51 protein-coding genes and 5 pseudogenes (1 of these 56 only partly in view) are annotated in these 57,671 nt (G+C 67.3%); 32 read left to right on the top strand and 24 right to left on the bottom strand.

Annotated elements, in window-relative coordinates:
• Nucleotides 1-10: 10 nt before the first annotated feature.
• Nucleotides 11-1,792, bottom strand: coding sequence for a cellulase family glycosylhydrolase (locus ACFO8M_RS00195; RefSeq protein WP_387968867.1), 1,782 nt, complete (start codon nt 1,790-1,792; stop codon nt 11-13).
• Nucleotides 1,793-2,202: 410 nt separating this feature from the next.
• Between ACFO8M_RS00195 and ACFO8M_RS00200 the strand changes: the two genes are divergently transcribed.
• The 5 genes from ACFO8M_RS00200 (at nt 2,203) to ACFO8M_RS00220 (ending at nt 8,643) form a co-directional block, all read left to right on the top strand.
• Entirely contained in the window at nt 2,203-3,312 is a 1,110-nt protein-coding gene (locus ACFO8M_RS00200) for a non-reducing end alpha-L-arabinofuranosidase family hydrolase (RefSeq protein WP_387968869.1), read from the top strand.
• Nucleotides 3,313-3,408: 96 nt separating this feature from the next.
• Nucleotides 3,409-4,029, top strand: a complete 621-nt coding sequence (locus ACFO8M_RS00205) for an RICIN domain-containing protein (RefSeq protein ID WP_387968871.1) — start codon at nt 3,409-3,411, stop codon at nt 4,027-4,029.
• A gap of 67 nt (nt 4,030-4,096) precedes the next feature.
• On the top strand, nt 4,097-4,999 hold the full coding sequence (locus tag ACFO8M_RS00210; protein WP_387968873.1) for an alpha/beta hydrolase family protein: 903 nt from the start codon (nt 4,097-4,099) through the stop codon (nt 4,997-4,999).
• 14 nt (nt 5,000-5,013) lie between these two features.
• On the top strand, nt 5,014-6,621 hold the full coding sequence (locus tag ACFO8M_RS00215) for a glycoside hydrolase family 43 protein (RefSeq protein WP_387968876.1): 1,608 nt from the start codon (nt 5,014-5,016) through the stop codon (nt 6,619-6,621).
• A gap of 255 nt (nt 6,622-6,876) precedes the next feature.
• Entirely contained in the window at nt 6,877-8,643 is a 1,767-nt protein-coding gene (locus ACFO8M_RS00220) for a family 43 glycosylhydrolase (protein ID WP_387968879.1), read from the top strand.
• Between the two features lie 498 nt (nt 8,644-9,141).
• Here the strand turns inward: ACFO8M_RS00220 and ACFO8M_RS00225 are convergent, their stop codons facing one another.
• Entirely contained in the window at nt 9,142-9,279 is a 138-nt protein-coding gene (locus tag ACFO8M_RS00225; protein WP_387968881.1) for a hypothetical protein, read from the bottom strand.
• A gap of 113 nt (nt 9,280-9,392) precedes the next feature.
• On the opposite strand from ACFO8M_RS00225, the gene ACFO8M_RS00230 reads away from it, so the two are divergent.
• From ACFO8M_RS00230 to ACFO8M_RS00240, 3 genes and pseudogenes are all read left to right on the top strand, one after another.
• Entirely contained in the window at nt 9,393-11,204 is a 1,812-nt protein-coding gene (locus tag ACFO8M_RS00230) for an ABC transporter ATP-binding protein (protein ID WP_387968884.1), read from the top strand.
• Between the two features lie 23 nt (nt 11,205-11,227).
• A complete protein-coding gene (locus tag ACFO8M_RS00235) occupies nt 11,228-12,991 on the top strand; it encodes an ATP-binding cassette domain-containing protein (protein ID WP_387968892.1) in 1,764 nt (587 codons plus the stop codon).
• A 7-nt stretch (nt 12,992-12,998) separates the two neighbouring features.
• A pseudogene (locus ACFO8M_RS00240) lies at nt 12,999-13,293 on the top strand (transposase); the annotation flags it as partial.
• An 83-nt stretch (nt 13,294-13,376) separates the two neighbouring features.
• On the opposite strand, the gene ACFO8M_RS00245 reads toward ACFO8M_RS00240, so the two are convergent.
• From ACFO8M_RS00245 to ACFO8M_RS00260, 4 genes are all read right to left on the bottom strand, one after another.
• Nucleotides 13,377-14,027, bottom strand: coding sequence for a hypothetical protein (locus ACFO8M_RS00245; protein ID WP_387968894.1), 651 nt, complete (start codon nt 14,025-14,027; stop codon nt 13,377-13,379).
• A 401-nt stretch (nt 14,028-14,428) separates the two neighbouring features.
• On the bottom strand, nt 14,429-15,157 hold the full coding sequence (locus tag ACFO8M_RS00250; RefSeq protein WP_387968897.1) for a TSUP family transporter: 729 nt from the start codon (nt 15,155-15,157) through the stop codon (nt 14,429-14,431).
• Between the two features lie 3 nt (nt 15,158-15,160).
• Nucleotides 15,161-15,883: a GntR family transcriptional regulator gene (locus tag ACFO8M_RS00255; protein ID WP_387968899.1), complete on the bottom strand. Its 723-nt coding sequence runs from the start codon at nt 15,881-15,883 to the stop codon at nt 15,161-15,163.
• A gap of 15 nt (nt 15,884-15,898) precedes the next feature.
• Nucleotides 15,899-16,801 carry a LysR family transcriptional regulator gene (locus ACFO8M_RS00260; protein WP_387968903.1) on the bottom strand — a complete coding sequence of 301 codons (903 nt, stop codon included), beginning with the start codon at nt 16,799-16,801 and terminating at the stop codon, nt 15,899-15,901.
• Between the two features lie 71 nt (nt 16,802-16,872).
• On the opposite strand from ACFO8M_RS00260, the gene ACFO8M_RS00265 reads away from it, so the two are divergent.
• From ACFO8M_RS00265 to ACFO8M_RS00315, 11 genes and pseudogenes are all read left to right on the top strand, one after another.
• Nucleotides 16,873-17,877 carry a YeiH family protein gene (locus tag ACFO8M_RS00265; protein WP_387968906.1) on the top strand — a complete coding sequence of 335 codons (1,005 nt, stop codon included), beginning with the start codon at nt 16,873-16,875 and terminating at the stop codon, nt 17,875-17,877.
• 194 nt (nt 17,878-18,071) lie between these two features.
• Nucleotides 18,072-18,875, top strand: a complete 804-nt coding sequence (locus ACFO8M_RS00270) for a GntR family transcriptional regulator (protein ID WP_387968909.1) — start codon at nt 18,072-18,074, stop codon at nt 18,873-18,875.
• Between the two features lie 4 nt (nt 18,876-18,879).
• Nucleotides 18,880-21,563, top strand: a pseudogene (locus ACFO8M_RS00275) (fumarate reductase/succinate dehydrogenase flavoprotein subunit).
• A gap of 32 nt (nt 21,564-21,595) precedes the next feature.
• Entirely contained in the window at nt 21,596-21,823 is a 228-nt protein-coding gene (locus ACFO8M_RS00280; RefSeq protein ID WP_205324689.1) for a 4Fe-4S dicluster domain-containing protein, read from the top strand.
• A 12-nt stretch (nt 21,824-21,835) separates the two neighbouring features.
• Nucleotides 21,836-23,245: an ABC transporter substrate-binding protein gene (locus ACFO8M_RS00285; RefSeq protein ID WP_387968912.1), complete on the top strand. Its 1,410-nt coding sequence runs from the start codon at nt 21,836-21,838 to the stop codon at nt 23,243-23,245.
• Between the two features lie 23 nt (nt 23,246-23,268).
• Nucleotides 23,269-24,132, top strand: a complete 864-nt coding sequence (locus ACFO8M_RS00290; RefSeq protein ID WP_387968915.1) for an ABC transporter permease — start codon at nt 23,269-23,271, stop codon at nt 24,130-24,132.
• The gene (locus tag ACFO8M_RS00295; protein ID WP_387968917.1) at nt 24,129-24,902 is read left to right on the top strand and encodes an ABC transporter ATP-binding protein; all 774 of its coding nucleotides are present in this window, start codon (nt 24,129-24,131) and stop codon (nt 24,900-24,902) included. Before ACFO8M_RS00290 ends, ACFO8M_RS00295 begins: the two co-directional genes overlap by 4 nt.
• A 30-nt stretch (nt 24,903-24,932) precedes the next feature.
• The gene (gene fdxA, locus ACFO8M_RS00300) at nt 24,933-25,271 is read left to right on the top strand and encodes a ferredoxin (protein ID WP_387968920.1); all 339 of its coding nucleotides are present in this window, start codon (nt 24,933-24,935) and stop codon (nt 25,269-25,271) included.
• Nucleotides 25,268-27,115, top strand: a complete 1,848-nt coding sequence (locus tag ACFO8M_RS00305) for a 2-oxoacid:acceptor oxidoreductase subunit alpha (protein WP_387968923.1) — start codon at nt 25,268-25,270, stop codon at nt 27,113-27,115. The genes fdxA and ACFO8M_RS00305 overlap by 4 nt, the downstream gene beginning before the upstream one ends.
• Entirely contained in the window at nt 27,112-28,212 is a 1,101-nt protein-coding gene (locus tag ACFO8M_RS00310; RefSeq protein WP_387968926.1) for a 2-oxoacid:ferredoxin oxidoreductase subunit beta, read from the top strand. The genes ACFO8M_RS00305 and ACFO8M_RS00310 overlap by 4 nt, the downstream gene beginning before the upstream one ends.
• Nucleotides 28,209-29,330, top strand: a complete 1,122-nt coding sequence (locus ACFO8M_RS00315) for an Mrp/NBP35 family ATP-binding protein (RefSeq protein WP_387968929.1) — start codon at nt 28,209-28,211, stop codon at nt 29,328-29,330. The genes ACFO8M_RS00310 and ACFO8M_RS00315 overlap by 4 nt, the downstream gene beginning before the upstream one ends.
• A 358-nt stretch (nt 29,331-29,688) precedes the next feature.
• Here ACFO8M_RS00315 and ACFO8M_RS00320 read toward each other — a convergent pair whose 3' ends face one another.
• From ACFO8M_RS00320 to ACFO8M_RS00330, 3 genes are all read right to left on the bottom strand, one after another.
• A complete protein-coding gene (locus ACFO8M_RS00320; protein WP_387969094.1) occupies nt 29,689-30,192 on the bottom strand; it encodes a Na+/H+ antiporter NhaA in 504 nt (167 codons plus the stop codon).
• On the bottom strand, nt 30,074-30,583 hold the full coding sequence (locus ACFO8M_RS00325) for a Na+/H+ antiporter NhaA (RefSeq protein ID WP_387968932.1): 510 nt from the start codon (nt 30,581-30,583) through the stop codon (nt 30,074-30,076). The genes ACFO8M_RS00320 and ACFO8M_RS00325 overlap by 119 nt, the downstream gene beginning before the upstream one ends.
• 214 nt (nt 30,584-30,797) lie before the next feature.
• Nucleotides 30,798-31,466: a metalloregulator ArsR/SmtB family transcription factor gene (locus ACFO8M_RS00330; RefSeq protein ID WP_387968935.1), complete on the bottom strand. Its 669-nt coding sequence runs from the start codon at nt 31,464-31,466 to the stop codon at nt 30,798-30,800.
• A gap of 86 nt (nt 31,467-31,552) precedes the next feature.
• Here ACFO8M_RS00330 and ACFO8M_RS00335 point away from each other — a divergent pair, with 86 nt between their 5' ends.
• Nucleotides 31,553-32,902 carry an MBL fold metallo-hydrolase gene (locus ACFO8M_RS00335; RefSeq protein ID WP_387968938.1) on the top strand — a complete coding sequence of 450 codons (1,350 nt, stop codon included), beginning with the start codon at nt 31,553-31,555 and terminating at the stop codon, nt 32,900-32,902.
• Entirely contained in the window at nt 32,899-34,131 is a 1,233-nt protein-coding gene (locus tag ACFO8M_RS00340) for an MFS transporter (protein ID WP_387968941.1), read from the top strand. Before ACFO8M_RS00335 ends, ACFO8M_RS00340 begins: the two co-directional genes overlap by 4 nt.
• On the opposite strand, the gene ACFO8M_RS00345 is transcribed toward ACFO8M_RS00340, so the two are convergent.
• Nucleotides 34,132-34,716, bottom strand: a complete 585-nt coding sequence (locus ACFO8M_RS00345; protein WP_387968944.1) for a TetR/AcrR family transcriptional regulator — start codon at nt 34,714-34,716, stop codon at nt 34,132-34,134.
• Nucleotides 34,717-34,810: 94 nt separating this feature from the next.
• Here ACFO8M_RS00345 and ACFO8M_RS00350 point away from each other — a divergent pair, with 94 nt between their 5' ends.
• The 4 genes from ACFO8M_RS00350 to ACFO8M_RS00365 all read left to right on the top strand — a co-directional run bounded on the left by ACFO8M_RS00350 (nt 34,811) and on the right by ACFO8M_RS00365 (nt 39,073).
• Complete coding sequence (locus tag ACFO8M_RS00350; protein WP_387968947.1) at nt 34,811-35,749, top strand: ATP-binding cassette domain-containing protein; 939 nt, start codon at nt 34,811-34,813, stop codon at nt 35,747-35,749.
• A gap of 11 nt (nt 35,750-35,760) precedes the next feature.
• Nucleotides 35,761-36,585: an ABC transporter permease gene (locus ACFO8M_RS00355; protein WP_387968949.1), complete on the top strand. Its 825-nt coding sequence runs from the start codon at nt 35,761-35,763 to the stop codon at nt 36,583-36,585.
• 893 nt (nt 36,586-37,478) lie between these two features.
• Nucleotides 37,479-37,940 (top strand): tyrosine-type recombinase/integrase, encoded by a 462-nt coding sequence (locus ACFO8M_RS00360; protein WP_387968952.1) that lies wholly within the window; start codon nt 37,479-37,481, stop codon nt 37,938-37,940.
• A 644-nt stretch (nt 37,941-38,584) separates the two neighbouring features.
• Nucleotides 38,585-39,073, top strand: coding sequence for a lamin tail domain-containing protein (locus ACFO8M_RS00365; RefSeq protein ID WP_387968955.1), 489 nt, complete (start codon nt 38,585-38,587; stop codon nt 39,071-39,073).
• A 647-nt stretch (nt 39,074-39,720) separates the two neighbouring features.
• Here the strand turns inward: ACFO8M_RS00365 and ACFO8M_RS00370 are convergent.
• The 3 genes from ACFO8M_RS00370 to ACFO8M_RS00380 all read right to left on the bottom strand — a co-directional run bounded on the left by ACFO8M_RS00370 (nt 39,721) and on the right by ACFO8M_RS00380 (nt 41,134).
• A complete protein-coding gene (locus ACFO8M_RS00370; protein WP_387968958.1) occupies nt 39,721-40,122 on the bottom strand; it encodes a hypothetical protein in 402 nt (133 codons plus the stop codon).
• Between the two features lie 514 nt (nt 40,123-40,636).
• Nucleotides 40,637-40,768 carry a hypothetical protein gene (locus tag ACFO8M_RS00375; protein WP_387968961.1) on the bottom strand — a complete coding sequence of 44 codons (132 nt, stop codon included), beginning with the start codon at nt 40,766-40,768 and terminating at the stop codon, nt 40,637-40,639.
• Between the two features lie 240 nt (nt 40,769-41,008).
• Nucleotides 41,009-41,134 (bottom strand): hypothetical protein, encoded by a 126-nt coding sequence (locus ACFO8M_RS00380; RefSeq protein WP_387968963.1) that lies wholly within the window; start codon nt 41,132-41,134, stop codon nt 41,009-41,011.
• Between the two features lie 685 nt (nt 41,135-41,819).
• Between ACFO8M_RS00380 and ACFO8M_RS00385 the strand changes: the two genes are divergently transcribed.
• Nucleotides 41,820-42,488, top strand: coding sequence for a hypothetical protein (locus tag ACFO8M_RS00385; protein ID WP_387968966.1), 669 nt, complete (start codon nt 41,820-41,822; stop codon nt 42,486-42,488).
• Nucleotides 42,489-42,721: 233 nt separating this feature from the next.
• Here the strand turns inward: ACFO8M_RS00385 and ligA are convergent, their stop codons facing one another.
• From ligA to ligD, 6 genes and pseudogenes are all read right to left on the bottom strand, one after another.
• Nucleotides 42,722-44,806, bottom strand: a complete 2,085-nt coding sequence (gene ligA, locus ACFO8M_RS00390) for an NAD-dependent DNA ligase LigA (protein ID WP_387968969.1) — start codon at nt 44,804-44,806, stop codon at nt 42,722-42,724.
• 94 nt (nt 44,807-44,900) lie between these two features.
• Nucleotides 44,901-45,449: a hypothetical protein gene (locus ACFO8M_RS00395; RefSeq protein WP_387968971.1), complete on the bottom strand. Its 549-nt coding sequence runs from the start codon at nt 45,447-45,449 to the stop codon at nt 44,901-44,903.
• Between the two features lie 405 nt (nt 45,450-45,854).
• Entirely contained in the window at nt 45,855-46,178 is a 324-nt protein-coding gene (locus tag ACFO8M_RS00400) for a hypothetical protein (protein ID WP_387968974.1), read from the bottom strand.
• 483 nt (nt 46,179-46,661) lie between these two features.
• Nucleotides 46,662-47,414 (bottom strand): hypothetical protein, encoded by a 753-nt coding sequence (locus tag ACFO8M_RS00405; RefSeq protein WP_387968977.1) that lies wholly within the window; start codon nt 47,412-47,414, stop codon nt 46,662-46,664.
• A 96-nt stretch (nt 47,415-47,510) separates the two neighbouring features.
• Nucleotides 47,511-48,056, bottom strand: coding sequence for a hypothetical protein (locus ACFO8M_RS00410; protein ID WP_387968980.1), 546 nt, complete (start codon nt 48,054-48,056; stop codon nt 47,511-47,513).
• Between the two features lie 47 nt (nt 48,057-48,103).
• Nucleotides 48,104-48,864, bottom strand: a pseudogene (ligD, locus tag ACFO8M_RS00415) (non-homologous end-joining DNA ligase LigD).
• A gap of 419 nt (nt 48,865-49,283) precedes the next feature.
• On the opposite strand from ligD, the pseudogene ACFO8M_RS00420 reads away from it, so the two are divergent.
• Nucleotides 49,284-49,553: pseudogene (locus ACFO8M_RS00420) on the top strand (transposase); the annotation flags it as partial.
• Nucleotides 49,554-49,678: 125 nt separating this feature from the next.
• A pseudogene (locus ACFO8M_RS00425) lies at nt 49,679-49,918 on the top strand (NF041680 family putative transposase); the annotation flags it as partial.
• Here ACFO8M_RS00425 and ACFO8M_RS00430 read toward each other — a convergent pair.
• The gene (locus tag ACFO8M_RS00430) at nt 49,829-50,515 is read right to left on the bottom strand and encodes a reverse transcriptase domain-containing protein (protein WP_387969097.1); all 687 of its coding nucleotides are present in this window, start codon (nt 50,513-50,515) and stop codon (nt 49,829-49,831) included. The pseudogene ACFO8M_RS00425 and the gene ACFO8M_RS00430 sit on opposite strands and share 90 nt — an antisense overlap.
• A gap of 1,044 nt (nt 50,516-51,559) precedes the next feature.
• Between ACFO8M_RS00430 and ACFO8M_RS00435 the strand changes: the two genes are divergently transcribed.
• From ACFO8M_RS00435 to ACFO8M_RS00445, 3 genes are all read left to right on the top strand, one after another.
• Complete coding sequence (locus ACFO8M_RS00435) at nt 51,560-51,964, top strand: peptidase inhibitor family I36 protein (RefSeq protein ID WP_387968983.1); 405 nt, start codon at nt 51,560-51,562, stop codon at nt 51,962-51,964.
• Between the two features lie 74 nt (nt 51,965-52,038).
• A complete protein-coding gene (locus ACFO8M_RS00440; RefSeq protein WP_387968985.1) occupies nt 52,039-52,488 on the top strand; it encodes a peptidase inhibitor family I36 protein in 450 nt (149 codons plus the stop codon).
• A gap of 375 nt (nt 52,489-52,863) precedes the next feature.
• Nucleotides 52,864-53,688, top strand: coding sequence for a transposase family protein (locus tag ACFO8M_RS00445; RefSeq protein WP_387968988.1), 825 nt, complete (start codon nt 52,864-52,866; stop codon nt 53,686-53,688).
• Between the two features lie 33 nt (nt 53,689-53,721).
• Here the strand turns inward: ACFO8M_RS00445 and ltrA are convergent, their stop codons facing one another.
• Both ltrA and ACFO8M_RS00455 read right to left on the bottom strand, forming a co-directional pair.
• Nucleotides 53,722-54,984: a group II intron reverse transcriptase/maturase gene (gene ltrA, locus ACFO8M_RS00450; RefSeq protein WP_387968990.1), complete on the bottom strand. Its 1,263-nt coding sequence runs from the start codon at nt 54,982-54,984 to the stop codon at nt 53,722-53,724.
• A 477-nt stretch (nt 54,985-55,461) separates the two neighbouring features.
• Nucleotides 55,462-55,611, bottom strand: coding sequence for an Lsr2 dimerization domain-containing protein (locus ACFO8M_RS00455; RefSeq protein WP_387968993.1), 150 nt, complete (start codon nt 55,609-55,611; stop codon nt 55,462-55,464).
• 368 nt (nt 55,612-55,979) lie between these two features.
• Here ACFO8M_RS00455 and ACFO8M_RS00460 point away from each other — a divergent pair, with 368 nt between their 5' ends.
• A complete protein-coding gene (locus tag ACFO8M_RS00460; RefSeq protein ID WP_387968996.1) occupies nt 55,980-56,234 on the top strand; it encodes a hypothetical protein in 255 nt (84 codons plus the stop codon).
• A gap of 9 nt (nt 56,235-56,243) precedes the next feature.
• Here ACFO8M_RS00460 and ACFO8M_RS00465 read toward each other — a convergent pair whose 3' ends face one another.
• Together ACFO8M_RS00465 and ACFO8M_RS00470 are read right to left on the bottom strand one after the other, a co-directional pair.
• Nucleotides 56,244-56,774, bottom strand: coding sequence for a hypothetical protein (locus ACFO8M_RS00465; RefSeq protein WP_387968999.1), 531 nt, complete (start codon nt 56,772-56,774; stop codon nt 56,244-56,246).
• Between the two features lie 349 nt (nt 56,775-57,123).
• Nucleotides 57,124-57,671 carry the 3' portion of a hypothetical protein gene (locus ACFO8M_RS00470; RefSeq protein ID WP_387969002.1) on the bottom strand. It continues 91 nt past the right edge of the window, so the window shows 548 of its 639 coding nt (coding positions 92-639); its start codon lies off the right edge, out of view; it ends in the stop codon at nt 57,124-57,126.

Genomic DNA, 57,671 nt, shown 5'->3' on the forward strand with positions numbered 1-57,671 from the left:
AGGTCGCTGATTAAGCGTTGGTTCCGGTCACGGTCGTGCCGGACTTGGTAACGGTGTACTCGATCGTCCCGCCGCCCCAGAAGTGGAACGTGAGGGTGACGGGCTCGCCGTCGTTGACCTCGTTGAGGAAGTCAGGGGTGAGGCTGATCGTGCCCGCATCGTAGTCGGGCCGGTAGGCCGCCCAGAACTCCTTGTAGGAGGTCCAGTCGTGGGGTCCGGCGTTGGAGCCGTCGGCGTACTTGGCCTCCATCGTGGCGATCTGGTCGCCGTTGAACTCGGTCGGGATCGCGAAGCACGAGGAGTTGCAGGCCTCCCACTGGTTCCAAGGTTCGCTGCCCGTGGTCCCGGTGAGGTCGGAGATCTGCGCCGTGCCGTAGGTGATGACGTGGATCTGCCACGGCACACCGTCCGAGAAGCGGGCTTCGATCGTGCTGTTCACGCCGTAGGCGCGGTCGCCGGCGAGGCGGGTGAGCGCGGCGGCGGTGAGGGTGAGCGTGTCGCCCTCGACGGTGTAGTCGGCGCCTTCGGCCAGTGCGGTGTCGCCGTGCCACAGGCCCTCGAATTCAAGGCCGTTGCGGTTGAGGGTGAGCGACTCGTCCGCGATGGTCCCGGCTTTTTCGAGGTAGATCGAGTCGAACGAGGCGGTGCCCGAACGCGTGGTCACGCCCGTCGACATGTACGAGTGCAGGTGCGGGTCGCGCCATTCGAGCGTGTGGCGGTTGAGGTACGAGCCGGCGTCCCACAGCATCAGGGTCACCTGCTTTTCCCGGGCCTGGTACATGATGCCCTCGAAGAGCTTCACGAGCTCGCCGTACTGCTGGGACTGGGGGACGCCAGGGCGCGTGTAGTCGTATCCGAGGACGCCCCACTCGCCGACGATGACCGGGATGTCGTTGTCGACGAAGGTGTCGTTCACCCGCTGGAAGGTGTTCTCAAGGTCCTGCTGGGTCGCCTCGTCGTAAGTGGTGACCCCGGCGACGTTGACGCTGAAGGGCCAGAACCCGTAGAAGTGGACGGTGGCGGCGATCATGTCGTCGTCCAGCTCGTCGATGGTGGCCTTGAGCGCGTCCAAGTGCGGCTGCTCGGAGTTGGTGACCCAGGTCGGCAGCACCAGGAGCCGGTCGGCGTTCTTCCCGCCGGTGGCGCGGACGGTCTCGTAGAAGTTGACGTTGAGCGTGGCGGTGTGGGCGTCCTGGTTGGCTGTGTCAGTGGGGAACTGCGGTTCGTTGATGCTCTCGAACGACAGCTCGGACGGGTAGTCCTTGAACCGCTCGGCGATCTGGGTCCACATCGAGTTGAACTTCGCCAACACGTTCTCGCGGTCGTCCGGCAGCTCCTTGGTAAACATCTGGTCGTGGATGTTGACCAGCACTTGGAGGTCGTTCGCGATCGCCCAGTCGACGACCTGCGCGACACGCTCCATGCGCTCGGGGGCGATCGTGTAGTCCGGTCCCGGGCCGGTGTGCTCGTAATCCCAGGCCACCGGTAGGCGGATCGAGTTGTAGCCCTCGGCTTTGATGGTCTGGAGGAGTTCCTCGGTGATCGGCGGGTTGCCCCACGCGGTCTCACCGCCGGTACCGCCGAAGGCGTCGAGGGAGTTGCCGACGTTCCAGCCCGGCTGCATGGCCGCGACCTGCTCCATGGCGGTGACCGCATGGTCCGGCGGGGTGGTCGGCTTTTCCGCATGGGCGCTGACGACTCCGAGCAGGCCCGCGATCAGGGCGGTGACTGCGGCGGTGGCGATCGCGCCGAGGCGCATTCGTCTTCTATGGACAGTAGTTGAGCTCTTCACGACTCTCCTTGGAGGAAGGCTGACTCCGTGAGGGAGCGGCGCTCGCCGCTGGAGGCCTTGTCCGCCAACACACTAAGTTTAACGACCAAACTTTGTCAACAGCTCAATCTGAAGTCTTCGAAGCCGCCTCGCCCGCCTCCCGTTGCGGGATGGCCGCCGCAGGCAGCAGCGGCCGATCTGCCAGGGCGATCGCCTGCAGGCCTTCGGGAATCGGCCCGGAATCGGAGGAGGGGGCTCATCGCGACCGCCTAACGCCAGGTGTACCAACAAACTTTTGTTGAACCGTTGACTACGTATCGAGATCTCTCTATAGTTCAAATTATCCAAGTTTCGAAATAATTCTCGAACGTTTCGAACTTTGGCGTGTGAACGATAACAGCTGGCGTCTCCAGCTTACGGAAAGGCAATTCATGCAACGAACGCTTCGAAACCGAATGCTGGGAGGGCTGGCCGCGCTCGCTGTGGCCACGACCCTGGCCTCGAGTGCGCTCATCGCCAACGCTCAGACCACTGATGGGGGGACCAGCGACGACGGCAGCGCCGACGAGGTCGGGGCGCAGGCCCTGCCGACCTCCTACCAGTGGGAGTCCACCGGGCCGCTCATCGGCCCCAAGTCGGACGCGACGCACAACGTCGTCTCGGCCAAGGACCCCACCGTGGTCCGCTACAACAACGAGTGGCTCGTCTACAACACCGTGGCGAACACTCCCGAGGGGCACTGGAGCCTGGCCTTCACCCACTTCTCGGACTGGTCCCAGGCCGCGGACGCGCCCGTGACCTTCCTGGACACCAACCCGAACATCGGCTCCCGGTACGCCGCTGCTCCGCAGCTGTTCTACTTCGCACCGGATGACGAGTGGTACCTGGTCTACCAGACCGGGCCGCCCTCGTACTCCACCAGCAAGAACCCGGCCGACCCGATGAGCTGGTCGGCACCGAAGAACTTCATCGACGAAACGCCTCCCATCGTCGAGGAGAACAGCGGCGGGTGGCTGGACTTCTGGAACATCTGCGACGACAGCATGTGCTACCTGTTCGCCGCCGACGACGACGGGCGCGTGTACCGCTCTGAGACCACGATCGGCGAGTTCCCCAACGGCTTCCGCAACACTCAGATCGTCCTGCAGGACACCCGCGACCTCCTCTTCGAGGGCGGCGCGGTCTACCAGGTCGACAACTCCGACCAGTACCTGCTGATCTGGGAGGCGATGGGTTCGAACGGCCGCTACTACCGCTCGTACCTCGCCGACGGCCTCACCGGGCAGTGGCAGCTGCAGGCCGGCGACCAGAGCGCCCCGTTCGCCGGGATTGCGAACGTGACGTTCCCCGACGGCCAATGGACGGCCGACATCAGCCACGGCGAACTCATCCGGTCCGGCAACGACCAGACCATGAACATCGACACGGGCAACCTCCAGATGCTCTACCAGGGCCGCGACCCGAGCACCGACGGCATGGAGTACTCCCAGCTGCCGTACCGGCTAGCGCTCCTGACCCTTACAGGAGGCGCCTCATGCTGACCGCTCTGCACCTCACTCCGACCCTTAGAGGAGGCGCCTCGTGCTGACCCCTTCGAACCCCTCATTCCCCGTTCCCGATCCGTTGAGGAGCATCCGATGACATCGGCCGCACCCGATCTTTCGATCCTGTCCCGCTGGGCCCGCGGCCTGGCCGCGCTCGCGGCGGCCATCGTGCTCGCGACCGCCGGGCTCGTCGCCTTCCAGGCCGACCGCGCCGACGCGCAGCCGCCGAGCACCAGCGACTGGTACACCGTCCAGTCGCGCCACTCGGGCCTCGCGCTCGACATCCAGGGCGTCTCGACCGAGCCCGGGGCGATCCTCACCCAGTACACCAACTGGGCGAACCCGAACCAGCAGTTCCGGTTCATCGACGTCGGCAACGGCTACTACAAGATCCAGGTCCGCCATTCCGGGCTCGTGCTCGACGTGTGGAACCACAGCACCGCCGACGGCGGCACCATCGCCCAGTACACCGACACCGGCGACACCAACCAGCAGTGGAAGGTCACCAGGAACGCGGAGGGCTACTACTCGATCGTCAGCCGCTACTCCGGCAAGGCCCTCGACGTCCGAGACTGGTCGACCACCGCGGGCTCGCCGATCGTGCAGCACACCGCGACCGGTTACGCGAACCAGCAGTGGCAGCTGAACCCTGTCGGCTCCACCTGCGGCGCGGACACCGTCCTCGCCGACATCGCGTCGGCCTCTGTCGAGTAACCGACTCGGGACCGGGCGGTCGCGGCCGCCCGGTCCGGTCCGGTCCCACCCCACGAAAGGAGCCTCCATGTCCTTGACACGACGCACCCTCTTCAGCCTCGCCGCCGCAGCGGGCACGGCAGCCGTCGTCGGCCCCGCGACACCCGCATTGGCGCGGACCGCGCCGACCCAGACGTACCCGCTCGGCGTCCGCGAGTTCACCTGGAACCGCGCCGGCCGCACCCTCGTCACGCGGATCTTCTACCCCGCCGCTTCCGGTACCCCTGGCGACTGGCCCACCACCGATGCGCCCATAGCCGACGGGCGGTTCCCGGTCGTGGAGTGGAGCCACGGCCTCGACGGCAGCCCCGAGAGCTACGGCGCCCAGATCCAGCCCCTGGCAGCTGCCGGGTTCATCGTCCCGGCACCGGTGTTCCCGACCACGACCACCGGTGCGGAAGGGAACGTCGACGACGTCTACAACGGCAACCAGTCCAAGGACGTCTCCGAGGTCCTCACGCAGACGCTCGCCCTCGGCGAACCCGGCTCGTGCGATGCCTTCGCCGGGCACATGGACACGGCCCTCGGCGTCGGAATCGCCGGACACTCCTTGGGCGGCATGACCACCCACGGCCTGCTCACCGCCTGGCCCGATTCCCGCATCACCGCCGCGATTCCCTACTCCTGCATCGACATGGGCACCCCGGCCGTCGCGGCCAAGGTCCTTTTCGTGCACGGCGACCAGGACACGCTCACCCACTACGACCTCGCCCGCCAGGCCTATGCGGAACTGCCCGCCCCCAAGGCGTTCATGACCCACACCGGGCAGGGCCACCACGAGTTCATCTGGAACGGGACCACCTATCCCCAGACCATCGCCACCAGCCTCGACTGGATGCGCTGGAGCCTCTACGGGGACACGGCCGCTCGCGACCGCCTCTCCTCGGACGCCTCCGGCGGCGGCATCGTCTGGGAAGCCGAACTCGACTAACGAAAGGAGCCACCATGTCCTGGCTCGAATTCCCCAAGAGTCGCCGACAGATCCTCATCGGCGGGGCCGGCGTGCTCGCCGGGACCGCCGCCGCGGCAGCACTCAACCCGTTCACCGCAGCCGAAGCCCAGCAGACGACCTACGCGAACCCCGTCATCTGGCAGGACTTCGCCGACCTCGAGATCATCCGCGTCGGCTCGGACTTCTACATGACCGCGTCCACGATGCACTACTCACCCGGCGCGCCCGTCCTGCACTCCCGAGACCTCGTCAACTGGGAGTTCATCGGACACTCCGTGCCGAGGCTCGACTTCTCCGACTGGTACGACCTGAACGGCGGCCACCGCTACATCGTCGGCATCTGGGCCTCCTCGCTCACCCACCGCGCCAGCGAGAACCGCTTCTACTGGCTCGGCCAGATCGACTTCCACCGCTCATTCATGTACACCGCCACCGACCCCGCCGGACCCTGGACCCGCCACGCCGAATTCCCCCGCTCCTACTACGACGCAGGCATGCTCGTCGACACCGACGACACCATGTACGTCGCCTACGGCAACACCGAGCTCTACGTCGCGCAGCTCTCGGCCGACGGCAAGACCGAGATCCGCAACGAGCACGTCTTCTCCAGCCCCTCGGACATCGGCGGCATGGAGGGCGCCCGGTTCTACAAGATCAACGGCAGCTACTACATGTTCCTCACCAAGCCCCCCAACGGCCAATACATCCTCAAGTCCTCCTCGCCCTGGGGCCCTTACGAAGTCCGGGAGGTCCTGCTCGACATGCCCGGACCGATCCCCGGCGGCGGCATCCCCCACCAGGGCGGCCTCGTCTCCACACCCGGCGGCGACTGGTACTACATGGGCTTCGTCGACGCCTACCCCGGCGGCCGCGTGCCCGCCCTCGCCCCGATCACCTGGACCGCGGACGGCTGGCCGCAGGTCCAGACAGTGAACGGCACCTGGGGGCAGTCGTACCCGTTCCCGGACCTCCCCCCGCACCCCGTGCCGTCCCTGACCGGCACCGACGAGTTCACCACCGCGACGCTCGCCGCGAAGTGGGAGTGGAACCACAACCCCGACGACACGAAATGGTCCACCGGGAACGGCCTCCGCCTCCAGACCGCGACGGTCACCAACGACCTCTACCGGGCCCGCAACACCCTCACCCACCGCATCCAAGGTCCTTCTTCCACGGCCACCATCGAACTCGACCCGGCCCAGATGGCAGACGGCGACCGCACCGGCCTGGCGGTGCTCCGCAACGACTCGGCCTGGATCGGGCTGCGGCGCGAGAACGGCGTCACCCGCATCTCCATGACCGACGGCCACACCATGGACTCGGGCTTCAACACCGTCGGTACCGGCACCGAACGCGCGAGCGCCGAACTGTGCGGCGACCGCGTCTGGCTGCGCGTCACCGCCGACATCCGACCAGGCTCCGAACGGCAGGCGCACTTCTCTTACAGCGACGACGGATCGAACTTCATCCCACTCGGGCCCGCGCACACCCTCGGCACCAGCCCGGCGTTCTTCATGGGCCCCCGGTTCGCGGTCTTCAACCACGCCACCCAAACACTCGGCGGCGCCGTCACCGTCAAACGCTTCTCGGTCACCACCTAAGGAACCGCGATCCGCTAGGAACTTGAACAAGCCCTGCCCTCGACGTCGCCGCCTTTACTTGAGCAAACAGCATTCCGAAAGGTGAGGTTACGACCGCACTGCGATTTGTTGTCACCACTGGGGGCGATAAGCGCGAGATGCTTTGTTTGCAAGGAAATAGGACCTTCATCATGAAGGTCGCTAATAGATCAGGGCGCGCCCGCGCGCCCAGAGAGGTTCCCCCCAATGAAGTCACCCACTCCACACCGGAAGCGGATGACAGCGCTCGCGCTGGCATTCGCGTTCGCGGCGGCCGCGCTGAGCCCGGTCGCCGACCCGTCGCCCTCCCCGGCACGGGCCGACAACCCGATCATCCAGACCGTCTACACCGCCGACCCCGCGCCGCTGGTCCACAATGACCGCGTCTACCTCTACACGGGCCACGACGAGGACGGCTCGACCACGTTCGACATGAGGGACTGGCGGGTCTGGTCCTCCGACGACATGGTCAACTGGACCGACCACGGCTCGCCGCTCAGCCTCGACACGTTCAGCTGGGCGGGCGCGAACGCCTGGGCGGGCCAGGCAATCGAGCGCGACGGCAAGTTCTACTGGTACGTCCCCGTCAGCGAGCGGGCCACCGGCCAGTTCGCGATCGGCGTGGCCGTCGCCGACAGTCCCACCGGGCCGTTCCGGGACGCCCTCGGGCATCCGCTCGTCGTGAACGGCGAGATCGACCCCTCGGTCTTCATCGACGACGACGGGCAGGCCTATCTCTACTGGGGCAACCCGAACCTCTGGTACGTGAAGCTCAACGCCGACATGATCTCCTACTCGGGCGCCGTGACCCAGGTCCCCCTCACCACGGAGGGCTTCGGCGCCCGCCCCGGAAGCACGGAACGGCCGACCCTCTACGAGGAGGGGCCGTGGGTCTACAAGCGCGGCTCGCTGTACTACAACGTGTTCGCCGCGCAGTGCTGCCAGGAGTTCATCGGCTACTCGACGGCCCCGACCGCGACCGGGCCGTGGACCTACCGGGGGACCGTCATGCCGGCACAGGGCAACGCCTTCACCAACCACGCCGGGGTGATCGACTTCAAGGGGAACTCGTACTTCTTCTACCACAATGGAGCACTTCCGGGCGGCGGCGGCTTCACCAGATCCGTGGCCGTCGAGCAGTTCACCTACAACGCCGACGGCACGATCCCCCAGATGAACATGACCACGGCCGGGGCGCCGCAAGTGGGCGCCCTCAACCCCTATGTGCGCCAAGAGGCCGAGACGATCGCCTGGGCGAACGGCGTTGAGACCGAGTGGACCGCCGCCGGCGGGATGAACGTGAGCTGGATCGAGAACGGGGATTCGATCAAGGTCAAGGGAGCGGCCTTCGGCACCGGCGCGCGCCAGTTCACGGCGCGGGTGGCCTCGGCGACCAGCGGCGGGACCATCGAGCTGCGGGTCGACGGCCCGAACGGCCCGGTGGTGGGCGCCTGCACCGTCTCGGGCACCGGCGGCTGGCAGACCTGGGCGGACGTCTCCTGCCCGGTGAGCGGCGCGACCGGCACCCGCGACCTGTACCTGACGTTCACCGGCGGCAGCGGCTTCCTGTTCAATGTGGACTGGTGGCGGTTCGACGCAGCGGACGGGAGCGGCGGCGACCTGCAGGCGGTGGGGGCCGGAAAGTGCCTCGACGTGCCGAACGCGTCGACCCAGCCCGGCGTCCAGGTGCAGATCCAGGACTGCTCGGACGGCCCCGGGCAGCAGTGGACCCTCTCGGCCACCGGTGAACTGTCCGTCTACTCCGGGGACTCCCGGCTCTGCCTGGACGCTTGGGACCACGGCACGGCCGACGGCACGGCGGTGGCCACCTGGGGCTGCCACGGCGGTACCAACCAGCAATGGAACGTCAACGCCGACGGCACCATCACCGGAGTGCAATCGGGCCTGTGCCTGGACGTGTCCGGCGCTTCGACCGCCAACGGCGCCCTGGTCCACCTGTGGACCTGCCATGGCGGGACCAACCAGCGATGGTCCCTCCAATGAGCCGCACCGACACCCCGTCGACTTAGGGATGCATGAGCGGGTCGCCCCTCCGGGCCACCCGCTCATGCAATCTTCAGCCTGGAAAGGGAGCGGAAAAGTGGACACGCTCCTAATGCAGCTTCAACGAAACGAAAAAGGCCCTGTCACCGTCGCCAGCTCGCACCAGTGCTACCACTCCAGCCCGCCGCTCAGCGAAGCCCGTGCTCGCCGCGTTCTGGCAGTGGCTGATCGGCAGAGCTGGAAGATCGTCACCCCCCCCACCGATCCGTGGAGCGACGTGAGCCTCTGCCTGAGGATGTCTCTCGAAGGGGTTGTCCACCCTAGAGGTGATCGGATTACGAAGCCGGCGTCGACTTCGACCAGGTCGGTGACCGAGACCGGATGCCCGGTCCAGGCCCGGTAGTAGGCGGTCTCGCCGGTCGCGTTACGCCGGGCCGACAGCAAGGCGTGTCCGCCGGCGCTCGGAGTTGCAGGCCTATCCAGGCCCAGTGGAAGTAGCTAGGCCTCATCGGCGGCCACGAAGTCGGCGGCGCACCCGGACCCGAGTGCGTCAGCGATCACCGACAGAGCGTCAGCACCGCTGAGCACCATCGCCACCACGATCCCAACGGATTTCACCGCGGCATCCAGATCCAAGCGGCCCTCGTTGTGGAATGCGCCTTCTTTTCAGTTGCGGCGGACGAAGCGCGGTGGTTCAATCTCCTAGAAAACGCTTTCTACCATCTCCCTTCTTCTTGTCTGGACTGCCCTTGCGACGCTTTCCCCTCCTCGTCCGCGACCGTCTGATGTTCTTGCGGCTGCTACGGCATGCCGGCCCCACCGTGGTCACCGGACTGGTGGCTGTCGGCCTGGTCAGTGCCGCCTTGCCGGCGCTCGCGGCGGCCGCGACCGGTTGGCTGCTGTCGAGCCTTTCCGGCGACTTCACCGCTCCGCTCATGGCGGTCGGCGGACTGCTCCTGGTCGGGCAGTGCTGCCACATTGCGTCCGGGCTGATCGGGTTGGCGGCCACCAGCCGCGTCGACGTCGCCCACCGCGCCGAGGTCGCCAAGGTAGCGACTGGGACTGCGACCGTGGACGTCATCGAACAGCAGGACGTCCAAGACCTGCTGGGGGTCGCTCGCGCGGATCTCGGCGAGTGGGTGGAGCGGACGCCTGGGCAGGGGGCCGTCGCGGCGCTGCGCATCGTCTTGCAGTACTTCGGCCTCACCGCCTCCGCCGTAGTCGTCGCGGCCTGGTCCCCCTGGCTCGTGCCGGTGCTGATAGTCCCGGCACTGGCAGTCCGCGCTCACGCCATCCGCCTGTGGAAGCGGCGGTTCCAGAACTACGTCGACGGCATGGAGCACCACCGCCGTTACCGATATTGGGGCGAACTGCCGATGAACCGCTCCGAAGCCAAGGAGATGCGGATCTTCGGCCTGACCGAATGGGCGATCGGCAACCACCAGCTCGAACTGCATCGCCACCTGGACGACGAGTGGACTCACAACCGCACCATGGTCTCCGCCGAGTGGATACAGACCGCCGCCTCCCTCATCCCTCTGGCAGGGGTGTTCTGCGCAGTCGGCTACGCCACGGCCGTCCAGGGCAGCCCGGTCGGGGTGGCGAGCGCCGCCCTCTCCGCGGGCTGGGGCATCTTCACCGCCATCGCCAACCACGGCGAGACCATCAGTATCGAAGGCTCGCGGGCCAGCCTCAAGGCATTGGCAGAACTCCGGGAACGCCTCCGGCCCGAGAAGCAGGGCCGGTCGCCGGGGACCATCGACTCGGATGGGCCGCCGCTGGTCCGCTTCGCGGGAGTCGAGTTCGGTTACGACGAGCGCACCCCGATCATGAAGGGCCTCGATCTGGAGATCCGTCCCGGCGAGACCCTTGCCGTCGTGGGGTTCAACGGCGCGGGCAAATCCACGCTGATCAAACTGCTCGCGGGCGTCTACCGCCCCACCGGTGGCGGCATCACCGCCGACGGCGTCGGCACTGCCGAGATCGAGCGGTGGAACGCGAAACTGGCGATCGTGTTCCAGGACTTTGTCAAATACCACCTGACCGTCGCCGAGAACATCAGCCTGGGCTTCCCCGGCCCCGCCGATCCGGAGCTCATCGGCAAGGCCATTGAGGATGCCGGGTTCGGCGACGTGGTCGCGGGGCTCGACGCCGGCGCCGACACTCCCCTGGACCGATCCCGCGACGGCGGCACCGACTTCTCCGGCGGGCAGTGGCAGCAGCTGGCGCTCGCCCGGGCGCTCTATGCGATCGGGCGCGGTGCGAAGATCCTGGTGCTCGACGAGCCCACCGCCCACCTCGACGTGCGGACCGAGAAGGCGCTGTTCGACCGGTTGGAAGGCCTCACTGACGGGATCACGACCATCCTTGTCTCACACCGGCTCTCGACCGTCCGCCGCGCCGACCGGATCGTGCTGCTCGCGGACGGGAAGGTCGCCGAGTCCGGCACTCACGCCGAGTTGACGGCCCTCGGCGGCGACTACGCGCACATGTACCGCCTGCAAGCCCAACGCTACAAGTCCGGATACGACGATCGCCTGGAAGCGGGTGAACTCCGATGAAGCAGCTCCGAGCGTACGCACGGATGCATCGCGAACTGTTGGCGATCAGCCTCAAGCGCGAACCGCGGATCGCCGTCGGGGCCATGGCCTGCCTGGTGTTCGGCGCGATCGCGTTCGCCGTCACCGGCCTGTCCATGAAGTACGTGGTCGACTCCATGGTCGAGCGCGACGCCGCCGTGGCGGTCATCGCCGCCTTCCTGGCGGCGCTGTCGTTCACTTTGGACCGCTCGATCTCCGGCGTCTATTACATCCTGCAGCGGGAGCTGATCGACAAGGTCGGGCACATCGACCTCGACCCCGCGATCATGCGGGCCGCCGGCACCCTTCCCGAAGTGGACCACCTGGAGCACACCGAGTTCCTGGACCGCATGACGGCCCTGCGCAACAAGGCTTGGGCGGTCATCTGGTCGACCCTGCTCGTGGGCGAGGCCTGCTCGATGGCGCTGCGGCTGCTGCTGGCCCTGGCGATCCTGGGCACCACCAGCCCGTGGCTGCTGCTCATGCTGCCGTGCGCGGCGGTCCAGCTCATCCTGGACCGGCGCGGCCAGGCCCGCGAGAAGCAGTCCGAGCTCGATCTGGCCGAAGACAAGCGGATCCAAGACCACCTGTTCGAACTGTGCCTCAGCGCCTCCGCTGGCAAGGAGATCCGCTCCACCGGCGCCGCCCCCGAACTGCTCGAACGCTACGGCGCCGCGGCCGACCGCGCCCGCACCACCCGCCTGCGCGGCCAATTCACCGGCGGCCTGTGGCGCATCGCCGGCTGGTGCGTCTTCGCCATCGGATTCACCATCTCCGTCGGACTCGTCATCGCACAAGTGCAACGCGGCACCGCCACCGCCGGCGACGTCATGCTGGCCGCCACCATCGGTGCGATGCTGCGCGAGGTCCTCTCGCGGGCGGTCTCGTCCGCCGCCGGCGCCACGGGCACCATTCGAGTGCTGGAGCCGTACCTGTGGCTGCGCGAATACGCCGAAGAGCACCGGGAGACCGGAGAGCGGAAGCCCGCGCCCGAGCACCTGACCGACGGGATCCGGCTTCGGAACCTGCACTTCACCTACCGGGGCACCGAAACACCCGCCGTCGAGGGGGTCTCGGTCAACCTGCCCGCCGGGTCGGTTGTGGCCGTCGTCGGCGAATACGGCTCGGGCAAGACCACCTTGATGAAGCTCCTCGCCGGGCTCCACCGCCCCAGCGCCGGGGCGATCGAGGTCGACGGCACCGATCTATCCGAGATGGACATCGAGTCCTGGCGCTCATCGATGAGCGCGACGTTCCAGGATTTCGGCCGCTACCACACCACCTTCGCCGAAGCGATCGCCATCGGCGACCTCCGCGACGGCAGTGCCGCCGCCCTGGACGCCGCCGTGGCCGCCGCCGATGCCGACAGCCTCAGGTCACGACTGCCCGACGGCGATCAGACCCAACTCGGCACCCGCTTCGGCGGCGTCGAAATCTCCGAAGGCCAATGGCAGAAAGTCGCACTCGCCCGCTCGTGCATGCGACCCGAACCGCTGCTGTTCCTCCTCGACGAGCCGACCGCCTCACTGGACGCCCCCAGTGAGCAGGCGGTGTTCGACTCGTACATGGCCAGGTCCAAGCAGATCGCCTCGGCCACCGGTTCGATCACAGTGATCGTCTCCCACCGGTTCTCCACCGTGGCCGGAGCCGACTTGATCCTGGTGATGAAACACGGTCGGCTGATCGAGTCCGGCGGCCACGATGCGTTGCTGGCCGCCGGCGGCACCTACGCCGAGCTGTACGGCATCCACGCCGCCTCCTACTCCTAAAACTGGCATGGCGAAGCCGTGGGAGATCAACGACGAGCTGTGGACCCGGGTCAAGGCGCTACCGCCGGTTCACCGGCCCGGAAAGCGCGGCCCGGTGCCCCTCGATGACCGAGGATGCTTGCAAGGCATCTCGTTCGTGCTCTATACCGGGATCAAGTGGAAGCACCTGCCGCCCGAACTCGGTTTGGTCCGGCATCACCTGCTGGAGGAGGTTCCGCCGCTGGTGTCAGGCAGGTGTCTGGGACCGGCTCCACAGCGTGCTCCTGGCCGAGCTGTATGCGCTTGGCGAGATCGACTGGTCTTCGGGCAGTGAGATTCAAGGCATTCTCGACATCACCATCGAAGGCGAATCAGCTTGCCGCATAGGCCAGGTCCGCGCACGAACCTAACCGGCAATTGGCGTGTCATCCACCTCAGCTTCAAAGTTGAAGCTGTTGGCCTCCACGTCGATGCTGGTGATGGTGATGGTGATGACGTACTGCGCGTCTGTCGAGACGTCGATCAGCACGCAGGAGTGGACCGCGCCCTCCATAATGGTTCTCGTGGTGGTGTCGCCGCAGTCGATATCGTTACCTGATCCCCATTCGTCCGCCACCTCGTCCGCGACCGCCGCGGCGAAGTCTGGAGCGGGGACCACAATGCTGATTGCGCTGTCGGCCGGTGCCGAGGTGTCGTCCTCAGCGGGATCGGTTGCCGGGGCTTCGCTGGCGGCGCCGTTGGGTTCGGAGGCCACCTCGACGCTGATTTCGTAGTCACTGCCTTCGACGCTGGTGAAGGTGACGGTGGCGTCGTATGCAACGCCGGTCTCGGTGGAGGTCGCTACGCAGTCGACCTCCTTGTCTTGGGAGACGCTGATCGAGTCGACGGAGCCGCAGTCCATTTCGGGACGGGACCCGGTCTCTTCCTCCAGTGCGTCCTCGGCCAACTCGGCGAGTTCGTCACCGGTGACCGTGGGTTCCCCGACGCTGAAGCTGCACGCCGAGAGAGCGGCGACCGCGAGCGCCATGGGCAGGATTGTCAGTTTCTTGGGGGGCATTGATTGACCTTTCGTTCGGGGATCTTCGACGCCTGGCTATTTTGCGTGCGGAAGGCGTGATTTACGAGGCGGTAGACCGGCGGGATAGCGGCAGGATGTACCGGTCGGGGCCCGCCCGCCGCGGAGCCGTCGACGCCGCCAGGGACGGCACTGGGCCGACCAGGGGCGCACCGCACGACGACCGCAAAGCCCTCCTGACCCGTGGAAACGCGGGACGAACAAGCCCCAGAACCGCTCGATCCGCGAACGCCCCCGAAGGACACGCCCATCTCCGACTACTAGGACCACCACGACGCCATTGCCCACGCGCAGGTTTGTGCCCGGGACAGGACACGAACAAAATCAGCGCCTGTGAAGGCTCTCGCGTTCAGCCGTTCAAGGGCGTTGTGACAGCCGAGTTCTCAGTGGACGGCGACCGCGATGACCGTGACGGCTCCGCCGGCCGCGAGTAGCAGAGCGGCGTTCTCCACGTGGCGGGCGTGGACGCGGGGCGCAAGGACGCTGCCGAGGACGGCCCCCGCTCCGACCGCCGCGAGGATGCCGACCCAGACGGAGAACGGGACCTCGACGCGGGGCGCGGCTGCGATGGCGATGACGTTCGTGACGGCGGAGGCGGCTTGCACGGTCGGTACGAATGTCGGTCCGCGCCAGGCGGTTCCCGCCGCGTACACCGCGAGCGGCGGTCCGCTCAGGCCGGCGGCGACGCCGAAGGCTCCAGCTGCGGCTCCCGCCGAGATCCGGGCCAGCGTCGTGTCGCGCATCGGGCGGCGGCTCCCCCGGAGCCAGTACGTCAAGGCGATCGCGGCGAGCACGATGATGCCGATGGTCACCTGGACGAGGGCCTGATCGACGTCTCGGAGCCCGCGCGCTACCGGGACGATCACGATCGCGGCGGTAGCCGCGATCGTGACGGCGCGGCGCCAGTCGACGAGTCGGATCGCGCCCGCGAGAATCGTCAGGTTCAGCATGAGCGCGGCGATGTTGCTCAGCGGCACCGCGGTGGCGGGCCCGAAGACGAGGCTGAGCACGGGAGTGCTGATGAGCGCGATCCCGATCCCGGTGATCCGCTGTGAGACGCTGCCGATCGCGACCACGATGCCGACCAGCGCGAGGGTGAGGGGGTCGATCACCGGTCAGGCCGGCGGTTCGCGCGTCAGCCTGGTGGTGAAGGAGATCAGGTCGCCCCGGTAGTGGAGCAGCTCGTAGTCGATCGGCCGCTGACCGGTCGTGAACGTGGTTCGCGCGACCCGCAGCACGGGCGATCCTGGCTCGGTCTCCAGTCTGGCGGCCAACCCTTCGTCGGCGACGATCGCCTCCAGTCGGTAGGTCGCCTCGAGGAGCGGGATGCCGTACTTCTCTTCCAGCAGCCGGAAGATCGGTTCTTCGCTCAGATCCTCCGAGGCGACCTGGGCGCCGATGTCTTCGGGCAGCCAGGTCTGGTCGAAGGAGACCGGGTGGCCGTCGGCGAGTCGGACCCGCTCGATGAACCTTGCCTTGCCCCCGGCTGGAAGCCCCAGGGCGGCGGCCGCCTCGCGGTCGGCCGTCCGGACTTCCGAAGTGGTCACGCGGGCCGATGCACCGAGGCCGACGGCCTCCATGTCCTCGACGAAGCCGGTGAGCGCGGTCAGCTGCTGCTCGATCCGGGACCTGGCAACGAAGGTCCCGCGGCCCTGCTCAACAACGACCATGCCGCGCGTGACGAGGTTCTGGATCGCGTGTCGCACCGTGATCCGGCTGACCCTGAACTGCTCGATCAGTTCGTCCTCTGTGGGGAGTCGGTCGCCGGGTCGGAGGTCGTCGCGGATGCGGACGGCGAGGGCGTCCTCGATCTGGGCGTACAAGGGCTGTCGCGGCATGGATTCAATATAACATCATAATGAATTTCCCAGCCGGAGCGCCGCTTCCATCACCGCCCGCGCCGCCTCCGGCAGGGTGTCGTGCGGGCGGATCACCGCCCAGAAGTCCCTTCCCAGGTCGAGGCCTCTGACCTCGACGCCCACCAGCCGGCGTTCGGCGAGTTCGGGCCGCAGGCTCAGTTCGGAGAGGACGACCGGCCCGACGCCGGCCGCCGCGGCAGCCTTCAACGCGGCGTTCGAGGCGAGCGTCGTGCCCGGAGTCAAGGTGAGGCCGTGCGCGGCAAGCGCGGATTCGAGGGTGTCCCGGGTTCCCGATCCGGTCTCGCGGACCAGTACGCCCGCCTCCGCGAGTTCACTCGGCCCGATGCCGTCGCGGTCGGCCCATGGGTGCCCGGGGGGGACGGCGACAAGGAGCCGGTCGCCGCCGATCCAGTGCCTGCGCAGACCAGGGAGGCGAGCCGAGGTCTCCACGAATCCCAAGGCCGCCTTGCCTTCACGGACCAGCGCAGCGACTTCACTGGAGTTCCCCACGGTGACCGTGAGGTGGACCTCGGGGTGGTGCTGCGCCATGTCGGCGAGCCAGGCCGGCGCGCGATGCTCGGCGATCGTCATGCTCACCGCCACCGACATGTCGTGGCGCTGGGTCGTGCGGAGCATCGCGACCGAGGTGGAGAAGTTCTGCGCGGCGCTGAGCAGCAGGGTCGCCCAGTCCACCACCACCTTGCCGGCAGGGGTGAGCGCGGTGCCTCGGTTCGAGCGGATCAGGATCGGGACGCCGAGCTGCCGTTCAAGTCGGGTCATCCGGCGGCTCGCCTGGGGCTGGGACAGGCCGTGTGCGGCCGCCGCCGCCCCGATGCTTCCGTGAGTGACGACATCGGCGAGCAACTGGAGATCCGCCAGGTCGGGGATGCTTGCCATGCGTGGAGTGTATGGCAGGGATGCGGAATCGACGACTACCGCACGACCGCGGCCGCTCATAGCTTGAGCGCATGACAGCACCCGTGAGACACCTGCTTCCCCGCACTTCCGAACCCGGGATCGCCCTCTGCTGGTTGACGTTCGGCACCCTCTGTTCCTGGCTCGCGCACTTGCTCGTCCCGGCGATCGGGCTGCTGACCTGGGCTGTCCTGATCGGGCTGGTTGCCGGCAACACCCGCGCCGTGCGGCAGGGAACCCGCCTTCCGCTGGCCGCCTTCACCAAACGCCTCCTTCGAGTCGGCGTCGTACTCCTCGGGCTCGGCCTGTCAGTGGGCGCCGTCCTCTCGCTCGGGCTGCCGCTGCTCGGACTGGTGGCCGCGATCCTGGCGGTCACCCTGGCGGGGACGACGTGGCTCGGGCTGCGCCTGGGGCTCGGCGGTCCGAGGAGCCTGCTCCTGGGGACCGGGTTCGCGATCTGCGGGGCCTCCGCGATCGCTGCGATGGAGGAGCACGCCGACGCGAGCGAGGAGGACGTCGCCGTCGCCGTCGGGATGGTGACCCTCTTCGGGACGGCCGCCATGGTCGCCCTGCCGCTGCTGCGCCATCCGCTCGGATTGTCGGACGCCGCTTTCGGGATCTGGGTCGGTGCCAGCGTGCACGAGGTCGGACAGGTCGTCGGGGCCGCGAGCGGTGCGGGCGCGTTCGCGTTGGGGCTCGCTGTCGTCGTCAAGCTGACACGAGTGCTGCTGCTGGCTCCGGTGGTGCTCGCGGTGGCGACATGGCGGCGTCGGAGGGCCCGGCACACCGGGGGCACCGTGCCCCCGATGATGCCGATGTTCGTCGTGGGATTCCTGCTCTGCGTCGCCATGCGCTCGACGGGATGGCTCCCCGACGGTCTGCTTGCGGTCGCGGCAGTGCTGCAGCAGGTGGCGCTGGCCGCCGCGCTCTTCGGGATGGGTACCGCGGTCCGGCTCCGGGCCCTGGCCGCCCACAGCGGTCCGGCGCTGGCGGTGGCCGCCGCCTCGACGCTGCTCATCGCCGGGGTCTCCCTGGCGGGCGTCCTGGTGCTGGCATGACGCCGGTCTCGCCTTCCCGCTTGTCATCAGCCGCGGAATCACCCTGGCGGATCCCGTCGAATTCGCGGCGGAACTCGCTTGACGGCGCCATTGCCACTGTTCAAAGCAGGGATGCAGGTCAGGGAGGGTGGCGTAACCGTCGAGAAACTGCAGCAGGTGCCGGTGTGAAACCCGCCACCCGAAGTATCTGCCACATGAAAGCCACCAAGACGGGACCGACGGTAGCGGACGGACGACGCTCCGGGCCGGTCCGCCGCATCCGGGACGTGCTGCGCACCCGGATCCTCGAGGGCGTCTACGGCGCCCGACCGCTGCCGTCAGAGACCCACTTGGCAATGGAGTTCAACGCGAGCCGCAACGTGGTCCGCGAAGTGCTGGCACTGCTCCGCGACGAAGGCCTGGTCACCCGGATCCAGGGCTCCGGCACGTTCGTGGTCTCGGCGAAGTGCGACCACGGGCTCGACCGGCTCCGCGGACTGGCCGAGACCTTCGAGGCGCACCACCCGCGGGTCGCTAACCGAATCCTGCTGGCCGAGATGGTCCCTGCGGTGCCGCTGGTCGCCGAACGGCTGGGGATCGAGCCGGGGGCACCCGTGGTGGTCCTGGAACGGCTCCGGATGCTCGACGGCGAGCCGGTGTCGCTGGACGCCAGCTACCTGCCGGCCGATGTGGGCGAACCGCTGCTGGGCCAGGACCTGGAGCACCGCGACGTCTTCGCGCTCATCGAATCCGAACTCGGGCTGCCGCTGGGCGAGGCCCGGGTCGTCATCGAATCGGTCGCGGCCGACCCGGCCGTGGCCGGCGTACTCGAGGTCCCGGTCGGGTCCCCGCTGCTCTTCGTGGAGCGCCTCGCCTACACCTGCGACGGGCGACCGGTCGATCTCGAGTTCCTGCGCTTCCGCGGCGACCGGATCTCGCTGTCGACCATGCTCGTCCGCCGCCCCTTCCACAACCCATTCCTCCCAGAGCCCGGCGAACGCCCGGAAGAAAGCGAGTGACCCGATGGAGATTCCCCACGTGGCCGACCGGCGCCATCTCGAATGCGACGTGCTCGTCGTCGGCGGCGGCACCGCCGGCACGATGGCGGCGCTCACCGCGGCGCGCCACGGCGCATCCGTGCTGATCATGGAAAAAGCCCACGTCCGGCACTCCGGTGCGCTCGCGATGGGCATGGACGGGGTCAACAACGCCGTCGTGCCCGGCAAGGCCACCCCCGAGGACTACGTCGCCGACATCACCGTCGCCAACGACGGCATCATCAACCAGCGCACGGTGTATCAGACCGCGACCCGCGGCTTCGAGATGGTGCAGCGCCTGGAGTCCTACGGCGTGAAGTTCGAGAAGGACGAGCACGACGAGTACGCCGTCCGCAAGGTCCACCGCTCCGGCAGCTACGTGCTGCCGATGCCGGAGGGCAAAGAGGTCAAGAAGGTCCTCTACCGGGAACTGCGCTCCCGCAACGTTCGGGCGAACGTGATGATGACCAACCGGGTGATGCCGGTCCGGGTGCTCACCGAGGGCGGCAAGGCGGTCGGCGCGGTCGGCTTCGACACCCGCAGCGGCGAGTTCGTCACGGTCGCGGCCGGCGCGGTCATCCTGGCCGCCGGCGCCTGCGGCCGCCTCGGCCTCCCGGCCAGCGGCTATCTCTACGGCACCTACGAGAACCCGACCAACGCCGGCGACGGCTACGCGATGGCCTACCACGCCGGCGCCGAGCTCAGCGGCATCGAATGCTTCCAGATCAACCCGCTCATCAAGGACTACAACGGACCGGCCTGCGCCTACGTCGCGAACCCCTTCGGCGGCTACACCGTGAACGGCGAGGGCAACCGGTTCGTCGACTGCGACTACTGGTCCGGCCAGATGATGGCCGAGGTGAAGCGTGAGATCGACAGCTCCCGCGGTCCCATCTACCTCAAGCTGAGCCATCTCCCGGACGCCACGATCTCGGAGATCGAGGGGATTCTGCACACCACCGAGCGGCCCACCCGCGGCACGTTCCACGCCGGTCGCGGCACCGATTACCGCGAGCGCGACATCGAGATGCACATTTCGGAGATCGGGCTGTGCAGCGGCCACTCGTCCTCCGGGGTGTGGGTCGACGAGCACGCCCGGACCACCGTACCGGGCCTGTACGCCGCCGGAGACATGGCCTGCGTGCCGCACAACTACATGATCGGCGCCTTCGTCTACGGCGACATCGCCGGTGAGGACGCGGCGACCTATGCGAAGGGTGCGGCGCGCCCCGAGCTCCCCGAAGACCAGATCGCCGCCGCCCACGAGCTGATCTACCGGCCGGCATCCAATCCGGACGGACCCCCGCAGCCGCAGGTGGAGTACAAGCTCCGCCGGTTCGTCAACGACTACCTGCAGCCGCCCAAGACCGAGCGCCACCTGTCCCTGGGGCTGGAGGCGTTCGAGCGGATGCGTACCGACATCGACCAGATGGGCGCCCGGACCCCGCATGAGCTGATGCGCTGCGCCGAAGTCACCTTCATCCGCGACTGCGCCGAGATGGCCGCGCGCGCCTCGATGACCCGCACCGAGAGCCGCTGGGGCCTCTACCACTCCCGCGACGACTGGCCGCTCCAGGACGACGAGAACTGGTTCTGCCACTTGAACCTCAGCAAAGATTCGTCCACTGGGGAGATGCGGTTCGACCGGAGGCCGGTGGCGCCGTACATCGTGCCGGTCCCCGGCTTCGTCCGGCCCGACGGCGTCCCGGACGCGGCGGCGCCGCGCGCCGGCGAGCTCGCGGCGGCGTGGCGATGAGCGCGCAGAGCGGCCGGATCCTGGCCCTGCTGGAACTCGTCGACGAAGCCCCCGACGTGGAGGAGCTGTCCGCCTACCTCGCCGATCCGGACCCGGAGGTGCGACGCACCGCCCTCTCGGTACTGAGCGAGGCCGCCGGCGACTGGGCGGAGGCCTCGCCGGTGTTCGCCGCGGCGCTCCTGGACGGCGAGGCGGCCGTGCGCCTTCGCGCGGCCGACCTGCTGCGCGAGCTGCGCGAGGTCATCGAGCCGAGCCCCGCGTTCGAGTCCGGGCTGCGGGCGGCCCTCGACCACCCCGAGGCCGCGATCCGGGTCGCGGCGGTCGGTGCACTGTGGCGGCACCGCCTCACCGGCGAGGCGGAACTCGGTGCGGTCCTGCGCGACGCCGACGAGCGGGTCCGCCGGGAGGTGGTGCTCGGGATGGTGTCGCTGGACGATCTCGACGGCCTCGCCGTGGCCTCCGGCGACGCGTCGCCCGGGGTGCGGATCGCCGCCGCCCGCGGCGTGGGCGCCGTCGGCGACCCGCGGGGGATCGCCACCCTCACCCGGATGCACGACGACGAGGATCCGCTGGTCCGGGCCGCCGCACTGGGCGCACTCGCGCAGACCGGCTGCACCGACGACGCGGCCGGCCTCGCGGTCAGAGCCCTCGACGATCCCTCCTGGGAGGTCCGACAGGCCGCAGCCACTGCACTGGCCGAGTCGAACGTATCGGCCACTGTGGACCCCCTCATCACGGCCTCGACCGATCCGAACCTCGATGTCAGGAAGGCCGCCGTCAAGGCGCTCATGCCTCGGCTGGCCGGCCGCCTGCACGTGCGCGAAGCCCTGCTCCGCGCCCAAGGAGATGTGGACGCCGATGTCCGCGCCTTCGCCCGCATAGCCCTGGAAGCTCACCCCGACCCCCGTGGCTGAATCTTCGGCCGCACCCCACGAGAGGACCCATCATGGCTCAAGCGAACTTCCGCGCCGACGTCCCGGTCACCGTCGACGAGGCCAAATGCATCGACGGCTGCACCCTCTGCGTCGACATGTGTCCCTTGGACTCCCTGGCGATCCACCCGGAGACCAAGAAGGCCTACATGCACGTCGACGAGTGCTGGTACTGCGGTCCCTGCGCCGCCCGCTGCCCCGTCGACGCCGTCACCGTCAACATCCCGTACCTGCTCCGCTGAAGGAGGCCGACCATGCACATCACTCGGAAGATCGCAGTGGGCCTCGCCTTCGGGGCCCTCTTGAGCACCACTGCCTGCGCCGCCGCCGGAGCCGATGACGGCGTCGTCCCGGTGGCCGTCGGCTACCAGTCCAAGACCATCAATACGGTCACCGCGGGCACCCTGATGAAGGAACTCGGGCTCCTCGAGAAGTACCTCGACACCGCCGCCGAGGAGACCGGCGAGACGTACGACCTGACGTGGCACGACTTCGCCTCGGGGCCGCCGCTGACCGCCGAGATGATCGCCGGAAAAGTCCACATCGGATCAATGGGAGACTTCCCGCTCTCGGTCAATGGCGCCAAGACCGCCGAGTTCGACGACGTCAAGACGAGCTGGGTGAGCGTCACCGGCTACAACCTCACCGGCTCGCTCAACCAGATCGTGGTCCCGAACTCCTCCGACGCGACGACGCTCGCCGACTTGGAGGGCGAGGTCATCTCGACCAGCCTCGGCTCGACCGCGCATGGCAACCTGGTGAGCGCACTCGATGCGGCCGGCCTGTCGCCCGAAGACGTCGAGCTGCTCGGCCAGGACCCGCCGGTCGGCGTCACCGCCCTGGAGTCGGACCAGGTGGACGCACTCGCCCAATTCGTCCCGTTCCCGCAGCGCGTCGTCTTCTCCGGTGGAGGCCGACTGCTGCACGACGGCAACACGGGCGTTCCCACCTTCCACGGCGTGGTCGCGTCGGACGCGTACACCGAGGAGCATCCCGAAGTGCTCCAGGCGTTCCTGGCCGCGCAGAGAGAGGCCATGGAGTTCCTCCACCAGCATCCGCTGGAGGCCGCGATGATGGTCGCCGAGGCCACCGGGCTCCCACCGGAGGTCGTCTACCTCTACAACGGCCCGAACGGCGCGGTCACCTTCGACATGACCGTCAAGGAAGAACTCGTCGGCGCGGTCGAGACCGGCCTGCCGTTCCTGCAGGAGCTCGGCGCCCTCGAGCAGCTCGACCTCGACGACTTCGTCAATGAGGAGCCGCTGCGGGAGCTCTACGGCGCAGCCTACGACGAGACCAAGGCCTCGCTGACCAACCCTTCGGCGATCACCGGCCACGACGAAGTCTGCGGCATCGACGTCGCCGACCCCGCCACCGCATCCGAGGCCTGGCCTGCAGGCGAGGAGACCACACAGGTCGCCGCCACTCCGACCTGCCTGCTCCGGCTGGTCGCCCAGGGCGGCGAGTACCGGGCGCTCTACGTCCCGGACGCTTCGTCGGGGACCCGGATCTTCGGCGAGCACGCGACCTGGGTGAGCGATCCGAGCGCGGGCGAGAACGCGACCCTGCTGCCGTTCGGCACCGTCGCCGACGCCGACGCGTACGCCACCGAGCACGCCGGCTCGCAGGTCATCGACTATCAGACCGCCCTCGACAGCGTCTGACCGAGCGGAAGGAACCAAACCCCATGACGACCACAAAGGAACGGCCGACAGCCGACCTCCTCCCAGCTCCCGAGGCGACCGAGGCCCCGACGACGGCCTCGCCGCGCCGCTCGCCACGCAGAGCCGCCCGCCGGCTCCTGCCGGCGGTTCCGATTCTCGCCGCCCTCGCGGCCTGGCAGCTGCTCACCCAGTACGACGTCGTCGCGTGGCTCCGGTTCGACAAGATGCCCGGCCCCGCGGAAGTCGGCACCTCGATCCGGCTGCAACTGGAGGCGCCGGTCTTCTACCAGCACGTCCTCTCCAGCCTGAGACGGATCCTCACCGGCTTCGCGATCGCCGGCGTGACCGGGGTCCTGACCGGGATCGCCATCGGACGGTCGAAGACGACCGCCGCACTGGTCCGGCCCCTGATCGAAGTGGCACGGCCGGTCCCGGCCATCGCCCTGGTCCCGATCGCCATCCTGCTCTTCCCGACAGGCGAGCAGGGGATCGTGTTCATCACCGCCTTCGCGGCCTTCTTCCCGATCACAGTGGCGACCATCCACGCGATGAAGACACTCCCTCCCGTATGGACCGATGCGGCCCGGACGCTGGGAGCGAACCGATGGCAGGTGCTCGTGCACGTGGTCTTCCCCGGCGCGATGCCGTCCATCTTCTCCGGACTGTCGGTGAGCATGGGCGTCGCCTGGATCTGCGTCATCAGCGCCGAGATGATCTCCGGCCAGTTCGGCGTCGGGTACTGGACCTGGATGTCCTACTCGCTCCTCGACTACGCGGGCGTGGTCACCGGAATGCTCACCATCGGCCTGCTCGGCTTCACGACCTCGTGGGCGATCGAGCGGATTGGACGCCGGGTCAACCGGTGGCTGCCCGGGGAGGGCTGGTGAACACCACGATCGCGACCGGAGCCCGCGTCGAACTCCGCGACGTCCGCATCGACTACGACGACGGCCCCGCCGCCGAGATCGACCTCGTCGTCGAACCCGGCGAGGTGGTCATCCTGCTGGGGCCCTCAGGCTGCGGCAAGTCGACGATCCTCCGCGCCCTCGCCGGTCTCCAACCGATCGCCGCCGGGGCGGCACGCGTGGACGGCGATCCGCACGACCACCCGGACACCAAGTGCGCCATGGTCTTCCAAGAGGACGCCCTGCTGCCGTGGCGCACCGCGCGGCGCAACGTCGAGTTCGCGCTCGCGATGCGCGGCGTGCTCCGCAAGCGACGACGCGCCATCGCCACCGGACTACTCGACCAAGTGGGCCTCACCGGATTCGCCGAGCACCTGCCGCGGCGGCTCTCGGGCGGCATGCGCCAGCGCGTGCAGTTGGCCCGGACCCTGGCCGCCGAGCCGCGGGTGCTGCTCATGGACGAGCCGTTCGGGGCGCTCGACGCCCAGACTCGGTTGGAGATGCAGCAACTCCTCGTCTCGGTCTGGCTGCGGCACCGCACCACGATCCTCTTCGTGACCCACGACGTCGACGAGGCGCTCCTGCTGGGAGATCGGGTGGTCGTCCTGACCTCCCGCCCGGCCCGGGCGGCTCGCATCGTCGAAGTGGCCCGCCCCAGGCGGCCGGGCGCCCAGCTCGAGCCGGAGTTCGCCGGTCAGCGCCAGGAGATCCTCGCGCTGCTCGGGCACTCCCCCGACCTCCCCCAGTCCTGACCCCAGAAGCTCCCAGGAAGGTTCCCTCTCATGACCTTTGTCATCGGTTCCGCGTGCGTCGACGTGACGGACCGGGCCTGCGTCGAAGAATGCCCGGTCGACTGCATCTACATCGGAGCGCGGAGCGCCTACGTCAACCCCGACGAGTGCATCGACTGCAGCGCCTGCGAGCCGGTCTGTCCGGTGGAGGCGATCCTGCCCGCCGACGACGTCCCTGACGAGGAGGCCGAGTTCATTGCCGACAATGCGCGGTTCTTCCACGAGCTGCTGCCGGGCCGGAACGAGCCGCTGGGCAGCGTCGGCGGGGCGAAGCGGATTGGCGAGATCGGCGTGGACACGCCCTTCATCACTGGATACGAGGCGTCATGACCGCCATTGGGATCGACAAGGTGGTCGTCCGGTTCGCCGGGGACTCGGGCGACGGGATGCAGCTCCTCGGCGACCGGTTCACTCTGCAGACCGCCGCGTTCGGCAACGGCCTGGCCACGATGCCCGACTATCCGGCCGAGATCAGGGCACCGCAAGGCACGGTCCATGGTGTCTCGTCGTTCCAGGTGCACTTCGCCGACAGCGACGTCCACACGCCCGGCGACGCCCCGGACGTCCTGGTCGCGTTCAACCCGGCCGCGCTCAAAGCCAATGTCGGCGACCTGCGGGCCGGAGGCGTGGTGATCTGCGACCCCGACGAGTTCACCAAGCGCAACCTGGCCAAGGCCCACTACCAGTCCGATCCGCTCGAGGACGGGTCGCTCGGCCACCTCACCGTGCACCGGGTCGCCATGGGCACCATCACGCTCGGAGCCGTCGCACCGCTCGGGGTGGGGCGCAAGGACGCACTGCGGTCGCGCAACATGTTCGCCCTCGGACTGCTCTCGTGGATGTACGGCCGCCCGACCGCCGGTGTCGAGCAGGCGCTGCGGGCGAAGTTCGCCAAGAAGCCGACGGTCGCGGAGGCGAACGTGCTCGCCTTCCGCGCCGGCTGGAACTACGGCGAGACCACCGAGCTGTTCGCCACGACCTACCGGGTCCCGCCGGCGGCGCTACCCGCCGGCGAGTACCGCCAGGTGAGCGGCAACGCCGCCCTGGCACTCGGCATCCTCGCCGCGGGCTGGGTCGCCAAGATGAAGGTCGTGCTCGGCACCTACCCGATCACGCCTGCCTCCGACATCCTCCACGAGCTCGCCCGCCACAAGAACTTCGACCTGCTCACCATCCAGGCCGAGGACGAGATCGCAGCGATCGGCGCGGCCCTGGGAGCGTCGTTCGGCGGCGCGTTGGGCGTCACCACCACCTCCGGTCCGGGGATCGCACTGAAATCCGAGACCATCGCCCTCGCGGTCATGACCGAACTGCCGCTCCTGGTCGTCGACGTCCAGCGCGGCGGCCCCTCCACCGGGCTGCCGACCAAGACCGAGCAGGCCGACCTGCTGCAGGCGCGGTTCGGACGACACGGCGAGTCACCAGTACCGATCGTGGCTCCTCGGTCCCCTTCGGACTGCTTCGACGCCACCGTCGAAGCGGCCAGGATCGCGGTCACCTACCGCACCCCGGTGCTGCTGCTCTCCGACGGCGCACTGGCCAACGGCTCCGAGCCGTGGCTGCTGCCGAACGTCGCCGCCCTGGCGCCGATTGATCCCGGGTTCGCGACCGAGCCCAACGCCACCGACGACAGCGGCGACTACTGGCCCTACCTGCGCGACCGCGAGACGCTTGCGCGCTCCTGGGCGATCCCCGGGACTGTCGGCCTGCAGCACCGGATCGGCGGCCTGGAGAAGGCCGACCGGACAGGCGCGATCTCCTACGATCCGCAGAACCACGAGGTGATGGTCCGTACTCGGCAGGCGAAGATCGACGGCATCGCCGTACCCGATCTCGAGGTCGACGACCCGGACTTGAGCCGGCTGCTGGTGCTCGGCTGGGGATCGACATACGGCCCGATCCGCGCTGCGGTGCGCCGCCTGCGATCCCAAGGCCACGCCGTGGCGCAGGCGCACCTGCGCCACCTGTGCCCGTTCCCGGCCAACCTCGACGCCGTCCTGTCCTCATACGACCGGGTGGTCGTCCCCGAAATGAACCTCGGCCAATTGGCGCTGCTGCTCCGGGCCCGCGGGATGACGGAGATCGTCAGCCACACCAAGGTGACCGGGCAGCCGTTCAAGGCCGACGAGCTCCAGACCGTCCTGATCGACCTGATGGAAGGGGCCCCGGCATGACCACCGTCGACATCGAAGTCCAATCCGGCAGACGTTCCGGGACCGCACTGGTCCCGCGCGACCCGGAGCCGCAGAAGGCCGCGGACTACCGGTCCGACCAGGAGGTGCGCTGGTGCCCCGGCTGCGGCGACTACGTCATCCTCAGCACCGTTCAGGCGATGCTCCCCGAGTTGGGGCTGCGCAAGGAGAACATCGTCTTCGTCTCCGGGATCGGCTGCTCGTCGCGGTTCCCGTACTACCTCGACACCTATGGGATGCATTCGATCCACGGCCGGGCGCCCGCGATCGCCACCGGTCTGGCGGTGGCGCGGCCGGATCTCTCCGTCTGGGTGATCACCGGCGACGGCGACGCGCTGTCGATCGGCGGCAACCACCTCATCCACGCGTTGCGCCGGAACGTGAACCTGAAGATCCTGCTGTTCAATAACCGCGTCTACGGGCTCACCAAGGGGCAGTACTCGCCGACGAGCGACAAGGGGATGGTGACGAAGTCGAGCCCGGCCGGATCACCGGACGCGCCGTTCAACCCCGTCTCGCTGGCGCTCGGCGCGGAGGCGAGTTTCGTTGCGCGGGCGATGGATTCGGACCGCGAAGGGCTCACCGACGTCCTTCGCCAGGCCGCCGAGCACCGGGGAACGGCGCTGGTGGAGATCTACCAGAACTGCCCGATCTTCAACGCCGGCGCCTTCGACGCCCTGAAGGACCCGGAACAGGCGCCGCACCGGCTGATCCGGCTGCGCGCCGGAAAGCAGATCGAGTTCGGGCCCGTGGGCGAGGACGGCAGAGGCGCGCAGGTGGTGGTCCGCGACCACCGCGGCAGGCTTGCCGTGGTGCCGCGCAGCGAGGCCGACCCGAAGACGATCCTGGTGCACGACCCGGGCGACGACGACCCGTCCTTGGCGTTCGCGCTCTCCCGACTCTCGACTCAGGACCTGTCGACCACCGTCACCGGCGTCTTCCGGAGCGTGTCCCGGCCCGCGTACGACGACGACGTCCGCGACCAGGCGGCCCTGGCCCGTGAAGCGCGGCCCCCGTCGATCGCCGATGTGATCGCCGGGCCCGAGACTTGGAACGTCCCCGAGAGGAGCGAGTCATGAGCAGTCTTCGAGAGCGGATCAACGCGGCGCTGGAAACGGTCCACGACCCCGAGATCGGACGACCGATCACCGAACTGGGAATGGTCCGCGACGTCGCACTCGACGGCGGGGCAGTCACGGTCACGGTGGCGCTCACCGTGTCAGGCTGTCCGCTGCGGGAGAAGATCACGGGTGACGTGACCGCCGCCGTGGAGCAGGTGGAAGGCGTGTCGTCGGTCGCGGTCGAACTGGACGTGATGACCGACGAGCAGCGGACCGACTTGCGGAAGCGACTCAAGGGCGGAGGCGAAGAGCGAGCCGTCCCGTTCGCCGCCCGCGGCTCGCTGACCCGGGTCTACTGCATCGCGTCGGCGAAGGGCGGGGTCGGGAAGTCGAGCGTGACCGCGAACCTCGCCGCCGCCCTGGCACTGCGCGGGCTCGCCGTCGGGGTGCTGGACGCGGACATCTACGGGCACTCGATTCCGCGGGCGCTCGGCGTGCGGACCATGCCGATGCAGGTGGAGCAGATGATCATGCCGCCGATCGGACACGGCGTGAAGGTGATCTCGATGGGGATGTTCACGGAGGAGAACGCCGCCGTGCTCTGGCGGGGGCCGATGCTGCACCGGGCCCTGGAGCAGTTCCTGGTCGACGTCTACTGGGGCGACCTCGACGTGCTGCTGATCGACATGCCACCGGGGACCGGGGACGTCCAGATCACGCTCGCGCAGTTGCTCCCCGCCGCCGAAACCCTGGTGGTGACCACCCCGCACCTCGCCGCCGCCGAGGTCGCCGAACGCGCCGGAACCGTTGCGCTGCAGACCAAGCAGCGGATCGTCGGGGTCATCGAGAACATGGCCTGGGCCGAGCTGCCCACAGGCGACGTCTGGGAGCCCTTCGGCTCAGGCGGCGGCACTCAGGTGGCCGAGACCCTCACCGCGACACTCGGTTACGAAGTCCCGCTTCTAGGCCGCATCCCGATCGATCCGGGCATCGGTGCCGGAGGCGACGAGGGTGTGCCGCTGGTATTGAACCGAGGCAGCAGTTCGGCCGCTTCGGTGCTCCTGTCAGTGGGCGCCTGGATCGCGGACCGACCACGAGGACTGGCAGGCCGAAGGCTCGCACTGGATATGGCCTGAGAAGCTGCCTTTGAGCCTGAGTGCCAAGGAAAGTGGGCAGACCTCGAGACCGGGAAGTTCATCACTCCCTTGAACGAGCGGGCTTCCTCGCAAATGTCATCCGAGAGCGCCGCTGCCTCTACACAAACTCACGAAGACACCGGGAACATATTCTCATGTTCCCGGTGTCCTATTGTCGGCCTCAGAGCTCCTAACACGTTGAGGCACAGCAATACTGATGACGAAGGTTGGACTCGTGTTTGCGAGCCGGTGCGGCGGGGCTTCCTGCTGGTCCAACACCATTGCTCCGTCCCTCACGCCCTGGTGCGGGCGAATCTCGCCGAGGTTGCGCGTTTTCGGGGTGCTGCCGCTCCCCCGGTCAGGCGATCGAGGCTGCTCGGGAGTCCTCGTCCGCGTCGTCGTGCGCGGGCCGGCGTTTGGGGGCGGTGAAGGCGACGAGGCCGGCGCCCAGGAGCACGGCGATGAGGGACCCGACGAGCACGCCGATCTTCGCCTCAGCAGTCAGCATCTCGGTGTCCTCGCCGCGGAAGGCGAGTTCGGTGATGAACAGCGCCACCGTGAACCCGATCCCTGCGACCGCCGCGATGGCGACCAGCAGCGGCCAGTTCGTGCCGGTCGGCAGGCGGCCAGCACCGAGCTTGACCGCGATCCACGTCGCGAGGGTGATGCCGAGCGTCTTGCCCAGTGCGAGCCCCAGGACGATGCCGAGCGTGACCGCCGAGGTCGCGGCAGTGGCGAGCAGGTCACCGGAGAGGGCGACACCGGCGTTCGCAAGGGCGAACAACGACGGCATCAGGCACATGATGACGCCCGCGATGGTGGCGTGGACACCGGATTCGAGCATGGCCAGCCATAAGGCGATGCCGACGATGAGGTAGACGGGCGCGGACCAGACGTTGAGCAGGCGCAGCCCGATCGCGACCGGCGGCGGTGAGCCAGCCCAGGGACACCTCCTCGGTGTAGAACACGGCGATGACCGCGATCGCGCCCAGATCGTCGACGATCGCAAGCGTCAGCAGGAACACCCGTGCCGCCGACGGGATCCGGGAGCCGAACAGCGCCAGCCAGGAAATACGCAGTGCGCCGTTAGTTCTACTGGCGATGGGCGCTCTGGACCCGAGTCGTCTATCGCCAGTCACGACTGGCGAGGCGTCGTAGAAGTAATCGACGGTGCCGACCAGGTGGTCGAGGAGGGACTGGCTCTGGTCGACCTGGAGTCTGACCTGCGGGGAAAACAGTGCGAACAGTCGCATGACCTGAAGCTGCTGCGAGTGCTGCTGAAATGTTGGCAGGCCCCGAGCCGATCCGTATGGTGAAGATGGAGCGGGTGCTGGATTGCTAGGGGGCATAGCCCATCTTAGGTAATCTGAGCCGTTCGCGCTGGTCCAGCGGCCGTGGTTGAACGAGCCGAGCCGTATGGGGTGCCGCGGGTTGAGGGCCGGGTATGAGCAGGCGGACGGGATCCATTCAGCCTGCGCTGCCAACCGCGGCAGTTGCGGTCGGCAGGCCTGCGGAGCGCCATTCGGGGAGGCCGTCTTCGAGGCGGCGGGCGTTGCGCCCGGACCCGGCGAGCAGTTCGACGGCGTCGTGGGCGAAGACGCAGTAGGGCCCGCGGCAGTAGGCCACGATCGTTGCGTCGCCTGGGATCTCGCCGAGTCGGTCGGGAAGCTGGTCGATTGGGATGTTGATGGCTCCGGGTAGGTGTCCGGCCGCATATTCCTCGACGGGGCGCACATCCAAGATCGTGTACTCGCCGCGTTCGATCCCAGCGAGAAGTTCGTCGCGGCTGACCTGATCGGGGGTGTCGCCGAGGTAGTCGGCGGCGGCGCGTTCGACGTCGGCGAGATGTGCGGCGGCGGTGTCGCGCGTGAGTCGGTAGAGAGCGGCGACATCGTTACCGGCCAGGGAGTAGTGGATCTTCTGCCCCTCGCGGCGGGTGGTGACGAGCCCTGCCTGTTTGAGCGTCTGGAGGTGGGCCGAGACGGTGGTCAGGCCCATCCCGGAGGCGGCGGCGAGGTGCTCCACGGAGCGTTCGGCTTGGGTCAGCAGGTCGATGAGTTCGAGGCGCTTGCCGTTGCCGAGGGCCTTGCCGACACGCGCGAGCTGGTCGAACAGTGCCGCTTTCTTCTCCGCCACGGTGGTAGCCTCTCATTATATTCCATAATTCCTTGGAATACTGTATCACTTTGGCCTAGGGGTGCGCCCCGTGAAGGAGAACCGCGATGAGCGAGCTCGGATTGACGACACTTGTCGACGAGGGACTGGGCAATGCCGCCTATCTCCTGGATCTCGGTGACGGCGGGGCGCTTGTGCTCGACCCCTCCCGCGACCTGCGGCAGATCCGTGCGGCCGCGGAGCGGCAGGGTCTGCGGCCGCGATTCGTGGCGGAGACCCATCTGCACGCTGATTTCGTCTCGGGGGCGCTGCAACTGCGTTCGCACGGGCCGGTGGAGGTCCTCGCATCAACCGCCGGAGGACGCAAGTTCACTCACCGAGGCCTAGCCGACGGCGACGAAGTCGACCTGGGCGGTCTGACCCTGCGGGCACTCGGTACGCCGGGGCACACCGACGAGCACCTGTCCTACCTGCTGCTCGACGGCGCGAAACCGTTGGGCGTCTTCACCGGCGGGTCGCTCATCGTCGGCGCGGCGGCGCGCACTGACCTGGTCGACGTCAGCCGCACCGAAGAGCTGGCGCGAGCGCAGTACCGGTCGATCCAGCGCCTTATCGACCTGCCCGACGAAGTGGCGGTGTGGCCCACGCACGGCGCGGGTTCGTTCTGCTCGGCCCCACCCGGTTCGGAGCGGACCTCGACCATCGGCGCGGAGAAGGCCGGGAACTGGCTGCTGGCCGCCGACAGCGAGGACGAGTTCGTCTCCCGCCTGCTCGCAGGGTTGGGCACCTATCCGACGTACTTCGACCGGCTCAGCGAGGTCAACCGGTCCGGCCCAGCCGTGGTCGCCGAGCCGCCCGCCCTGCCGCCCTTGGGGATCGAACAAGCGCAACACCTCATTGACGCGGGCGCGGTGGTCGTCGACGTCCGGCCGGTCGCCGCCTTCGGCGCGGCGCATATCCCCGGGGCGGTTTCGATCCCGCTGCGGGACCAGTTCGCGACCTGGCTCGGCTGGGTCATCGAGGCCGACACACCGGTGGTCATCGTCCGCGGCGAGGACCAGGATCCTGCCGAGATCGCCTGGCAGGCAGCGAAGATCGGCTACGGCCTCGTCGGAGAACTCGACGGCGGCATGCACTCCTGGGACGGCCCCACCGCCGCCATCCCGGTGCTCGACGCAACCGAAGCCGCGAAACTGGAGTCTGCCACTGTGCTCGACGTCCGCCAGGAATCCGAGTACGAGGCCGGGCACCTGCCCGTCGCGGTCGGCATCGAACTCGGTGCGCTGGCCGCCGCGGACCTGCCGTCGGGGCCGCTGCTGTCGATGTGCGGGCACGGCGAGCGGGCCATGACCGCCGCCAGCCTCGCCGCCCGCCGCGGCGCCCAGGTCGCGGTCCTGGCCGGCAGTCCGCGCCAGCTCGCCCGCGCCACGGGAGTCGAGCTGTCGGAAGGCCGATGAGCGCCGAGTCGAACCCGGTACGGCTCGGCCTGGTCGCGAACCTGGGGCAGTTCAGCCTGCTCGTGGTCGTCAACGCGTTGGTCGGTGGTCTGCTGGGGCAGGAACGGATCCTCACCGCGTTCGGCGAGGACGTCTTCGGCATCACGTCCTACACGACCGCGCTGGTCTTCATCGCGGTGTTCGGCGCGGCCAAGGCCGCCACGAACTTCTTCGCCGGGAGCCTGTGCGACCGGTACGGGCGGAAGCCGGTCCTCATCGCCGGGTGGCTGGTGGCGATCCCGGTGCCGCTCATGCTCATGTTCGCACCCGACTGGTCCTGGGTGATCGCCGCCAACGTCCTCCTCGGCATCAACCAGGGACTCACCTGGTCGACCACGGTGATCATGAAGATCGACCTGGCCGGGCCGAACCGGCGCGGCCTGGCCATGGGCCTCAACGAGGCCGCCGGATACGTCGCGGTCGCCGCGACCTCCATGGCGACCGGGTGGCTGGCGGCCGAGTACGGCTGGCAGCCCGGCGCGTTCAGCCTCGGCGCGGCCTACGTCGCCATCGCGCTGGGCCTGTCGGTGTTCGCCGTCCGTGAGACCGCCGGCCACGTCGACCTGGAGGCCGAGTCGCATATCGGCGGCGAGCACGGCCTGTCGACCCGCCAGGTGCTCGCCCGCACCAGCCTCACCGACCCGACCCTCTCGGCCGTAAGCCAGGCCGGGCTGGTCAACAACCTCAACGACGGACTCGCCTGGGGCCTGCTGCCGATCCTGTTCGCCGCCGACGGCCTCAGCGTGGCCGACATCGGACTCATCGCCGCGATCTACCCCGCAGTCTGGGGCTTCGGGCAACTCGCCACCGGACTCGTCTCCGACCGGTTGGGCCGCAAGCAGTTCATCGTCTGGGGCATGCTCGTCCAAGCCGTCGGCCTGGCGGCCTTCGCCGCCGCAGACGGCTTCACCGCCTGGGTGAGCGCCGCAGTGATCCTCGGGGTCGGGACCGCGATGGTCTACCCGATTCTCCTCGCCGCCATCGGCGACACCGTCCACCCCACCTGGAGAGCCCGAGCCGTCGGCGTCTACCGGCTCTGGAGGGACGCCGGATTCGCCATCGGCGCCTTGGCGGCCGGCCTGCTCGCCGACAACTACGGCATCCCCACCGCCATCACTGTCGTCGCCGCACTCACCGCCGCCTCCGGCATCGTGGTCGCGCTGCGGATGAAGGAGACCTTGCGCCGCTGATCAGGTGCTGCGGGCGGCGTCAATGACGCCCTCGACAGTGCGGCGGATACGCACCGCGACGAGGCCGGGATCGGGTTGCCCGGCGTCCAGCCAGGCCATGACCGCCCCGATCGCGGTAGTCGCGGCCATCTGCGAAGCCCACTTGGCCCAGGCCGGATCCTCGACCACCTCGACCAGGTAGTGGTGCGCTGCCTTCGTCATGTCGTCGCGGAAGCGGAGCATCTCGGCGGCGAACTCCGGTTCACGCGCGGCCCGGTCGAACAGCAGCCGGAACCCGTCCGGATCCTGTGCGGCAGCTCTGACCAGGCCGTCGATGCTGTCCTGCGTGTACTCGCCTTTCCCGGTCTCGGCATAGAGCCGCTCGCACACCCGGTCGAGCACCCGCTGGTACAGCTCGGCCTTGGAATCGAAGTGGCGGTACAGGATCGCGCGGCTGATACCCGCCGCTGCGGCGATGTCGTCAAGGCCCGTGGCGGTGTACCCGGCGCGGGAGAACGCGCTCGTGGCCGCGTCCAGGATCTGCTCGCGCCGCTCGGCGCGCTTGAGCCGCCTGACCGGTGCCGCCGCCTCAGCCTCGCCCGCCATCACGCCTCCCGTGGTTTAGTGCCCTTGAGTCTAATACTCTCGTATGTATACTCTGAGATGTACTTAATAAAGTTTACCTACGAGAGGTACCGTCGTGAACCCGATAGTCGAGGTCACTGACCTGCATAAACGATTCGGCAAGGAAGTCGTTGCGCTCGACGGCGTCGACCTCGCCATCCCCATCGGCGGCGTGTTCGCCCTGCTCGGCCCCAACGGTGCAGGCAAGACCACCCTCATCCGCGTCCTCGCCACCCTCCTCAACCCCGACTCGGGCACCGCCCGCATCAGTGGCATCGACGTCGCCACCAACCCGTCAGCGGTGCGTTCGAAGATCGGCCTCGCCGGGCAGTACGCGGCCGTCGACGATTACCTCACCGGCGCCGAGAACCTCGAGATGGTCGGACGCCTCTACGGCCTCACCGCCCGCGAAGCCAAGCGCCGCAGTAGCGAGATCCTCGACCTCTTCGGCCTCGCCGACGTCGCGGGCCGGTACGCCAAGACCTACTCGGGCGGCATGCGACGCCGCCTCGACCTCGCCGCGTCCCTGGTCGGGCGTCCGGCGCTGCTCATCCTCGACGAACCCACCACCGGGATCGACCCGGCCAACCGCCGCGAAGTCTGGTGCATGGTCCAACAGCTCGTTGCCGATGGCACGACCGTCCTGCTCACCACCCAGTACCTCGAAGAAGCCGACCGGCTCGCCGACCGCATCGCCGTCATCGACCACGGCCGCATCATCTCCGAAGGCACCAGCGACGAACTCAAAGCACGCACCGGCGGCACCGTCCTCACCATCGGCCTCGCCGAAACCGACCGCGAAACCGCAGCCCGAGTTCTCGAAACCGCCACGGCCGACGGCGACGGCCTGCTCCTGCCCGCCCCCGGCGGCTACACCGACCTGCGCACCGCACTCGACGCGCTCGACGCCCACGACATCCACCCGACCGCCGTCGCACTACGCCAGCCCACGTTGGACGACGCCTTCCTCGAACTCACCGACCACCGCCCGGCCACAGACCGGGCCGAGAACTGAAGGACCGCACCATGACCGCCCTCGCCGCACCCGCCCGCCCGAGTACGGGCCGCCTGGTCACCGACACCGCCGTCATCACCCGCCGGAACCTGCGCCACATCCTCAGAATCCCCGGCGTCCTCCCGCTCTCAGCGGTCATGCCGGTCATCTTCATCCTCATGTTCACCTACGTCTTCGGCGGCGCCGTCACCGGATCGCTCCCGCCCGGCGCTGAAGACGAGTACGTCAACTGGCTCATCCCCGGCCTCATCGCCCAGTTCGCACTCTTCTCCGGCGCCAACACCGCCGCGGGCATGGCCGACGACCTCCAGCGCGGCTCGGTCGACCGGTTCCGGTCCCTGCCCATGGCCCGCCTCGCCGTCCCCGCCGGACGCACCATCGCCGACCTCGTCCGCGCCGTCTTCACCATCCTGGTGATGCTCGGCGTCGGCGCCCTCATCGGCTTCCGCTGGCAGACCAGCGTCCTGGAAGTCCTCGCCGCGATCGGCGTCGCTCTCGCCTTCGCGTTCAGCATCGCCTGGATGATGGTCACCCTCGGCCTGCTCATCCGCTCCGCCGAAGCCGTCCAAGCCGCCGTCTACATGCTCGTCTTCCCACTCGGCTTCACCAGCGCCGTCTTCGTCCCCGTCGAGACCATGCCCGACTGGCTCCAGACCTTCGCCGCCCACCAACCCGTCACCGTCGTCGCCAACGCCATGCGCGGCCTCATGCTCGGCCCCGACGCCATCCCGAACGGCCACACCGTCACCGGCGACCTCCTCTGGACCCTCGCCTGGTCCGCCGGACTGGTCATCCTGTTCGCGCCGCTGGCGGTACGCGCCTACCGCCGAGCCTGAAACTGAGCGGCCCACGGGCCCGCGGTGCGTTCACGGGTCGGCTCAGTCCCGAGCCCTCGGTACACCCGAAGCCACCGCTCGTCGGCCAGGTCGGCCGTGAAGGCCGCGAACGTTGTTGTTCGGGGCCAAGTTGCACCGCGTCGGGCGGCCAGCAAAGACGGTGGTGCGGATGAACGCATCAAGACCCATCCCGATCGCCTGACAGCTCAGGTTCGTTTCTGTACCCAGGACCCGATTCAGGGGTTTGCAGGGATTCGAACCCACACCCCTCACAGAACCCGCTCGACACCGGAAGCAAACTGCGATAACCAGGGCCGCTACCTGAATACTGCCTGGAAAGAGCCCTGACCACATCACAGGATCCGCCTCTGTGCCCCGTCAAAGTGCGCATGGGTTCAGCGCTCGCCCGGGTCATGTCACAGACCCATACGCCCCCGAACTGGCCGAACACGGCTCCTCCCCGAGTTTCCTCGTCCAGGGGACGTACGACAGGAATGGCAACGAGCTCACCGCCGAGATGACCGCAGCGTGGAGGCCCCGCTCCTCCCCCGCCCACGACAGCCACCGGATCTCCCGGACGCCCGTGGACGGGAAGCAGCTTGCTCCCGTCCAGCCCATCGGTATCGGTCCCACCACTCCAACTGGCAGAGAGAGAAGACTCAGAACCCACACAGTCTCGGTTCAAATCCCGAGTAGGGCACCGGTTGAAGGTCGAGATCCTACGATGGAAGTGGGACCGGCAGCGGGAGGCGACGCCGTGGCTGCGCAGGAACCCGGCCGCCCGGTCCGCGGCTACATCGCCCTCTCTGTGCTCACAGGCATCCGCACCGAGGAAGCGCGACCGCTCCAATGACGGCACCTGCACCTCAACCGGTCAAAGGGCAGATCTGCTCTTGCGGACAGGTGCATCCGAAGACCGCCGGCGCACCGTCGCCCTTCCCCAACTCGCGGTCGACATCCTCACCGAACACCAAGAACAGCAACAGAAATGGCGCGCCGAACACGGCTGGAAGTCCGAAGGGATCGTCTACATGTTCGGCACCCGCGACGACACGGTCCAGGTCGCCGAGTCCGTCCACGACAAGGTCCAAGCGATCGCTGGCAGGGCGGGCCTGCCCGGTTCTTGGACGCCCCGGGAGCTGCGCCACACCTTCACGTCGATCATGTCCGAGGCCGGAGCATCGATCGAGCTCATCGCCGACCTCCTCGGCCACAAGGACACCGCCACCACCTGGAAGGTCTACCGGCACCAGCTTCGCCTCGTCATCACCCAAGGCTCCGAACTCCTCGACGAAGCCATCAGGAACCACCACACAGACCTAAAAGGACCTGATGGAGCCAAATTGGCTCCATGAATGGCTCCCCGCTAGCACCCGACAAAGGTCAGCATCCCTAATCACCACAAAAAGAAAGGCCCCAGATATCCGGGGCCTTTGAATCTGTGCGCGAGGGGGGACTTGAACTCCCACGTCCATAACAGGACACTAGCACCTCAAAGCTAAAATTACATATCATAATATCCGATTTGTTGAATGGCCCTGTTGCTCAATACCGAAGGACCGCAGTCACTGTGGGTCTCAGTTGGTCGCCATTGGTTATCATTTCTAGATCTATCGGCTCCCCTATCGGCTCCCCCGACACCCCGGCCGCGGCCGCCGCGCCGTTGATCCCTGAGGACCCATTGAGCCTTTTCGGGAAACGCATCATGTGCGCTGAGTGAGGATGAGTCGGCGGGGTCGCTCGATGCGGTGGATGGCCAGGCAGGCGCGGGCGATGATCCCGATCTTCCAGGGATCGAGTGAGACCTTCTGCGGGCAGCGGAAACGCATATTCCGATAGGCAACCTGCGGGAATGGAGGCGCTACAGGCGGCAACGGGTGCAGGCGAGCTCCCCTACTGCAATTCCGATGAGTGCTATCATTTGTCCTCAGTCGCTCGAACATCCCCACGACGTGCGATTCGAGCCATCCCTTGACTTCGCAACAATCAGGACATTCTAGTGCTTAAGAAGACGCTTATAGCCGTCGGCCTGGCCGTCGCCGCCCTCGCTGCCACCGCGACCCCGGCCTCCGCTGCCGAGTACCAGTCGGCCCTCAAGATCCTCGGTATCCAGTACAACGCGCCCGGCCCCGATGACAACCGTTGCATGGGAGGGAACACCCACCAGGAGTACCTGACCATCAAGAACTACTCCACGACTGCGACGATCAACCTCCGGGGCTACCTGGTGAAGGACGCTGTCGGCAACAGCTTCAAGTTCACCGCAGACCACTACCTCCAGCCCGGCGACTACGTCCGGCTTCGCGGCGGCAACGGCAACGATTCGGACGCGAACAACGTCGTCTACCGGGACAACTGCAACTTCATCTGGAACAACACCGGCGACTCTATCTATCTATACAAGCCGTCGGGCGCGGGCGCGGACTCCCACTCCTACAACCCGGCGCGCGATGACGCCGACGGCAACGGCTACGTAACCTTCCACTGAGCTTCTTCGGGCTACTCACGCGGCACTCTGATGAGGATGAGGCGGCGGGGTGTTCGATGCGGAAGAACGCCAGGCACGCGCGGGCGATGGTCCCGATCCTCCAGGGGTTGAGCGAGACTTTCTGCAGGCAGCGGAAACGCGTCTTCAGGTCGGCGTTGGCTTCTCGGCCAGGGCCCTCTTGGGGCGCCGATGAGCCGGTTCCATGACTTCTGGTCCTCGGCCAGCTTGCCGGCTGCCTGAGAATTGTTGCGGCGCAATGGGTCCCGTTCACCACTTCGGTCACTTCGGTTGTGCACCAAGGGGTTCGACGAAAGAGAAGCGCGAGCTGAACTCAGACAGCAAGAGAGCAGGGCTTGTTCAAGTTCCTGAAGGGTTCGGTTGGTGGATGATGCCTAAGGACAACGCAACGTCTCCGCGATCCCCACCTGACGACTCAACGGCCGCCTTTTCCGATGTCGCTCACCGCGGTCGCCTCACCGCTCCCCCAGCACACCGTGGCTTGAAGCCTCCCCCGCAGGACGACTCCGGAGAGCCAACGCCCCCATCAGCTGCACAGCAACAAGTCAGTCGTCTACATCAACATCCTCCTTGGTCGAGGCACACGAGAAACGCTCGCTCCCAGGCGCTCGCATATTTCGCTCGACCATTCAGGAACGCTCTCGGAGGACGCGGACGCCCATCCAGATCTGTGCCAGCCCGATGACCGTATAGAACGGCTGAAAGAAGCTGAATTCCCGGATGAACGCCAACTGGACGATTATCCAACAGATCAGGAGCGTGCCTGCAAGGATCGACAACGGACCGCAGCGGGCACCGCGGAACATCGCTGCGATGGCAAGGGCGGTGTTCGGAAGCGCGACGATGACTCCCAGCGCGACCCCTGCGATCACCGGGCTGCCCCATGGGAGGCGGTCAGTGACCTTGTCCCCCAGGGAGAGCCATCCAGTGATGAGTCCAATCGCGCCGGACGCGGCACCGAACGCGTTGAACAACGCCACACCTGCTATCAGCGGGTGGCGCCGGAGCCGATCGAACGAAGGCGCGGTCATCCGGCACCTCCCGTCGAGTGTCCAGCGGCTTCCTTGTCGGCCGTTCGCCCGGCGCCCCTTTGCCGTAGCCATGGCATAGCCCGATGATATGGCCCGGATCGGGCACGCCCAGAGCTCTTGTCCGAAACCATCGACGCACTTGAGCGTGACACGCGGTCGCAGCATGCCCTATCCGCCCTGCACGATCCGCCCCTCGGGAGTTCCGTAGCACCAATAGCGCCCGGCTGGAGCCGGGGCGAGCGTGCCGGCAGCCAGATCGACCAGACCCTGCGCCAGCTCACCAAGCGGTGCAGCGGCAAAGTGTTCCGCCCCGCGTAGGAAGTCGGCCGCACTCTCCTCCAACTCGGGCCAGTTCGAGACCTCGTCTCGGCTCACGCCACCGCGGGCCTCGATCCGGCGAGCAGCTTCCACCACGCAGTTCAGGAATACCTGTCGCTGCAGCGAAGTCGTCGAGCAGGACAGCGGAACTGCTGCCCACCAACGCCTGGGCGCCAAGGCTCTGCTCCAACTCCGGCTAAGACGAGGGCCGCCGGTCGGCCGGTATCTTCGCACCAACTCGCGCCGCCTCGATGAAGAGCACCCCGAGCGCCACGTCATAGGCCCAGAACATCGCTTCACCGGCGATCACCGGCACCGTCCTGCTCAACCGCACTCCTCCCCCAGCCAATCACTTCCGGCACTCATCATCGCTCACCGGCTCAGGCGCTCACCCCGGCTGGCGCATGGCGCCTTCGAGCGACCAGCACTTTCGCAACGGGCCCTGGTCGAGGCGGCCCGGTCGGGGCGCGTCGAGCCGCTGTTCAACGCCATCCGCGCCGACGTCGACGCCCGCCGGTGGGCGAAGAAATGGGTGCGAATGAGCTTGTAGCCCTGCGCTGGTACGGACTCACCACACGAGTTGCGTCTTCGGGTCGTCCGCCGGACCCTGAAGCCGATTAAGGAGCGTCGCCGTCACCCGCTCCTCGATCTGGACTCCCGCGATCTTGGCCGACAGCGTGATCACCTGGCGCATCTGTGTCCACCTTTGGGATCTCGCTGCCGCTGGACCGGAGCCGAAAATGACCGATCTTTCTGAGGAGAGCGGGTTTTTCGAACTGTCGGGCTACTCCGCCGACCTCACCCGCGCCGTCACAGCGTCGGTGGACGCTTCCCTCGTCTGGGATCTCCCCGATTCGGAATCGTCATGCGCGAGGCGGTCGCCGAGGGCAACCAGGACCTGCTCGCCCTGCTCCTGCCCGAATTGGAAGCGCTCGCCGCGTCGAACGAGGACCAACCGTTTGCGTGGACCTGCTCGAGGCAGTGAAAGCCCACTGGTCGAGCTCGGATACGAAGTGGAAGACGAATCGTCCGGCACGGGGAAGCACCGTACGATCGCGGCCACGGCGGACGGGGAAGTCTTCATCCGGTTCCGGTCCCTCGGCGTGGTCCTCACGGACGTCTACCACACGAAATGCGTCGAGTCGAGCACGTTCGACGTGGTCGAACCTGCTGGCGGTGTGCTGCCCCAGAACGATCGAACCGATATTGAATCTGGGTCTGGCATCCGTTGAACCGCATTGAGGTCGCGCTTGGTGGCGAGCGCAGACGGGGGACGGTCGATAGACTTCGAGCAGTCGCGGCCGCCCCTCAGTGCCGCTCAGAACTGAATGCGACGCCGCGCCATGTCCCAATGCCCGAATCCCGCGGACCGACGCCCCATGGATCGGAGCGATCCCGATCGGATCCAGCCGATCCGCGAACCGGACCATCCGAGGTACTACATCGGCGTCATGCTCCTCATGCTCGCTGTCGGCCTCCTTCCCGCGATCGCGGTCAGCTGGTATGCGATCGAGACCAACAGCGGCATGCACCAACGGATATCCTCGGCCATGGTCCAGATTGCCGCCTTCGTGGCGGGCAGTTTTGCCGTACCGGTGAAGCACGAGGCCGCCGAGCGCGCGGTTGTCGGCACAGTTCCGAGGCCGTCGTTGCGGACCCAACTGCGCATGGCGCCCTGGGCTCGAAGCGCGGCCACCTACGTCCTGGCGACCGCCGCCGCGGCACCGGTCCTCGTCGCGGACACCTATGGGCGTGAAATCGCGTTTCCCACATTGGTCTGCGTTCTGCTCGCATTGCATGTAGCCGCCCTGGCGCCCTCGCTCCGCAAACCACTGGTGGAGCTTCCGAGCCTCACGTTCGGGGCGGTCGTGGGGATTCCGATGGGACTCTTCGTCGGCGGCATCTACGAGCGCGAATACTGGATTGACGACCCTTGGTTCTGGGTCAGCGCGCTATTGATCGCGTTGACGTTCCTCAGGATGATGCGCGAACACGTTGCCGCGAAGGCTCGGAAGTGGCGGCAACGGCGGATCGAACGAGTCCAGTGAGCTCGGTTGGGCTCGCGCGGCGCGCCATTTATGCAGTACCAAGGAGAGTGCGATCGCAGTAATGAGCGTCGCCGCGGGAAGCCATGTATTTGGAGAGTGGTTACGCGATCGGATCGCATCAGGCTATCCCTTGATGGCCCAGGTCGCGCTGCCGTGCAACACCCGAGAGTCGAGATGCGAACGGCCGGGCCCGCGGGAACAGCCTGCGAGCCCGGCCGTCATGTTCCGGGCCGTCAGTCGAAGTAGGCAGCGATCCGCTGCGCGAACTCCTCCGGGCTGATGACCTCGACACCGAGCGCTTCAGCTTTCGCCAGTTTGCTGCCAGCTTTCTCCCCCGCAACGACCAGGTTCGTCTTCGCGGACACGCTGCCGGACGCCTTCCCGCCAGCGCGGGCAATCAGTTCGTTCATCTGGGTTCGGGAGTAGTCTGCGAGCGGTCCGCTCATGCCGCCGGTCACGACGACGGCCATGCCAGTAAGCGGCAGCGCGCCATCCGTAGCTTCACCCGCTTCGTCGCCCTCCCCGCTGGGCGCGGCGAAACTAGGCTGGACCATGTTCACGCCAGCAGCCTGAAGCTTCTTAATCACGTCGGACAGTTCGGCGACGCCTTCGACGATCACCGCCGCCTTGTCGGCCCCGATGCCCTCGACCGCTTCGAACGCGACAGCGTCCGCAGCCTGGATCGAATCCATGGATCCAAAATGTGCAGCGATCCGAAGTGAGAGGGATCGCCCGGTCTTACGGATGCCAAGTGCGCAGAACACGCGGTTCAGGGGCTGCGCCTTCGCCGATGCAATTGCGCCCATGAGGTTGTCGGCGCTCTTGTCGCCCATGCGCTCCAGCGACATCAGCTGGTCGCGGGTCACCGTGAACAGGTCGGCGACATCGCTGACCAGACCTCGTTCGACCAACTGGACGACGACGGCTTCACCAAGGCCGTCTACGTCGAGGCAGTCGCGGGCCACGGCGTACTTGAGGCCCGCCACCTGCCCGCACGTGCGGCCCCGGACGCACCGCCAGCGCACTTCGGACTTGTCGATCGCCGCGCCACACCGCGGGCAGTCGTCGGGGAAGACGATCGGCTGCTCATCGCCGGTCCGCTGGGAGACGATCGCGCCTTCAATGCGCGGGATGACTTCTCCGGCGCGCAGCACGTAGACGCGATCACCGAGGTGGAGGTCCTTGCGGAGGATGTCATCGGGGTTGTGGAGCGTCACGTAGGTGATGACGGTCCCGCCGACTTCGACAGGTTCGAGGATGCCGCGGGGGGCAATGACGCCAGTCCGGCCGACGTTCCATTCAACGTCGAGGAGCGTCGAGATCTTCTTGTCCGCGGGGAACTTGTAGGCCGTGGCCCAGTGCGGGGTACGCGACCCGGTACCGGCATCGGCGCGGTCGGCGGGCGTGTTCGCTTTGATGACTGCGCCGTCGAGTTCGATGTCGAGGTCGGGGCGGATCGCGCCGATGCGGTCGATGCGCGCTTGGACTTCGTCGAGCGTGTTGCACGCGAGCGCGGTGATGCGGCTGCCGACGGTGGTGCCGACGCCGAGCGTGTGGAGCAGGTTGATGAGGTCGATGTGGGTGAGGGTCGCGAGCGTCGGGCCACTGGTGTGCTCAGGGTCGGTGAGGGCGTCGTAGGCGATGAACGTCTGCTGCACCTGGTAAGCGCGACCTTGAGCGCGCAGTGAGCCGCTGGAGGCGTTGCGGCGGTTCGCGAACGACTGGCCGCCGTGGGAGACGCGGGCTTTGTTCGCGGCAGCGAACTGCGCTTCGGTCATAAGCACTTCGCCGCGGATTTCGACCGTGATCGGCTCGGAGAGTTCGAGGGGCAACCCGATGATGTGGCCGATGGCGTGCGAGACGTCCTCGCCGGTGGACCCGTCGCCGCGGGTCACGAGCTGCACCAAACGGCCGTCGCGGTACCTGGCCGCGAGAGCGACACCGTCGAGCTTCGGTTCGACGACCCAACCGGCCACGTCCCGGCCGCCGATGCGGCGCTGGAGCGACGCTGCCCAGTCGGTCAGCTGCTCGACCGAGAACACGTTCCCGAGCGACAGCATCCGCACCACGTGCGGCACATCGCCGGTCGTCACTCCGGCGGCGATTTCGCGCGTGGGCGAGTCAGGGACGACCGCATCGGGGTGCTCGGCCTCCCACGCGGTGATGCCGCGCAGGAGGCGGTCGTACACATCGTCATCCATACCGGACTCGCCAGAGCCGTAGTAGGCATCCGCGGCGGCACGGGCTGCGGCAACCGCAGCGAGGTACTCGGCTTCAGTGTCGATGGTGACGGCAGGTGCCGCAGGAATCGTTGTCATGCCCTCATGTTGTCATGCAAGTACGACAATTTCCTGTGCGCTGACCTGCATGAACACCGGCATCCTCGACTCCGGCGGCGGGGCGGTTGCGGCGTCAGGCGGCATCATCGGTCTTATGCTCCGACTGCTCCGCGTCCCGATTCGCTGTTCGGCAGGCGCTGACGCCCATGCAGAAGCCCAGGGCCGCCGCTCCAGGCGGGAGCATGTTCAGAAGGTAATCGTCATGGTTAGGCGGCACGGCCGCGAACGTCACGAAGAGAATGAGCGAACCTGCCGCCAATGCTGTCGCGTTCGCCAGCGCACTGCCAGCGGCCACCGCAGGGCGCACCAAGGTGAGACCGTTGTACCCCATCACGTAACCGACGTACACCGGTCCAAACAGGGCGAGAAAGATGGCGATGACCTCCATCGTGCTCACGGCATCTTGCTCGGCGGTCGCCGGCATGTGCGGCAGCACGACGACCACGGCAACTGCGAATGGCAGAAGTGTCAACCCGAGCTTGACTGACTGGTCGAGCGGTACAGGCGCTCCGGCGGGTCGCGCCCGGCCGTTCACCATCGCGAGTTGCAGCAGCGCTGCGGCGGTCTGCAACAGGGCCAGAGCAAGGATGATCCATTTGACGGCGTCGGAATCGGGGGACATCTCCGCAGTATCGCAGTGCGGCGCAAGGTCTCGCATCCCTTGATCGCCATAGGACTTCTGTCGGACGCATACCCGTTCGTGTCACCGACATCGCTGCCGCGTTCAACGTCGCGCGAGCTGGGGTTGCCGCGCGCGCCCACACCGACCGAACCTTCCTCATGTGACACTAGGACCGGAATGCTACGAGGTGCTGACTCGGAGGTGCCGTGGGCGGCTAGTTTGTCAGACCAGCACGGTCGGCCGTGGCCAGTGCGCGCAAGCGGCGCAGATCTGCCGCGTCAGTGGCGTTTGGCCGGCACAGAGCGCTTCGCCAGGGTGGTTGCGTTCGCAGTCGCATGCACACGTCAGTGCACCCGGTCGTCTCCGGCGGGGTCGTCAAGCGGTCCATGCGGTACTCCTTCTCGCTTACGTCTCGTCGTATCGGGTGTCCACGGCCAGGGCCAGGCCCGCCCCGCCGGGAAACCAAGTCCGCCAGTCGTAGGCAAATCCGGCGTCGCGATCGTTGAGCGCACGGGGCGCAGCTGCTACGGCCGCTTCGATGTCGGGAACGGGCTGCCGGCGCGAGGCAAGTTCTTTCGCCGCTTCGGTCATGTGGTGACGCAGCCATGCAAGCGCAGCGTCCTCGCTCGCTACCGGTTCGAGCTCGAAGTTCCGCCACGGCGCCTCATGCCACACGAGCGGGTCAGTTCCGGGGAACAAGGGCTTGCGCCGGCCGGAGATGTCGTACACGGTCGTCTCCGGGTTGCCGGTCAGGTACCGGAAGCGACGCCACCGAAAGAGCCCCATCACGAGCTCACAGCAGTACTGGCCCCGGCCTTCTCGGCCGCAGCCCACTGCTGGTCCTGAGCGGCGTTGCGCGCCTGCATGGATGCCTGATAGTCCGACTGCTAGCCCACGCACGGCCACGCCCTGCCGCAGAGCCCGCAAGAACTCTCATCATCATGGAAGTGTTCCGTGTCAGAACCGACCGCAGGTTTCGTCGCTTGTCGCGGCACGCCGTCCTGGCCGCCGCGAACGCTCCGCATCAACGCCGGTAGCGGTTTCGGACCCTGCGGCCGCCGTGCTCACCAGGGTGCGGCGGCTTTGCCGTCCCCGCGCATGGTGGTCGCGCCCGGCCGAGGACGGCGATGGCGGCCCTGGTTCCATCAGGGCCGCCGTCAGGTCGCGGTCAGGTCGGGGCGGCTGGTTCCCCGGGCCCTCGCCGCTGAAGCCCTATACCGCAGCGGGCATTTTCAACGGGGCGGGCGTGTGGATTAGGAGCCCGTCGGACTCGGCTTGGACGAACTGCTGGAGCGGGTCCTTTTCGAAGAGGCTGTACAGGCTCGGATCGACCTTCTGGGCGTGGCCAGTGATCCAACTGTCGGGACGGCCGTCGTTGCCGGCATAGCCCTCGATCGTTGCCCGCCACGTATAGCCGCGTTGGAGTTGACCAAAGAAGTTAATTCCGGGGAAGATGAAGTCAACGTCAGCGCTGCAGGTCATGCCGCGGCGGGTGAGCCAGCCGTATTCGCCGGGATCGAGCGAGATCTTGAAGCTGTCGGAGAAGGTCTTCTCCGTCGACCACTCCATGCCGAAGCTGGTGGTGATCGAAGCCGTGAACAAGCCCAGGACACTTGCTGAGGCCGATGCCGACACGGAGAAATCGGTCTTCGTGCCGACTTTGTCGGTCCAGCCAAGCTCTTTCTCTGCAGGCCTGTTCGTCTGGTTGATGAATCCCGCACCGACCGGATGCTGAGGCCCGAAGGAGTAGGTGAGCTTGCGCGGGCGGACCCACAGCCATGTGCTGAGACCGCCGTTGCTCTGCGAGATCCGTTCGAGGACGTGGTCGATGCCGTCTTCGGGCACCCGGTCACACGTGGCTTCCAGGTTGTCCGGGTCGTTGCCGAAACCGCGGAGACGTTTGTCGATCTTGTGGTTGTCGGGCTCTTTGGTGGTGACCTTGTCCAGGTCCAGGCGCTCGTTCACAGGTTTGACTCCCTTGACAGATGGATGCTTGACCCGTCCACCACCGTAGAAACCACGGCCGCCTCCCGCCCCGAGACGGCGAAATGCGTCATGTCGTTAATCGGACACTCTTGAGCGGTGCACGCCCTGGCAATGTGGGCCTTCTCGGCGGATAGCGATCGTGTCGCTGACGACGGCAGCGAGTTGCACCAGGGCCTGGCGGATCTCTCTGCACGCCTTCAGGGCCGAGGCCTGGCCGCCGCTCTTCGCCACGGCGGTGAGCAGATCGAACACGCCCGCCTGGTCGTGGTCAAGGTCTTCCGCCGCCAGGTCGGCTATCGTCTGGCCTTCCCACAGGTCCACGTCGTCGCGCTCGACTTCGATCGCTATCTTGTCGATGTCGCAATCCCAGTCGTCCTCCCAACCGTCGTCCTCGGCCGGGAAGTCCGCGTCTTCGCGTCGCTGAGCGGGCATGACCGGGTCGCCGAGCACCCGGTCGATGGTCACGCTCAGGCCGAATCCCGTGTCGTGCCGGTACGTGCCTTCCAGAGTCCATGCGCCGTCGACGTGCAGGTGCATCGTCCAGATCGGGGGGCGGACGTGCTTGGCGGCTTCCTTGAACGCTGCGGGTTCGTGTCGTTCCATATGGCGCTTGACCGGCATGAACAATGGTTGTTGCCCGATTGTGGCTGAGGCCGGAGCGAACCTGGTCACCGCCTATCCCCTGTCGTGGCAACAGTGCGGCCGCCGCGCCGTGTGCGAACGCGGCGGCCACTGCTGCTCAAAGCAAGTGCAGCACTACCGGTGCAATCGGCCGTGCCGCATGTAGGAATCAACTCCCGAAGGTTACCGAACTCGACGCGGTGCCGGGAGCGCGCGAAGCGCGGCAACGGTGCGGCGAACGTCTGGCCTCGGCCGTTGCGGTTCACGTCGAGGAAGATCCGGTCGCCGCGTCTGGCGATCCGCTGCTGGACGGTGAGAAAGTCCGGTTCGCTCGCGGCCATGAGCGCGACGATGTCGCCAGCTAGGTCGCGAACGAATCGGAAGCCGGCGGTCCGGTCAAGCGGGGCAACGATGTGGAAGCCGCGGCGCCGGTGGCCTGGAGATAGGGGGTAAGGCCGATCGCGGCGTACATGTCGCGGGTCAGGCGCGCGATACGGCGCAGCTCCGTGATCGGGATGCCTTCGGGCGGGTCGAGGTCGACCACGATCCGGTCAGGGAAGTCGATCTGGTCGACGGTCGTCGGGCGAATGTGGAACTCGATCGCGTCATGACTCGCCAGGTAGACCAGGGACGCTTCGTCCTCGCACAGGATCGCTGCTGACTCGCCGCCAGCTCGTTTAGGCACGTCGACGGTTCGGATCCAGTCCGGGAAGTAGTCCATGGCGTGCTTTTGGAAGAACCCTGGCGCGCCGATGCCGTCAGGGTGGCGCAGGAGCGTCAGCGGCCTGCCTGCCGGGTGCGGGAGCATAACGTCGGTGACCGTGCGGTAGTGGTCGATCACGTCGGCCTTGGTCACGCCCTCGCCGGGGTACAGCACCTTGTCGGGGTTGGAGACCTCGATGGTGCGGCCACCGATGGCGATCTGCTGCACGGATATCCGAGCTGCGTCTCACCTCCGGAAGGCCTCGGTTCAGAAAACACAGGTCAGCGGAAGTTGGTATGGATTTCGGACTGCTACGGAAGCGCAGCTGATGCCACCGGCGGTCGTGGTCGGCTTCGTGGCGGACGGTGGGTGTTCCTGCCGCACCGTCCGCCACTAGCCTCGTTCGTCTGGCTGCTGTGCCGTGATCGGTCAACTGAGCCGCGAGGCTTGCACGTTCTGAAGCTCCCCCGTGGGCAGTTTGTGGTCCTTCGGAACCCACAGCTAGAAGTACTGCGACTTCCCCGCGGGGATCAGAAGGTCACGCCGACAAGGCCTACGACATCCCCGACTGCCACCGCGCGCTGCGCGAGCGGCGCATCGGCGACCGCATCGCCCGCCGCGGCATCGAATCCTCAACCCGGCTCGGCCGCCACCGCTGGGTCATCGAGCGGACCATCGCCTGGCTCGGCGGCTACCGCCGCCTCACCATCCGATACGAACGCCACGGACACCTCTTCGCCGCATTCCTCGGCCTCGCAGCAGCGGTTACCTGCTACAAGAAACTCGCCAACTGAGACACGCTCTTAGCTTGTCTTTTAACCTGCAGTGCTGGTCAGAGCGCCCCGCGTGAACACGAGTGAAGCCCTTGCTTGATGATTCTTGTTGCGACGCAAGAACATCCAGATAGCAAGGGCTTCGTTTGTCTATTCTCCCTGAACCAGGCGCTGCTGCGGGCGCCGGGGCACTGACGGCGTTTCGCGCCGGCTTCTATGACAGCCTGACCGCGCGAGCGGACACGCTGTTCGAGCTGACTGAGGCACTGCTGTGCAGTCCCGGCCCGGTGGCTTCGCTACCGGCCCTGTCGCTGTCGGGGGTGTTCCGGCGCGGACACGGGGCGCTCTATGACGCGCTCGGGGCAGGGCAAGTCGATGCCGACCGCTTCTGAGATCTGCTCGCGGGACAAACGGACCTGCTCGGCCTGCCGCAGCGAAACGCAGTGCACCACTGCGTCATCGGCATACCGCTCGAAGGCCACAGTCGGGTGCTCCCGATCGATCCAGACATCAAGGGTCCAGTGCAGGAACAGGTTCGCCAGCACCGGCGAGACCGGGCCGCCTTGCGGCGTCCCGCGATCCCGATGGAGGCGCGATCCGTCGGCGGTGACGGCATCGACCGCCAGCCACCGGCGAACATACAGACCCACCCACGAAGGGACCTCCAGCGACTCGACCGCGCGCAGCAGCAACTCCCAATGCACGCAATCGAAGAACCGCCGGATGTCCAGATCGATCACCCATTGCCGCTGCCAGCACCGATCCCGGCACCGCTCAACGGCCTGGTGGGCGTTCCGCACGGGCCGGAACCCGAACGAGTCGTCGCAGAACAGCGGCTCGCACGCGGCTTCCAGCCGCTTCGCGGCCACCGTCTGCGCCACCCGATCGGCGACCGTCGGCACCCCCAACGTCCTGACACCACCGTCAGGTTTGGGGATTTCGACCGACCTGACCGGCGGCGGGAAATACGACCCTGAAGCCATCCGATGCCAGACTCGATACAGGTTGTCCTGCAACCGGTTCTCGAACTCCTCCAGCTCCACGGCGTCGACTCCCACCGCGCCCTGGTTCGCTCTGACTCGCTCCCACGCCGTCCACACCTCGGATTATGAGACGTCGAACGGCTTCGGCTCCATACTTGACCGTGACCCGCTCACACAGATTCCTCCCATTGCTGGTTGATCCATCAGCGAATCGCGCACTACCGGTCCCCTTCGCTCCATCCCCACCGCGCCGAGCAGGGACTTCACCGCTACTACGAGACCGTCCGCAGCCCTGGCCCGCATCGGTACTCACCCCCTCGCCTTTTGGCTCGGGGGTCTCCCTTCGCATCATCGGGACAGGGCCTTCCCAAGTTCCATGCAGCCGCAGCAGACCGCGGTCACGTCCCCTCTACGCCGGATGCCGCCTGGCCAGTAGACGGGTGGCCGCCAGACTCGTCCCGGCCTCTTTTAAACAGACCGGTTTCGACATCACTTGACTTGTAACGACGCTTCAAACAGGGCACCCCAGTCGAAACCGGGCCAACGCAACGTCTCCGCGATCCCCAACCTGACGACTCAACGGCCGCCTTTTCCCGCATCGCTCACCACGATCACCTCACGGATCACGCAGCACGCGGTGGTTTGGAGTCTCCCCCCGCAGGGCGGCTCCGGAGGGCCAACACCTCCATCAGCTGCACAGCGCCAAGTCAGTCACCTACATCAGCAACCTCCCTGTTCATGGCGCACTTAAAAGACAAGCTAAGACCACGCGAAGGCCAGTGGCCCCTCCGTGCGTAGTGTTCGGTTCCCGTCAGCCGCATCACCGCACGGGGCCGACGATCGCTCGTCCTCGATCTGCGACGGCCTCGGCGGTACGGCGTCTGTGATTTCAGCGAATCCGCGGCGTCGGATATCCGTCAACGGCGATCACTGTGAATCGCGCTCGGACATCTGCGCCAATTCCTAAGGTCCTTCGTGTTGCAGGCACGCAATCGCAGCGAGCCGCTATCGAGGCGGCACGCGAACCGACGATGGGAGACCGCGATGTCCAAGAAGTTCAAATTCGCCTCGGCGGCCGCTGGCGCGGCCGTGCTGATCGCCACCGGGTTCACCGGTGGCGCCGCGTCCGCGGCCGACACCGAGCAAGCCTCGCAGGACTGCAAGCCCGCCCATCTCTGCCTTTGGGAGCACACGGGTTACAGCGGCTGGAAGATCGTGGAGTGGGCTCCCCTCCACTCGGAGGACACCTACGAGCTCGCCGATACCGCCCTCCACCGGGCCAGCTCGGTCCAGAACAACAGCCACCTGCCCGTCTTGCTGTACTCCGGACGCGCCGGCAACGGCATGTTCCTGTGCGTCACCGCGGGCGGGGCATCGGCAGACCTCGCCGAGCTCGGCTTCGCTGACAAGGCCACGAGCATGAAGGCGTACGACCCGGGCTACTGCTGACCGAATTCGCGCACTTGCGAATCCGTGAGGCGTCGCGACCGCACTGGCGCCCCAGAAGATGGAAGGGATCAACGATGTCCAGGAAATTCATGGCCGCCATGGCGGCCGCCGGCACGGTCGCGCTCATGGCTACCGGAATCACCGCCGGGACGACCTCCGCGGCTCCGACCGGGACCGCAGAGAGCTGGGACGACTGCCCCCGGGGCCACATCTGCATGTGGGACAAGCCGGGATTCAACGGCGAGAAGATACTCGACTGGAGGCCGCAGCGCCGCGGGGGCGCCGTTTACAATTTCCCGGATTCGACTGCCTACCGGGCCAATTCGATCCGCAACAACTCCGACTTCCACGTCCGACTGTCCAACGAGTACAACAACATGGGAGTGGGCCATGTGAGCGTCTGCGCGTGGAAGAGCTCCAGCGATCTCCGCTGGATAGGATTCGGCAACGCCACCAGGAGCGTCGCCACAGTGTTCCAATGTGGACCGATGCCGGTGCGGCCCTACCCGACGATGTCCACGTAAATCCATGAAGAGGCCGGCCTCCCGATGCGGGCTCCGGGCCGCATCTCGTCGGCGCCCGGCTCGACTTCGAAGTCGAGGACGAACTCGAGGGCGCCGAGGACGTCAGAGCCCTCCACAACCAGGGCACGTCGGCTCTCGGTGGAGTCGGTCAGTGCTGTGAAGTCGATCCGGTAGCCGCCCTCCCTTGCGGTTGATCAAACGGCAAATCGCGCGCTACCGGCCCTCTTCGCACCACACTGAGCTTGTTTCAAGCTGGCTGAGTTCTGTTGCTGTGCAACAGGTGTCATGAATTCTCGGCAGGTCCTGAACTGGGGCAGCAGGAGAGCCCCTGGTAGAACAGCAGGTGCTGAAATCCGTTGTCTACCAGGAGCTCTCGTGCTGTTGTACCCTGCCGCGCTGCCCTTGTCCACCCAGACCCTCAAGCTCGTGGCGGGCCTCATCCGCACCCACCGCAAGACGATCGGTTCCCGCTGGCGGGTCCTCGATCCCGGCGACCAACCCCTACTCACCCTCGCCTACCTGCGCAAAGGCGAACCGCTGGGGAATCTCGCAGCCGGGTTCGGCATCTCGGCGGCCACCGCCTGGCGGCGCACCCGCGAGACCATCCGCCTGCTCGCCGCCCGCGCACCAGGGATCCGGGACGCCCTGCAACACGCGAAACGCTCCGGCGCCGCGTTCGTCATCCTCGACGGCACTTTGGTTCACATCGACCGCAACCAGATCGACCGGCCCTTCTACTCCGGCAAGCACAAGCGCCACGGGATGAATCTCCAGGCCATCGCCGATGCGCGCGGGAACCTGCTGTGGGTTTCCGGCGCGATCCGCGGCGCGACCCACGACACCAAGGCCGCCCGGATCTGGCAGATCCCCAGGCTCCTTCGCGAGCACGGCCTGTTCGCCCTGGGCGACAAGGGCTACGACGGTCTCGACCACGACCTAGTGCCCACGCCCTTCAAAGGCAGGAAGAAGCCGGAGTGGCAGAAGGAGTACAACCGCCTCCACGCCCGGCTTCGCGGGCCCGGTGAACGGATGTTCGCCCAGCTCAAGAAATGGTCGATCCTTGACCAGCTCCGCTGTGAGCCCACCTGGACCACCCACATCGCCAAGGCCCTTCAAGTCCTCAACGACTACGAACGCCCATCAAGTTGTCGGGTAGCCGGGAGGAACTTCCCCTCCCGGCCCCCACAGATCCCGGCGTGACAGTCTCCCGTCACCGGGCTCTTGCAGCACCAGTCAATACGAGAAGCTGGTCGTCCATCGCCAGTGGGCGAAGTAGTCCGGCCACTGGCCGGTGACCTCGTCCCAGCGGCGGCGCAGCCGCTTCCATGTGCGGAACCGTTTGTACTTGTGCCGCACCCATTGGAGCAGCCTGCGGTTGAGTTGTCGCAGGAGCGGATACAGCTCGGATCGGCGGAACGCCCCGTAATACTGCATCCAGCCCCGAACCACCGGGTTCACCCACTCGGCGATCTCGGCGAACGTCGCCGAGACATGCCGGTGCAGCACCCATGACCGCATGACGCGGTTCATCCGCAGCTTCGCTTCCTTGCTCACCGCCGGCGAGAACGTCGTCCGCATCGTGCCGTCCCGAGTCCGGTTGCCCCGGCGCCGGAACTCGAACCCCAGGAACGTAAACGCCCTCGGGCCCTGCCAGTGATCGACCCGATCCATCCCGCAGTAGACGATCTTCGTCTTCTGCGGATGCAACGCCAAACCGACCTCGGCCATCCGCGCCCCGATCGCAGCCAGAACCTCTTCGGCCTGCCGCTGCGAGGCGCAGTGGACGATCACGTCGTCGGCATAGCGTTCGAACCGGACCGTCGGATACTCCCGGCCGATCCAGGTATCGAAGGCGTGGTGAAGGAACAGGTTCGCCAGCACCGGCGACACCGGGCCGCCCTGCGGCGTCCCGGTATCCCGACTGATCCGACTGCCGTCGGCCGCGACCGCGTCGACGGCCAGCCACCGGCGGACATACAAGCCCACCCAGGCCGGAACATCGAGCGCCTCAACGGCTCTCATGAGCAGCTCCCAGTCCACCGAGTCGAAGAACCTCGCGATATCGAGATCGACCACCCAATGGCGCTGCCAGCACCGGTCCCGACACTGCCTGACCGCGTCATGCGCGCTCCGGCCGGGCCGGAACCCGAACGAATCCTCGGCGAACATCGGCTCGCAAACCGCTTCCAGCCGCTTCGCGGCCACGGTCTGCGCCACCCGGTCCGCGACCGTCGGCACCCCCAGCACCCGGACACCACCGTCCGGTTTGGGAATCTCGACCTGCCGGACCGGGGCGGGGTGATACGAGCCCGAAGCCATCCGGTTCCAGACCCGATACAGGTTGTCCTGCAACCGGTCCGCGAACGCCGACAGCTCCACCCCGTCAACCCCGGCCGCGCCCTGATTCGCCCGCACCTGCTCCCACGCCGTCCACACCTCGGACTTCGAGACATCGAACGGTTTGGACCGCTTCATATCTGACTGTGACCCGCTCACGAGACTCCTCCCAGCACTGGTTGATCCAGCAGCGAGTCGCGCACCGCCCGGCCCCTTCGCTCCACCCCCACCGCGCCAAGCCGGAGCTTCACCACTACTACAAGCCGGTCCGCCAACCCGCCCGAAGGCGGGCCTTCCCACGTTCCATACAGCCGCAGCAGATCGCGTTCACGCCCTCTATACGCCGGATGCCGTCTGGCCAGTAGACGGGCTCCCGCCAGACTCGTCCCGGGACCTATTTCACGCCCCGGTTTCGACATCACTTCATGATTAACGACGCTTCCTGCAAGGCACCCCAGCTCAAAGCCAGGACGACGCAACGTCTCCGCGATCCCCACCTGACGACTCAACGGCCGCCTTTTCCGATGTCGCTCACCACAGACGCCTCACGGCTCCCGCAGCACACCGTGGTTTGAAGCCTCCCCCCGCAGGGCGGCTCCGGAGGGCCAATACCTCCATCAGCTGCACAGCAACAAGTCAGCTGTCTACATCAACAACCTCCTTGGTCGTGGCACACGAAACGAGCTCAATCTGGTACAGGAAGCCGTCGAGCCCGAACCTGACGGTGCTTTCAGCGGGAGTGCCGTCAATGTCGTCGATCAGGAGCACTTCGATTTTCTTCGCCACTGCGAGCCTTCCATGGGAACCTGAGGGTGCGCACTTGCGCGTGCGAGTTGGATCGCAACGTTCACTGCCGCACTTGCCATCTCCCGAAGCGCGCACAGTGGGCTTTGTGATTGATGACTCTGACTACAACCTTGCTCCAGAGACGATGCATGCGGGCAGTAAAAACCGCGGTCACGTGCACGAATGCCCCGCTGCGTAGATGCGAGATGCAAAGCGCTGCAGACTCCAGCATCGAGCATTGCGAGTGCGTCTCGCTGGGCTCCGCCGCAAGACTAAACGGCCCAGCTCCCACTGCCCGCTCCGGGGCAACGGCATCGCACGCCCCACGTCTTCTATTGGCGCGCAATGCGGTTCTAGACCGCGAAGGCATGGAAGTCCAGACGACCGTTGCGCTCACAACAGGCGCCTTCACTGTCCTCGGTGTCGTGCTCGGCACTCTCGGGGCGGCCGCCAATACACATTTGAACGCGAAGTTGCAAACACGGTTGAAGGAGCACGAGATTCGGGCAGCTCACGAACAGGATCTGCGGGAAGCCGAGCGGGCCTTGCACCGAGAGCAGAGCGAGCTGGTCGCTGAGGTCGTGGCCGCGGCGGAGTGGCTTCACCAGACACCGGAGGAGTGAGGGCCCTCGTCAGAGGGTGCCGCCTTCGATGGCGGGGCCGGAGACCGTCCCTGGGGCGTGGAGCAGGGCCAGCGCTTCGTCCTCCTTGAGGACCTTGGGCTCCGAAACGTCGAGGCCCCCTTCGGTGCGGATGCGGTCGATGCTGCGGCGCATCGACAAGGGCGTGAACATCACGCCCGCGACGCCGACCGCCAGGACCGGGATCGAGGTGACGCGCAGGATCGGCGTCCAGTCGCCGTCGAGGCCGATCGCGGGGAGGACGAGCCAGCCGACGATCATCGCGGCCAGCCCGAGCACGCCCGTGAGGACCACCGCCCGCGCCACGCGCTCGTAGCGCGCGGCGGACTCGTCGAGAGCGTCCTCGACTGCGTACAAGTCCGCAAGCGCCAGGCGCCGCGTTGTGGCGTAGCGGAGGTACTTCAGGCCTTTCGGCGCCTCCTGCTGCGGGTTCGAGTGGTCCAGCGCCTTCGGGTACGCCTTGATCGCCGTGCCGTCCGCGGCGAGGTGCCACTGGAAAGTCCGGGGCCGCTGCCGTGTCATGTTCCCTGCCTCGCCGTCGATTCGTCGTGCCTCGCCGACGAGTATGGCCCTCCGCCGCCAACGCACCGGGGGGACCCGCGTGCGCGGGACGCCAGTCACCGCAATGCCCCATCTCGACAAGTGAAGGATTCAGCCTCAATGACCCGAGATCTTCCTTTGCGACGATCGGGAAATCCTCATAGTCGGGCGGGCGGGCGTGGAGGCGGTATGCCCAACTCAGGCCGCTAGGGCCTGCCGGAGATAGCCGACGTTGTGCACGACCTGTGGCTGCTCAGCGTCGAAGGCGGGGGCCTGACCTTCGCCCGGGAGGACTGACCGGCCCCGGACGAAGCGGGCCGCGCTCGGCGAATCAATCGAAGGCGCAGCATTCCAGCATGTCGTCCCCGAAGTGCCGCAGTAGGACGTCGCGGAGCGGCCCGTAAGGGCGGCTAGGGCCGTTCTTGGCGTAGGTAGCGAAGACGGTCCGCACGTAGTGCTCGGTCATGACGACCGGGTCGACGTCGAAGTTCGGCCCGTCCGGGCCCATGAAGTCGGGGTTGTCCCGCTCGTCCCGCAGCGTCGTCGGCTCGGCCAGCGAATAGACCGCCACCTCCGGGTCGCTCACGTCCCCGTACACCTCGGCCATCCCAGGGTTGCCGAAATCGAGACCGGGAAAGTAGACGGCGACGTCCCCGCAGTCGGCGGGCAGCGCGGCGAGCGCCGCGGCTACTTCGCGGGAGCCGGTGCCGAAGGCCCGGAAGGTCATGACCTCCCGATACGTCTCGACGGTGGTGCCGAGCAGTTCGTTGCGCGCCTGATCGCGGAAGGCGTCGGCCGTCTGGTTCCCGATGGAGATCGGCGCGGCCGATTGGAGCCGGCCGGTCACCAGCGCCCACCGTGGTCGCGTCACGCGCTCGT

The sequence above is a fragment of the Glycomyces rhizosphaerae genome (assembly GCF_042647865.1).
Classification (GTDB): domain Bacteria; phylum Actinomycetota; class Actinomycetes; order Mycobacteriales; family Micromonosporaceae; genus Glycomyces; species Glycomyces rhizosphaerae.

Coding starts and splice junctions, on each gene's coding strand:
- ACFO8M_RS00430 (WP_387969097.1), bottom strand. CDS start 50,515: ATGGCTTCAGGGTCGTATTTCCCGCCGCCGGTCAGGTCGGTCGAAATC.
- ACFO8M_RS00340 (WP_387968941.1), top strand. CDS start 32,899: ATGAGCGCCGAGTCGAACCCGGTACGGCTCGGCCTGGTCGCGAACCTG.
- ACFO8M_RS00335 (WP_387968938.1), top strand. CDS start 31,553: ATGAGCGAGCTCGGATTGACGACACTTGTCGACGAGGGACTGGGCAAT.
- ACFO8M_RS00305 (WP_387968923.1), top strand. CDS start 25,268: ATGACCGCCATTGGGATCGACAAGGTGGTCGTCCGGTTCGCCGGGGAC.
- ACFO8M_RS00245 (WP_387968894.1), bottom strand. CDS start 14,027: ATGCCCCCCAAGAAACTGACAATCCTGCCCATGGCGCTCGCGGTCGCC.
- fdxA (WP_387968920.1), top strand. CDS start 24,933: ATGACCTTTGTCATCGGTTCCGCGTGCGTCGACGTGACGGACCGGGCC.
- ACFO8M_RS00260 (WP_387968903.1), bottom strand. CDS start 16,801: ATGGCAAGCATCCCCGACCTGGCGGATCTCCAGTTGCTCGCCGATGTC.
- ACFO8M_RS00310 (WP_387968926.1), top strand. CDS start 27,112: ATGACCACCGTCGACATCGAAGTCCAATCCGGCAGACGTTCCGGGACC.
- ACFO8M_RS00380 (WP_387968963.1), bottom strand. CDS start 41,134: ATGCGCCAGGTGATCACGCTGTCGGCCAAGATCGCGGGAGTCCAGATC.
- ACFO8M_RS00435 (WP_387968983.1), top strand. CDS start 51,560: ATGTCCAAGAAGTTCAAATTCGCCTCGGCGGCCGCTGGCGCGGCCGTG.
- ACFO8M_RS00355 (WP_387968949.1), top strand. CDS start 35,761: ATGACCGCCCTCGCCGCACCCGCCCGCCCGAGTACGGGCCGCCTGGTC.
- ACFO8M_RS00270 (WP_387968909.1), top strand. CDS start 18,072: ATGAAAGCCACCAAGACGGGACCGACGGTAGCGGACGGACGACGCTCC.
- ACFO8M_RS00370 (WP_387968958.1), bottom strand. CDS start 40,122: ATGACCGCGCCTTCGTTCGATCGGCTCCGGCGCCACCCGCTGATAGCA.
- ACFO8M_RS00440 (WP_387968985.1), top strand. CDS start 52,039: ATGTCCAGGAAATTCATGGCCGCCATGGCGGCCGCCGGCACGGTCGCG.
- ACFO8M_RS00285 (WP_387968912.1), top strand. CDS start 21,836: ATGCACATCACTCGGAAGATCGCAGTGGGCCTCGCCTTCGGGGCCCTC.
- ACFO8M_RS00235 (WP_387968892.1), top strand. CDS start 11,228: ATGCATCGCGAACTGTTGGCGATCAGCCTCAAGCGCGAACCGCGGATC.
- ACFO8M_RS00290 (WP_387968915.1), top strand. CDS start 23,269: ATGACGACCACAAAGGAACGGCCGACAGCCGACCTCCTCCCAGCTCCC.
- ACFO8M_RS00210 (WP_387968873.1), top strand. CDS start 4,097: ATGTCCTTGACACGACGCACCCTCTTCAGCCTCGCCGCCGCAGCGGGC.
- ACFO8M_RS00325 (WP_387968932.1), bottom strand. CDS start 30,583: ATGCGACTGTTCGCACTGTTTTCCCCGCAGGTCAGACTCCAGGTCGAC.
- ACFO8M_RS00215 (WP_387968876.1), top strand. CDS start 5,014: ATGTCCTGGCTCGAATTCCCCAAGAGTCGCCGACAGATCCTCATCGGC.
- ACFO8M_RS00315 (WP_387968929.1), top strand. CDS start 28,209: ATGAGCAGTCTTCGAGAGCGGATCAACGCGGCGCTGGAAACGGTCCAC.
- ACFO8M_RS00465 (WP_387968999.1), bottom strand. CDS start 56,774: ATGACACGGCAGCGGCCCCGGACTTTCCAGTGGCACCTCGCCGCGGAC.
- ACFO8M_RS00345 (WP_387968944.1), bottom strand. CDS start 34,716: ATGGCGGGCGAGGCTGAGGCGGCGGCACCGGTCAGGCGGCTCAAGCGC.
- ligA (WP_387968969.1), bottom strand. CDS start 44,806: ATGACAACGATTCCTGCGGCACCTGCCGTCACCATCGACACTGAAGCC.
- ACFO8M_RS00220 (WP_387968879.1), top strand. CDS start 6,877: ATGACAGCGCTCGCGCTGGCATTCGCGTTCGCGGCGGCCGCGCTGAGC.
- ACFO8M_RS00200 (WP_387968869.1), top strand. CDS start 2,203: ATGCAACGAACGCTTCGAAACCGAATGCTGGGAGGGCTGGCCGCGCTC.
- ACFO8M_RS00255 (WP_387968899.1), bottom strand. CDS start 15,883: ATGCCGCGACAGCCCTTGTACGCCCAGATCGAGGACGCCCTCGCCGTC.
- ACFO8M_RS00460 (WP_387968996.1), top strand. CDS start 55,980: ATGGAAGTCCAGACGACCGTTGCGCTCACAACAGGCGCCTTCACTGTC.
- ACFO8M_RS00280 (WP_205324689.1), top strand. CDS start 21,596: ATGGCTCAAGCGAACTTCCGCGCCGACGTCCCGGTCACCGTCGACGAG.
- ACFO8M_RS00265 (WP_387968906.1), top strand. CDS start 16,873: ATGACAGCACCCGTGAGACACCTGCTTCCCCGCACTTCCGAACCCGGG.
- ACFO8M_RS00205 (WP_387968871.1), top strand. CDS start 3,409: ATGACATCGGCCGCACCCGATCTTTCGATCCTGTCCCGCTGGGCCCGC.
- ACFO8M_RS00395 (WP_387968971.1), bottom strand. CDS start 45,449: ATGTCCCCCGATTCCGACGCCGTCAAATGGATCATCCTTGCTCTGGCC.
- ACFO8M_RS00410 (WP_387968980.1), bottom strand. CDS start 48,056: ATGCCGGTCAAGCGCCATATGGAACGACACGAACCCGCAGCGTTCAAG.
- ACFO8M_RS00385 (WP_387968966.1), top strand. CDS start 41,820: ATGGATCGGAGCGATCCCGATCGGATCCAGCCGATCCGCGAACCGGAC.